Annotated in this window: 54 protein-coding genes, 1 pseudogene and 1 riboswitch (1 of these 56 running past the window's edge); of the genes and pseudogenes, 41 read left to right on the top strand and 14 right to left on the bottom strand. The window is 63.3% G+C overall.

The genetic code is table 11. The features are described from left to right. Together J7I86_RS20395 and J7I86_RS20385 are read left to right on the top strand one after the other, a co-directional pair. Positions 1-442: the end of a GntP family permease gene (locus J7I86_RS20395; protein WP_214822684.1), read on the top strand. 950 nt of this gene lie to the left of the window's left edge; only the last 442 of its 1,392 coding nucleotides appear in the window; the start codon falls outside the window, past its left edge; its stop codon occupies positions 440-442. 79 nt (positions 443-521) lie between these two features. Continuing rightward, positions 522-1,360, top strand: a pseudogene (locus tag J7I86_RS20385) (nitrilase-related carbon-nitrogen hydrolase). Positions 1,361-1,679: 319 nt separating this feature from the next. On the opposite strand, the gene J7I86_RS20380 reads toward J7I86_RS20385, so the two are convergent. Continuing rightward, positions 1,680-2,186 (bottom strand): universal stress protein, encoded by a 507-nt coding sequence (locus J7I86_RS20380; RefSeq protein ID WP_214822681.1) that lies wholly within the window; start codon positions 2,184-2,186, stop codon positions 1,680-1,682. Between the two features lie 133 nt (positions 2,187-2,319). Here J7I86_RS20380 and J7I86_RS20375 point away from each other — a divergent pair, with 133 nt between their 5' ends. Continuing rightward, a complete protein-coding gene (locus tag J7I86_RS20375; RefSeq protein WP_214822680.1) occupies positions 2,320-2,520 on the top strand; it encodes a hypothetical protein in 201 nt (66 codons plus the stop codon). A 40-nt stretch (positions 2,521-2,560) separates the two neighbouring features. On the opposite strand, the gene J7I86_RS20370 is transcribed toward J7I86_RS20375, so the two are convergent. After that, positions 2,561-2,893, bottom strand: coding sequence for a YgjV family protein (locus J7I86_RS20370; RefSeq protein WP_214822679.1), 333 nt, complete (start codon positions 2,891-2,893; stop codon positions 2,561-2,563). A gap of 182 nt (positions 2,894-3,075) precedes the next feature. Here J7I86_RS20370 and J7I86_RS20365 point away from each other — a divergent pair, with 182 nt between their 5' ends. Then, complete coding sequence (locus J7I86_RS20365) at positions 3,076-3,999, top strand: LysR family transcriptional regulator (RefSeq protein ID WP_214822678.1); 924 nt, start codon at positions 3,076-3,078, stop codon at positions 3,997-3,999. A 37-nt stretch (positions 4,000-4,036) separates the two neighbouring features. On the opposite strand, the gene J7I86_RS20360 is transcribed toward J7I86_RS20365, so the two are convergent. After that, positions 4,037-4,816: an isocitrate lyase/phosphoenolpyruvate mutase family protein gene (locus J7I86_RS20360; RefSeq protein ID WP_214822677.1), complete on the bottom strand. Its 780-nt coding sequence runs from the start codon at positions 4,814-4,816 to the stop codon at positions 4,037-4,039. A 131-nt stretch (positions 4,817-4,947) separates the two neighbouring features. Here J7I86_RS20360 and J7I86_RS20355 point away from each other — a divergent pair, with 131 nt between their 5' ends. Both J7I86_RS20355 and J7I86_RS20350 read left to right on the top strand, forming a co-directional pair. Beyond that, positions 4,948-5,499, top strand: a complete 552-nt coding sequence (locus tag J7I86_RS20355) for a hypothetical protein (RefSeq protein ID WP_214822676.1) — start codon at positions 4,948-4,950, stop codon at positions 5,497-5,499. Further along, positions 5,496-8,408, top strand: a complete 2,913-nt coding sequence (locus tag J7I86_RS20350; RefSeq protein ID WP_214822675.1) for an ATP-binding cassette domain-containing protein — start codon at positions 5,496-5,498, stop codon at positions 8,406-8,408. Before J7I86_RS20355 ends, J7I86_RS20350 begins: the two co-directional genes overlap by 4 nt. A gap of 9 nt (positions 8,409-8,417) precedes the next feature. On the opposite strand, the gene metH is transcribed toward J7I86_RS20350, so the two are convergent. Continuing rightward, entirely contained in the window at positions 8,418-12,092 is a 3,675-nt protein-coding gene (gene metH / locus J7I86_RS20345) for a methionine synthase (protein WP_214822674.1), read from the bottom strand. 246 nt (positions 12,093-12,338) lie between these two features. Between metH and J7I86_RS20340 the strand changes: the two genes are divergently transcribed. Next, entirely contained in the window at positions 12,339-13,571 is a 1,233-nt protein-coding gene (locus J7I86_RS20340) for a sialidase family protein (protein WP_286180072.1), read from the top strand. A 7-nt stretch (positions 13,572-13,578) separates the two neighbouring features. Further along, positions 13,579-13,866, top strand: a complete 288-nt coding sequence (locus tag J7I86_RS20335; RefSeq protein WP_214822673.1) for a MoaD/ThiS family protein — start codon at positions 13,579-13,581, stop codon at positions 13,864-13,866. Positions 13,867-13,889: 23 nt separating this feature from the next. Here J7I86_RS20335 and J7I86_RS20330 read toward each other — a convergent pair whose 3' ends face one another. Beyond that, positions 13,890-14,126 carry a hypothetical protein gene (locus J7I86_RS20330; RefSeq protein ID WP_017197342.1) on the bottom strand — a complete coding sequence of 79 codons (237 nt, stop codon included), beginning with the start codon at positions 14,124-14,126 and terminating at the stop codon, positions 13,890-13,892. Positions 14,127-14,352: 226 nt separating this feature from the next. Here J7I86_RS20330 and J7I86_RS20325 point away from each other — a divergent pair, with 226 nt between their 5' ends. Continuing rightward, on the top strand, positions 14,353-17,073 hold the full coding sequence (locus J7I86_RS20325; RefSeq protein ID WP_214822672.1) for an FG-GAP-like repeat-containing protein: 2,721 nt from the start codon (positions 14,353-14,355) through the stop codon (positions 17,071-17,073). An 80-nt stretch (positions 17,074-17,153) separates the two neighbouring features. Here J7I86_RS20325 and J7I86_RS20320 read toward each other — a convergent pair whose 3' ends face one another. Beyond that, on the bottom strand, positions 17,154-18,491 hold the full coding sequence (locus J7I86_RS20320) for an MFS transporter (RefSeq protein WP_214822671.1): 1,338 nt from the start codon (positions 18,489-18,491) through the stop codon (positions 17,154-17,156). 203 nt (positions 18,492-18,694) lie between these two features. On the opposite strand from J7I86_RS20320, the gene J7I86_RS20315 reads away from it, so the two are divergent. The 12 genes from J7I86_RS20315 (at position 18,695) to J7I86_RS20260 (ending at position 30,313) form a co-directional block, all read left to right on the top strand. Continuing rightward, a complete protein-coding gene (locus J7I86_RS20315; protein WP_214822670.1) occupies positions 18,695-19,465 on the top strand; it encodes an IclR family transcriptional regulator in 771 nt (256 codons plus the stop codon). Between the two features lie 203 nt (positions 19,466-19,668). Next, positions 19,669-20,580 carry a shikimate dehydrogenase gene (locus J7I86_RS20310; protein ID WP_214822669.1) on the top strand — a complete coding sequence of 304 codons (912 nt, stop codon included), beginning with the start codon at positions 19,669-19,671 and terminating at the stop codon, positions 20,578-20,580. Next, the gene (locus J7I86_RS20305) at positions 20,580-22,481 is read left to right on the top strand and encodes a bifunctional sugar phosphate isomerase/epimerase/4-hydroxyphenylpyruvate dioxygenase family protein (protein WP_214822668.1); all 1,902 of its coding nucleotides are present in this window, start codon (positions 20,580-20,582) and stop codon (positions 22,479-22,481) included. The genes J7I86_RS20310 and J7I86_RS20305 overlap by 1 nt, the downstream gene beginning before the upstream one ends. A gap of 49 nt (positions 22,482-22,530) precedes the next feature. Continuing rightward, positions 22,531-23,403 carry a protocatechuate 3,4-dioxygenase subunit beta gene (gene pcaH / locus J7I86_RS20300; protein WP_214822667.1) on the top strand — a complete coding sequence of 291 codons (873 nt, stop codon included), beginning with the start codon at positions 22,531-22,533 and terminating at the stop codon, positions 23,401-23,403. Positions 23,404-23,408: 5 nt separating this feature from the next. Next, positions 23,409-24,023: a protocatechuate 3,4-dioxygenase subunit alpha gene (gene pcaG, locus J7I86_RS20295; RefSeq protein WP_214822666.1), complete on the top strand. Its 615-nt coding sequence runs from the start codon at positions 23,409-23,411 to the stop codon at positions 24,021-24,023. Beyond that, complete coding sequence (locus tag J7I86_RS20290) at positions 24,020-25,441, top strand: lyase family protein (protein WP_214822665.1); 1,422 nt, start codon at positions 24,020-24,022, stop codon at positions 25,439-25,441. Before pcaG ends, J7I86_RS20290 begins: the two co-directional genes overlap by 4 nt. Next, positions 25,434-26,237 (top strand): alpha/beta fold hydrolase, encoded by an 804-nt coding sequence (locus tag J7I86_RS20285; protein WP_214822664.1) that lies wholly within the window; start codon positions 25,434-25,436, stop codon positions 26,235-26,237. The genes J7I86_RS20290 and J7I86_RS20285 overlap by 8 nt, the downstream gene beginning before the upstream one ends. Continuing rightward, on the top strand, positions 26,234-26,671 hold the full coding sequence (pcaC, locus tag J7I86_RS20280; protein ID WP_214822663.1) for a 4-carboxymuconolactone decarboxylase: 438 nt from the start codon (positions 26,234-26,236) through the stop codon (positions 26,669-26,671). Before J7I86_RS20285 ends, pcaC begins: the two co-directional genes overlap by 4 nt. Before the next feature lie 96 nt (positions 26,672-26,767). Continuing rightward, positions 26,768-27,982, top strand: a complete 1,215-nt coding sequence (locus J7I86_RS20275; RefSeq protein ID WP_214822662.1) for a thiolase family protein — start codon at positions 26,768-26,770, stop codon at positions 27,980-27,982. Positions 27,983-27,996: 14 nt separating this feature from the next. Next, complete coding sequence (locus tag J7I86_RS20270) at positions 27,997-28,683, top strand: 3-oxoacid CoA-transferase subunit A (RefSeq protein WP_214822661.1); 687 nt, start codon at positions 27,997-27,999, stop codon at positions 28,681-28,683. A 2-nt stretch (positions 28,684-28,685) separates the two neighbouring features. Next, the gene (locus J7I86_RS20265) at positions 28,686-29,351 is read left to right on the top strand and encodes a 3-oxoacid CoA-transferase subunit B (RefSeq protein ID WP_214822660.1); all 666 of its coding nucleotides are present in this window, start codon (positions 28,686-28,688) and stop codon (positions 29,349-29,351) included. A gap of 158 nt (positions 29,352-29,509) precedes the next feature. Then, complete coding sequence (locus J7I86_RS20260; protein ID WP_214822659.1) at positions 29,510-30,313, top strand: IclR family transcriptional regulator C-terminal domain-containing protein; 804 nt, start codon at positions 29,510-29,512, stop codon at positions 30,311-30,313. Between the two features lie 21 nt (positions 30,314-30,334). On the opposite strand, the gene J7I86_RS20255 is transcribed toward J7I86_RS20260, so the two are convergent. Next, positions 30,335-30,679: an iron chaperone gene (locus J7I86_RS20255; protein ID WP_214822658.1), complete on the bottom strand. Its 345-nt coding sequence runs from the start codon at positions 30,677-30,679 to the stop codon at positions 30,335-30,337. A gap of 41 nt (positions 30,680-30,720) precedes the next feature. Beyond that, positions 30,721-31,119, bottom strand: a complete 399-nt coding sequence (locus J7I86_RS20250) for a RidA family protein (protein ID WP_214822657.1) — start codon at positions 31,117-31,119, stop codon at positions 30,721-30,723. Between the two features lie 136 nt (positions 31,120-31,255). Here J7I86_RS20250 and J7I86_RS20245 point away from each other — a divergent pair, with 136 nt between their 5' ends. The 7 genes from J7I86_RS20245 to J7I86_RS20215 all read left to right on the top strand — a co-directional run bounded on the left by J7I86_RS20245 (position 31,256) and on the right by J7I86_RS20215 (position 39,408). Further along, complete coding sequence (locus tag J7I86_RS20245; RefSeq protein ID WP_214822656.1) at positions 31,256-32,110, top strand: fumarylacetoacetate hydrolase family protein; 855 nt, start codon at positions 31,256-31,258, stop codon at positions 32,108-32,110. 25 nt (positions 32,111-32,135) lie between these two features. Beyond that, on the top strand, positions 32,136-32,618 hold the full coding sequence (locus tag J7I86_RS20240) for a cupin domain-containing protein (RefSeq protein WP_214822655.1): 483 nt from the start codon (positions 32,136-32,138) through the stop codon (positions 32,616-32,618). A gap of 3 nt (positions 32,619-32,621) precedes the next feature. Continuing rightward, positions 32,622-33,494, top strand: a complete 873-nt coding sequence (locus tag J7I86_RS20235; protein ID WP_214822654.1) for an acyl-CoA thioesterase II — start codon at positions 32,622-32,624, stop codon at positions 33,492-33,494. A gap of 62 nt (positions 33,495-33,556) precedes the next feature. Further along, complete coding sequence (locus J7I86_RS20230; protein ID WP_214822653.1) at positions 33,557-35,239, top strand: AMP-binding protein; 1,683 nt, start codon at positions 33,557-33,559, stop codon at positions 35,237-35,239. Between the two features lie 14 nt (positions 35,240-35,253). Continuing rightward, on the top strand, positions 35,254-37,644 hold the full coding sequence (locus J7I86_RS20225) for a bifunctional salicylyl-CoA 5-hydroxylase/oxidoreductase (RefSeq protein WP_214822652.1): 2,391 nt from the start codon (positions 35,254-35,256) through the stop codon (positions 37,642-37,644). Positions 37,645-37,646: 2 nt separating this feature from the next. Beyond that, the gene (locus J7I86_RS20220) at positions 37,647-39,005 is read left to right on the top strand and encodes an aromatic acid/H+ symport family MFS transporter (protein WP_214822651.1); all 1,359 of its coding nucleotides are present in this window, start codon (positions 37,647-37,649) and stop codon (positions 39,003-39,005) included. A 7-nt stretch (positions 39,006-39,012) separates the two neighbouring features. Then, the gene (locus J7I86_RS20215; protein WP_214822650.1) at positions 39,013-39,408 is read left to right on the top strand and encodes a thioesterase family protein; all 396 of its coding nucleotides are present in this window, start codon (positions 39,013-39,015) and stop codon (positions 39,406-39,408) included. Positions 39,409-39,507: 99 nt separating this feature from the next. Here J7I86_RS20215 and J7I86_RS20210 read toward each other — a convergent pair whose 3' ends face one another. Next, the gene (locus tag J7I86_RS20210) at positions 39,508-40,041 is read right to left on the bottom strand and encodes a hypothetical protein (RefSeq protein WP_214822649.1); all 534 of its coding nucleotides are present in this window, start codon (positions 40,039-40,041) and stop codon (positions 39,508-39,510) included. Positions 40,042-40,292: 251 nt separating this feature from the next. Here J7I86_RS20210 and J7I86_RS20205 point away from each other — a divergent pair, with 251 nt between their 5' ends. Then, positions 40,293-41,177 (top strand): PaaX family transcriptional regulator C-terminal domain-containing protein, encoded by an 885-nt coding sequence (locus tag J7I86_RS20205; RefSeq protein WP_214822648.1) that lies wholly within the window; start codon positions 40,293-40,295, stop codon positions 41,175-41,177. Positions 41,178-41,210: 33 nt separating this feature from the next. Here the strand turns inward: J7I86_RS20205 and J7I86_RS20200 are convergent, their stop codons facing one another. Together J7I86_RS20200 and J7I86_RS20195 are read right to left on the bottom strand one after the other, a co-directional pair. Further along, a complete protein-coding gene (locus tag J7I86_RS20200; protein WP_214822647.1) occupies positions 41,211-41,993 on the bottom strand; it encodes a VOC family protein in 783 nt (260 codons plus the stop codon). Between the two features lie 193 nt (positions 41,994-42,186). Beyond that, positions 42,187-42,828 carry an NADPH-dependent F420 reductase gene (locus J7I86_RS20195; RefSeq protein WP_214822646.1) on the bottom strand — a complete coding sequence of 214 codons (642 nt, stop codon included), beginning with the start codon at positions 42,826-42,828 and terminating at the stop codon, positions 42,187-42,189. Positions 42,829-42,910: 82 nt separating this feature from the next. Between J7I86_RS20195 and J7I86_RS20190 the strand changes: the two genes are divergently transcribed. After that, entirely contained in the window at positions 42,911-43,231 is a 321-nt protein-coding gene (locus J7I86_RS20190) for a hypothetical protein (protein ID WP_286180071.1), read from the top strand. Next, positions 43,197-43,925: an HAD family hydrolase gene (locus J7I86_RS20185; RefSeq protein ID WP_214822645.1), complete on the top strand. Its 729-nt coding sequence runs from the start codon at positions 43,197-43,199 to the stop codon at positions 43,923-43,925. The genes J7I86_RS20190 and J7I86_RS20185 overlap by 35 nt, the downstream gene beginning before the upstream one ends. Before the next feature lie 43 nt (positions 43,926-43,968). Here J7I86_RS20185 and J7I86_RS20180 read toward each other — a convergent pair whose 3' ends face one another. Continuing rightward, the gene (locus tag J7I86_RS20180) at positions 43,969-44,352 is read right to left on the bottom strand and encodes a hypothetical protein (RefSeq protein WP_214822644.1); all 384 of its coding nucleotides are present in this window, start codon (positions 44,350-44,352) and stop codon (positions 43,969-43,971) included. Positions 44,353-44,509: 157 nt separating this feature from the next. Beyond that, positions 44,510-45,121, bottom strand: a complete 612-nt coding sequence (locus tag J7I86_RS20175; protein ID WP_214822643.1) for an NADPH-dependent FMN reductase — start codon at positions 45,119-45,121, stop codon at positions 44,510-44,512. Between the two features lie 186 nt (positions 45,122-45,307). Here J7I86_RS20175 and J7I86_RS20170 point away from each other — a divergent pair, with 186 nt between their 5' ends. The 5 genes from J7I86_RS20170 (at position 45,308) to J7I86_RS20150 (ending at position 49,158) form a co-directional block, all read left to right on the top strand. Beyond that, the gene (locus J7I86_RS20170; RefSeq protein ID WP_214822751.1) at positions 45,308-46,582 is read left to right on the top strand and encodes a Re/Si-specific NAD(P)(+) transhydrogenase subunit alpha; all 1,275 of its coding nucleotides are present in this window, start codon (positions 45,308-45,310) and stop codon (positions 46,580-46,582) included. Beyond that, positions 46,582-46,932, top strand: coding sequence for an NAD(P) transhydrogenase subunit alpha (locus J7I86_RS20165; protein ID WP_214822642.1), 351 nt, complete (start codon positions 46,582-46,584; stop codon positions 46,930-46,932). Before J7I86_RS20170 ends, J7I86_RS20165 begins: the two co-directional genes overlap by 1 nt. Beyond that, positions 46,929-48,302, top strand: coding sequence for an NAD(P)(+) transhydrogenase (Re/Si-specific) subunit beta (locus tag J7I86_RS20160; protein WP_214822641.1), 1,374 nt, complete (start codon positions 46,929-46,931; stop codon positions 48,300-48,302). Before J7I86_RS20165 ends, J7I86_RS20160 begins: the two co-directional genes overlap by 4 nt. Positions 48,303-48,426: 124 nt before the next feature. Continuing rightward, positions 48,427-48,681, top strand: a complete 255-nt coding sequence (locus J7I86_RS20155; protein ID WP_286180069.1) for a hypothetical protein — start codon at positions 48,427-48,429, stop codon at positions 48,679-48,681. A 135-nt stretch (positions 48,682-48,816) separates the two neighbouring features. Beyond that, complete coding sequence (locus tag J7I86_RS20150) at positions 48,817-49,158, top strand: hypothetical protein (protein ID WP_214822640.1); 342 nt, start codon at positions 48,817-48,819, stop codon at positions 49,156-49,158. A gap of 115 nt (positions 49,159-49,273) precedes the next feature. On the opposite strand, the gene mscL is transcribed toward J7I86_RS20150, so the two are convergent. Beyond that, positions 49,274-49,750, bottom strand: a complete 477-nt coding sequence (gene mscL, locus J7I86_RS20145) for a large conductance mechanosensitive channel protein MscL (protein ID WP_214822639.1) — start codon at positions 49,748-49,750, stop codon at positions 49,274-49,276. 169 nt (positions 49,751-49,919) lie between these two features. Continuing rightward, positions 49,920-50,018, top strand: a riboswitch (glycine riboswitch). 149 nt (positions 50,019-50,167) lie between these two features. Here mscL and gcvP point away from each other — a divergent pair. The 5 genes from gcvP to J7I86_RS20120 form a co-directional block, all read left to right on the top strand. Further along, the gene (gcvP, locus tag J7I86_RS20140) at positions 50,168-53,041 is read left to right on the top strand and encodes an aminomethyl-transferring glycine dehydrogenase (RefSeq protein WP_214822638.1); all 2,874 of its coding nucleotides are present in this window, start codon (positions 50,168-50,170) and stop codon (positions 53,039-53,041) included. 11 nt (positions 53,042-53,052) lie between these two features. Next, positions 53,053-54,189, top strand: coding sequence for a glycine cleavage system aminomethyltransferase GcvT (gene gcvT, locus J7I86_RS20135; protein ID WP_214822637.1), 1,137 nt, complete (start codon positions 53,053-53,055; stop codon positions 54,187-54,189). A 20-nt stretch (positions 54,190-54,209) separates the two neighbouring features. After that, positions 54,210-54,593, top strand: a complete 384-nt coding sequence (gene gcvH / locus J7I86_RS20130; protein ID WP_214822636.1) for a glycine cleavage system protein GcvH — start codon at positions 54,210-54,212, stop codon at positions 54,591-54,593. Further along, positions 54,590-55,909, top strand: a complete 1,320-nt coding sequence (gene glyA, locus J7I86_RS20125) for a serine hydroxymethyltransferase (protein ID WP_309476769.1) — start codon at positions 54,590-54,592, stop codon at positions 55,907-55,909. The genes gcvH and glyA overlap by 4 nt, the downstream gene beginning before the upstream one ends. A 390-nt stretch (positions 55,910-56,299) precedes the next feature. Next, positions 56,300-56,570 (top strand): serine dehydratase beta chain (locus J7I86_RS20120; RefSeq protein ID WP_286180068.1); only part of this gene is annotated, 271 nt, incomplete at its 3' end.

The raw sequence follows: 56,570 nt of genomic DNA, 5'->3' as shown, positions 1-56,570 counted from the left end.
GCTGCGCCCCGTGGGCATGATCCTGCTGGTTGTAGGTGCCGGCGCGTTCTTCGGCGCAGTCCTCTCGGCCACCGGCGTAGGCAAGGCCGTGGCAGACTCACTCTCCCAGGCCGGCCTTCCGATCATCCTCTCCGCCTTCGTGATCAGCGCCGGCATGCGCATCGCCCAGGGCTCGGCCACCGTAGCGATCGTGACCACCGGCGGCATCCTGGCCCCCAGCCTTGCCTCCGGCTACTCGCAGCCACAGCTCGCATTGATCGTTGTGGCCATTTCCTCCGGCTCCATCATCGCCAGCCACGTGAACGACGGCGGATTCTGGATCATCTCCAAGTACTTCAACATGTCAGTCAAGGACACCCTCAAGACCTGGACGGTCCTGGAAACCGTGCTCTCCATTGTGGGCTTCGGGATGGCAGCCCTGCTGTACACGTTCGTGAGGTGAAGTAGCGCCAGCTGCACGACATCCACCCTTGGGCGACACCCACAAACCGCTCAAACCTATTCAAAGAGAGTGATGTCCAATGACCAGACGAATCATCGTTTCCGCGGCGCAGCTTGGTCCAGTGCCCTTGACCGAAACCCGTCCTGAAACCCTTGCCCGTCTCATAAAAATGCTTGAGACCGCGGCGGCAGATGGCACTAAGCTCGTGGTTTTCCCAGAGGCGGCTTTGACCCCTTTTTTCCCGCACTGGCTGGTTGAAGACGCCGATGAACTCGATACTTTTTATGAAAATACGCGGAACGGACTGCAGACCACCGCTCGTTCAATACGGCGGCATTGGTAGACGAACACGGTGACGTTATTCATCGCTACCGCAAGATCCACCTGCCGGGTTTCGAGACCATTCAAGAAGGTGCTCCCTTTCAGAACCTTGAAAAGAGGTACTTCGAGGTGGGAGATCTGGGGTTTGGGGTGCAGCCCTGGCGGGATACAAAAATCGGGCTGGCCATCTGCAACGACCGTCGTTGGGCGGAAACATACAGAGTACTTGCTCTTCGGGGAGCAGAGCTTGTCTGTCTTGGCTACAACACTCCCACAACCACTCCGCATCTCAGCGAGTCCAATGACCTCACTGATTTCCAGAATCACCTGTCTATGCAAGCAGGCGCGTACCAGAATTCAATGTGGGTTATAGGGACGGCCAAAGCCGGCACGGAAGAGGGTGTGAGCCAGATTGGCGGAAGCGCGATAATCGCGCCGTCCGGTGAGATTGTGGCGGCAGCCAAGACTCTAGGAGACGAGCTTGTTACTGCTGAAATCGATCTGGACATGGTGACCCGGTACCGGAGGGACGTCTTCAATTTCAGCCATCACCGGCGTCCTGAGCACTATCTACCCATCGTCGAACCGGTTGCCTGACAACGCAGAACCTGACCCTCGGGCACCCAAGCCGGGTGACGGCGTCGTGCTCTTCCCGCGAGCCGCACCGCCACCACCCACTATGAAATGACAACGGCCCCGACACGCCTGAACAAACGGTGTGTCGGGGCTGTCGTCGTGTCAAAAGAAGTGGTGGCGGCACGGTTCCGAGCGTCGCTTAAACAAAGAGCTCCGGAGTGCGTTATTGGGGGATACGCACTCCGGAGCGGTCTTTGAGCAGGAGCTTTCGCCGTCCTGCAGTAATTACTCTACGTGCCGTGGGACGCCTTTGCCACCACCACGAATAAGTACTTTCGCTTTAGTTTTTATGGGCCGCTTCGTGGCTCTTTTTTTGGGGCACAATCAGCACCGGGCGCCGTTGGTGATGACTCAGCCAAGCCGCCACTGAGCCGTTCAGGGCTTCGGAAATACGGTGCCCCAGGCCAGGCTCGGGAGACCCAACGATGATCATTGAGGCGTCGATATCGGAGGCCAAGCGGCCCAGTGCCCGCGCAGGATCGCCCGCGAGCAGGCGCAACGTCCAATCTGCCGTGCCGCCGTCCATGGCCTCCGCTATTGCCTTACCCAAGTCGCCCCGGACGGCCGCGACGTCCTCATCATCCTTTTCGGGGTGCAGGGACATCCGGTGTGTTTCGCGCGAAGGATCCCACTCCACGAGGTAGCTGGCCTCGTCCACATAAGCGCAAACCAGGGGCACTCCGAGTTGTTCGGCCAAGGTCCGGGCAGTCTGCAGGACCTCCACATGCTGGTCCGGCAACACGCCTACAACCAAGGGAATCCGTCCGCTGAAGCCTTCCGCAGCCATATCCCTATTGTTGCTCTGCGGCGTGTGCTTGAACAGCGTGTTGGCGCATCTGTTGGGATAAAGCAAGCGGCCGTGGAGACTTGTAGAGACCCTAGTCCCGGCCTACCGTTAACCCGAAGAAAGGTGGTCCGTGATGGAAATCTTCATGTGGTGGCTCGATCTGCACCTGGACAGTAAAGAGTGGCTGCGCGAAAACCTGCGGGCCGATGAATTGCCGCTGCAGGTAGTACAGCATATTGCCGAAGCAGGCGGACCCCATCCGGACAAGGTCAGTGGCGTGTTGACCGGCGCGGATTGGGACTTCATCGAGACGCAATCGGAGTTTGTGGACTGACCGACAGTTCCTCGTGAGCCCGCTATGCGCGGTAGGCCGGCTACGCGCAGCGGGCGGCCGTGACGATGACCTGGGCGGCAGTGTCCGGGACAAGTGAGAGACTCTCTTGAGCCTCGGCGGCAACCCCCGCAGGCCGAAGCTTGGCCCTCATCCGCAGAAGAGCCAGGGCTGAGATCAAGAACCAGGCCACGTTGGTCACTACGGACGGCCAGGCTCCGTGGAGCGTGCCGTTGATGATGAAGGCACAGGAACCAAAAAGATTGACGGTCTGGAAAGTGCTGCCCGCCTGCAACCACCCCATGGACACCGCCATGTAGCCGCCGAGCATTGCCACTGCGCCGGTCCAACCGGCAATTTCGAACAGCAGTTCCATGGGAGTCCTTTCAGGATTTGGGCATCCTGACGAAGCCGTCGGGCGGCGTGAGGTCCAGGATGGGTGCTTGATTCGGGGGTCGATGCTGCGTGACTGAATCGTGCTTGTGAGTCAATATTGAGGGAGGAAACCCCTTTAGTTCAATTGCATTATTCTGAATCCCATGTTTAGGAGCGCTTAACATGGATATGGACCCCCGCAGGTTGCTGGTTCTTCTGGCGGTTGCCCGCACCGGCGGCGTTCTTGCAGCTGCCGATGAACTGCGGATTACACCGTCCGCAGTGTCGCAACAACTCAGCAAACTCGAGCACGAGGCAGGTCAGGCCCTACTCCTGCGAACCCCTAAAGGTTCAGTGCTCACGCCTGCGGGACTGGCCATGGCAGAGGCCGGGGAAGAAATAGAACGGGCACTCAACGTTGCCCGAGCCCGGATGCAGAGTGAAGTCAATATTGCGGGGGTGGTGCGGGTGGGCGGCTTCACCAGCTTCATGCGCACAGTGGTGATCCCGCGACTTCCCGAGTGGCGCAGCCAGTACCCCCAACTTCAGATCCAGATTGTTGAAGACGGTTTCCCCGCGCTGATGCGGCTGCTCCGTCAACGGCAGCTCGATGCCGTAGTGATTGAACAGGATTCGACGGCGGCCGAGCAGCGTCCAATGGCGGCCGGAATGGTGCAGGAGCCCCTGCTGGACGAGCCATGGAAGCTCGTGGTGCCCGCAGGGAGCCTGCTCGGCACTGACAACATCGACCTGAGCCGCCTTCACTTGCCGTGGCTGGGAGTGGAGCCGTCAGCAGCAAACACTGCAGTGCTCGGAAGACTACGCCACTCGACAGGTACCCGTATTGAGACTGTTCATCAGTACCACGACACCCTCACCGCGCTGGCACTCGTGGCTGCCGGGGAGGGGGTGGCAATTGTGCCCACCCTGGCACTGACGGGAGTGGTCCACGATCAAGTGGACATCCTGGACGTTCCCGGTTTGGGGACCCGGCACATCGCGCTGCGCCGATTCGACCGGAGAAAAGCAGCGAGCCTGCCAGTGGACACGGCGGCCCGCCTGCTCCGGGAATCGGCGGCTGCGTTCGATACCCGTTCGGGCGGCTGACCGGTCCCGGCTTCGCAGACGGGACCGGTCAGTTCAACTAGTTCAGTGCCGGTGTATCAGTAGGGACCACACCCGAGCCATAGAGGTCCGAGGCAAGATCCCGAAGGGCACGCAGGGCCACCCGCTGGGTGAACGGACCATAGGACACGCGGGCCACGCCAAGTTCCTGGAGCTCGGTTACCGGGAGGGCGCCGGGTGCGCCGATCACGGAGAGCTTCCCGTGTCCCAAGCCCTCAACCAACGGTTCGATAACCTCACGAGTCATGGCGCCGGGCACGAACACCAGCGACGCACCGGCGTCGAGGAACGCCCGTCCCCTGGCGATGGCGTCCTCAATGCTGTCCTTGATGGGACGGTCCCCGCCGCGGGCGATAGCGTCGGTGCGTGCGTTCAACTGGAAAGCAATACCTTCGTCCGCAGCGGCGGAGATTATCGCCTGTACACGGGCAACTGCCTCGTCGAAGGGCCGCAAGCGGTCTTCGACGTTTGCACCAACCACGCCGATCCCGATCGCCCGGCGGATGGTCTCAGCCGGGTTCTCGTAGCCATCGTCCAGGTCTGCGGTGACCGGGTGATCCACGGCGTCGACAATTCGCTTCACTCCGTCCAGCGCCACGTCCAAGGGCATGGTTCCGTCGGCGTAGCCAAAGGCTGCGGCAATGGAATGCCCCGCAGTGGCGATGGCTTTCGTCTCGGGAAGTTCTGCAACAGTGCGGGCACTGATGGCGTCCCACACGTTGACCACACTCAGGATTTCCGGTGCTTCATGGAGGGTTTTCAGCTGTTGTGCACGTGCAGTGGTGTTTGCTTCAGTCATCGTTGTTCTCCGTCATCGTTGTCCGTCATCCACAGGTGGAACCAGGCTCACTCGCCACTCACAGCCTAGGCATAACGTCACACAACGCGATACCAAGGGCCTGCGGACACTGAACGCCCTAACCTTGACTCGTGACTTTCTCCAAGCTCCGCACCGCCGCCGCGACTTCCCTCGCCGCCGCTGGTCTCCTCATGACGCTCGCCGCCTGTTCCACGCCGGCCGCCACCCCGCCCAGCTCCCCAGCACCTGAAACCACGGCATCATCCAGTGCAGTATCCGAAAACTGTACCGGCGTGAAGGTCATTGTGGACTCGGCCGCCCTGAAGCAGGACGCCGCCAACAAGTCAGTGTGCGTGGACGTCGACGCCCCCACCACCGCCGCCAAGGTCCTCGAGCTGGCCGACGTGAAAACCGAGGGAACAACCCAATACCCCACCGAACTGGTGTGCCGCGTAAACGGGGTGCCCGCCGTCGACTTCGACATCACGCACAAGGGCGGCACATACCGCGAAGAATGCGGCAAGATGCCCGCAGCATTCGCCTACTGGTCCATCTGGGTCAAGCCGGCTGCCGGTGACTGGGCCTACGCCCAGGAAGGCCTCGCAACACAGCAAGTAAAGCCGGGAGAAAGCCTTGAACTGCTCTTCGCGGTGGACGGCGCACCGGCCGCACCCACGGCATGACCTTTCGATCCGCGCCGTTACGGGCTGCCGCGGCGCTCGCCGTCGTCTTCGTCGCGGCGCGGGTCATCTACCGCATCCTTTTCAACGGAGCGGGCGCCATTGGTCCGGTCCTGCTGAACCTGCCGTCAGTGCGGCTGCCCGCCCCGTACGCTCATGTGGTCTTCCTAGGTCCGGTAACGGTGCCTGGCCTATGGGAAGCCGTTTTGTCCGCCCTCCCGATTGCCGGGATGATCCTTGCGTTCGGCGTCCTCAACGCCTGGGTGGACATTGCCCGGGGCTTCGTTAGGCTCGCCCGAGGCGGGCCGTTCCAGGGCATTGCCCGAACCCTTGTGGTGGCCTGGGCGGCACTCCCGGCGCTCGCCGACGCTGTTGGCTCCGTCCGCCTGGCCTTCCGGTTGCGGGGCGAACGCCTTGGCCCCCGCGCCCTTGTGCCTATCCTCGAGCGAACCCTTGAACATGCCGGCCGGGTTGCTGCAGCGTTGGAGCTGCGCGGCTTCGGGAGCCGGGCCACGCACCGGATCACCGGTGATGCAGAGGTGCCGCTTGAGATCGCGGACGCCCAATTCCGGATAGGGAATACGCAGCTGCGCGTTGACCGTTTCGTCCCTTCCAGCGGCTCCATCACGGTCATCACCGGCCCCACGGGCTCCGGCAAGTCCACCATCCTGCGAGGCATCGCGGGACTCCTCTCCCACGTCGACGGCGGAGAACTCGCCGGCACGGTCCGCGTAGCCGGCGTGGATCGCGCTTCAACGCCGCCCCGCGATACTGCCGGGGTGGTTGGCGTGGTCCTGCAGAATCCCCGCGCAGCGTTCGCCAGCACCCGCGTTCGGGACGAGATCTCCCTGGCGCTGGAACTGAACCGGGTACCGTCCGAGGTTTTCAAAGCCCGCACAGTGGATGTCGCCGAGCGCGTTGGGGTCTCCGCCCTCCTGGACCGCAAACTGAGCACTCTCTCCGCAGGCGAAGCCACCCTCGTGGCCATCGCCGCCGCCGTGGTGCAACAACCGAACCTTCTCCTGGTGGACGAGCCGCTGGCCGATCTGGACACGTCCGCCCGCTCCCGTGTCATCGCCGTCCTTGACCACCTGGCGCGGGAGTCCGGCGTCTGCGTCATCGTGGCCGAACACCGGGCAGAACCCCTGATACCCGTTGCGGACTCGTGGTGGACAATCGACGACGACGGGCTGGTAGAAGGCGCTGCGCCCTCACCTTCGCGCTTCACTGAGGTCAGTTCAGCCTGCACTGCCGCTGCCCCTTCGGCACCGTCACCACAGCAGGAGCCTGTGCTTACGGCGACACAACTCTCCGTGCACCGGGACGGAAAGCCGCTGGTCCGTGATGCCTCGCTGACCCTGCACGCCGGTGAAATTGTTGCCCTGGTGGGGCCGAACGGCGCCGGGAAGTCCTCGCTCCTGGTGGCACTCGCTCTCGGTGAAGGAGCCAGCGGCACCGTGGCCGGCGGCCGACCCGCCTTGGTCCCCGACGCTTCTGACGACCTTTTCACCAGGGATACAGTGGCCGGCGAGCTTCGTTCGGCGGATCGTCGCCAGGCACGTGCCCGGCGGCAAAACGACGCGCACGGCGTTGGCAATGCAGGGAACGGCGCTGGCAATGCAGAGATTGTGCCGCAATCTGCCGAGTCCCGCCTGGTCCGTTTGCGGGGAAGTGATTCCATTCCAACTGCGAACGAGCACCCACGGGACCTGTCGGCAGGCGAACGGCGGATCCTGGCTATCGCCCTCCAAACCATGGGTGACCCACAAGTCCTCCTGATCGATGAGCCCACCCGAGGACTCGATCCCAAGGCTCGCGAAGCAGTATCCATGACCCTGCGCAGGGCAGCGGACGACGGTACTGCGGTCCTGATCGCCACCCACGATCACGATTTCGCCAGCGGCCTCGGCGCACGAATTGTTCAGATGAACGACGGGGTGGCACCAGCCCCTGTTTCCGCGCCGCCGACCCACCTGATCCCCCACGGTGTGGGGCCTGCTCTGCGTGGTATTTCCGTGGTTGGGGGCGTAAAGCGGGCCCCGCAACGCAAGCTGCCCCGGCCCGTGGAACTAGCCATCCTCGCGGCCGCCAACCTTCTTGCCCTCGGCGCGTTCAGCTGGCCGTTGCTCGCAGCGGCCTTGCCCCAGGATGCTGCCGCGGCCGTCCCGTTCGCTGCACTGGCGATCGCACCACTCGCCGTCGTCGCCGTCGTCCTTACTCTCGACGGTTCTGTCCGTTCCGCCCACACCGTGGCTTTGCTCGGCGTCTTGGCAGCAGTAGGTTCGGCGGTCCGGGTGGCGAGCACCGGCGTCGGGGGAGTGGAAGCAGTGTTCATCCTGCTGATACTGGCCGGAAGGGCTTTCGGCCCTCGTTTCGGCATGCTCCTGGGCGCGCTGACCATCGCCGTTTCCAGCGTCTTGTGGAGCGGTGTTGGCCCGTGGTCGCCGTTCCAGATTTTCGCGTGCGCCTGGGTGGGAGCGGGTGCGGGGCTGCTCCCGCGCGGGGTCCGGGGGCGTGCCGAGCTGTGGATGCTGTGCGGCTACGGCGTTGTGGCATCCTACGTGTTCGGGCTGCTCACCAACCTATGGTTCTGGCCCTTCGCCGTGGGCGCCGGAACCGGGATCTCCTATGCGCCGGGGGCTCCGCTGGCCACCAACCTCAGCAGCTTCCTGCTGTACTCACTGGTGACCTCGACGGCGGGCTGGGACACCTTGCGCGCCATCACCACCATCATCGGGATCGCGGTAGTGGGACGGGCTATCCTGGCCGCCTTCCGGCGGGCGAAGCCCCTGTCCAACTCAAGTGGCCATCCAAGAGCCAACGCAAGCGCCAACCCAAGTGCTGGTCCGGGCACGAAAAACGCCCGGACGCACCACACCCCAGCCAAGGACCAGCGCCAACCCACACCTTGAGGTGCCGGCTCACACCTTGAAGTACTTGGCCTCCGGGTGGTGGAACACGAACGCGTCCGTGGACTGCTCCGGGTGCAGCATGAGTTCGTCGCTGAGGACCACGCCCATCCGTTCGGGCTTCAGTAACTCGGTGACCTTGCGGCGGTCCTCCATGTCAGGGCATGCCGGGTAGCCCAGCGAGAACCGGGCACCTCGGTATTCGAGCTTGAAGTATCCGGCCTTGTCCTTCGGCTCTTCGGCGGCGAAACCCAGCTCGGAGCGGATCCGCGCGTGCCAGAATTCAGCCAGTGCCTCGGTGAGCTGCATGACCAGGCCGTTGAGCTCGTAGTAGTCACGGTATTGGTTGGCGGCGAACATTTTGGACGTGAATTCCTCGATTTTCGCACCGGCGGTGACCAGTTGCACCGGCAGGACGTCGATCTGGCCGGATTCCCGGGAGCGCACGAAGTCGGCAAGGCACAAATGCCGGTCCCGCCGCTGGCGTGGGAAGTCGAAGCGCAGCCGCTCGGTGCCGAGTGGGCCGCCTGAGCCACCATCCGGGGCGAGCAGCCCCGGGGAGCCGAGGGCGCCATCGTTGTCCTCGCCGTGGTGTAGAACCACCACCTGCTCTCCTTCGGCCACCACCGGGAAATAGCCGTAAGCAACGGACGCGTCAAGCATTCCTTCGCCGAGAATACGGTCCAGCCAGTACCGCAGGCGAGGCCGTCCCTCGAGCTCCACCAGTTCCTCGTAGGAGGCGCCGTCATCGCCGCGGCCGGGCTTGAGTCCCCACTGACCCATAAAGGTGGCGCGTTCATCCAGCAACGCAGCGTAGTCGTGCAACGCGACACCGCGAACAATGCGTGTGCCCCAGAACGGCGGGGACGGGACGGGATTATCGGCGGCGACGTCGGACCGGCCGGGCATCGCTTCGGGCTCGGTCACGGTGAACTTGGGGCCACTCTTATGGATCCGCTTCTTCAGCGGCGGAAGCCCGACGGCGTCCGGGTCAGCACCGCGGGCCACCTGCACCAACGGTTCCATGAGGGCCAGGCCCTCAAACGCGTCCTTGGCGTACCTGACGGTCCCTTCAAACTGCTCGGCCAGGTCCTGCTCCACGTAGGCGCGGGTCAGGGCAGCGCCGCCAAGGATGATGGGCCACTTCTTCGCCAGGCCCCTGGACTGGAGCTCGGCAAGGTTTTCCTTCATCACCACGGTGGACTTCACCAGCAGGCCGGACATGCCGATCACATCCGCGTCATGCTCTTCCGCTGCGGCCATGATCTCGGCAATGCCCTGTTTGATGCCGATGTTCACCACTTTGTAGCCGTTGTTGGTGAGGATGATGTCCACCAGGTTCTTGCCAATATCGTGCACATCGCCGCGAACGGTGGCGATCACCATGGTGCCCTTGCCCGAAGAGTCAGACTTCTCCATGTGCGGCTCGAGCAGTGCCACCGCGTTCTTCATCACCTCGGCGGATTGCAGCACGAACGGAAGCTGCATCTCACCGGCGCCGAAGCGCTCACCCACAACCTTCATGCCCTCCAGCAGTTGGTCGTTGATGATGCCCAGCGGGGTCATGCCTTCGCTGCGTGCGAGGTCCAGGTCCTCCTCGAGGCCTTTGCCCTCGCCGTCAATGATGCGCCGCTGCAAACGTTCCCCGGTGGGCAGCGCGGCGAGTTCCGCTGCGCGCTGGTCCTTGAGCGCTGCAGTATCGACGCCGGCGAAGAGGTCGAGCATGATGGCCAAGGGGTCATACGTGACATTGCCGTCGGAGTCGTACTCGCGGCGGTCCCATACGAGGTCCAAGGCCACTTTGCGCTGTTCATCCGGCAGCGACGCGAGCGGGACGATCTTCGCTGCGTCGATGATGCCGCTGGACAGGCCGGCCTGCACCGCCTCATGAAGGAACACTGAGTTCAGCACCATGCGCGCGGCAGGGTTCAGGCCGAAGGACACGTTGGAGACACCCAAGGTGGTCTGAATACCGGGGTACTTGGTGGTGATCTGGCGGATGGCCTCGATGGTTTCGATGCCATCCCGGCGGGTTTCTTCCTGGCCGGTGGCGATGGGGAACGTCAGGGCGTCCACAATGATGTCCTCGACGCGCATTCCCCATTCACCCACCAGCGAATCCACCAGGCGGGAAGCGATGGCCACCTTGCCTTCAGTGGTGCGGGCTTGCCCTTGTTCGTCGATGGTCAGGGCAATCACTGCTGTCCCGTGTTCCTTCACAAGCGGCATGATGCGCGCAAAGCGGCTGTCCGGGCCGTCACCGTCCTCATAGTTGACGGAGTTGACCACAGGGCGTCCGCCAATGTGTTCGAGCCCGGCCTGCAGCACGGGTGGTTCGGTGGAGTCGATCACCAAGGGAAGCGTTGATGCGGACGCGAAACGCGAGACGATTTCCTTGATGTCTGCGACGCCGTCGCGCCCCACGTAGTCGATGCACACGTCCAGCAGGTGAGCCCCCACTCGGACCTGCTCGCGGGCGATATCCACGCAGTCATCCCAGCGCTCTTCCAGCATGGCTTGGCGGAACGCCTTGGAACCGTTGGCGTTGGTTCGCTCACCGATGGCAAGGTAGGCGGACTCCTGGTCGAACGGCACGTGGTGATAAAGGGAAGCGACGCCCGCTTCGCGTTCGGTGGGTATGCGTGCGCTTTTCGCGCCGCCGGTGACGGTCACGCCGTCGGATGTTCCGCCGTCGGGCGTTTTGCCGTTGGTGCGGAAGGTTTCAAGACGTTCGACGACGGCGGCCATGTGCGCCGGCGTCGTACCGCAACAGCCGCCCACCAGGCCCAAGCCGAATTCGCGTACGAACTGCTCATGCGCCGTGGCGAGTTCGGTGGGGGAGAGCGGATAGTGGGCGCCGTTCGCGCCAAGGATCGGCAGCCCGGCGTTGGGCATGCAGGCGATGGCCACGGAAGACTGCTTGGACAGGTGGCGAAGGTGCTCGCTCATCTCATCCGGACCGGTGGCGCAGTTCAACCCGATGGCGTCGACGCCGAGTGGCTCCAGTGCGGTGAGGGCAGCGCCGATCTCCGAACCCATCAGCATGGTTCCGGTGGTTTCCACCGTCACCTCCACAAAGATGGGGAGGCGGACGCCGCGGGAGACGATCGCTTGCTTGCAGCCGTTAACTGCGGCCTTGGTCTGCAGAAGATCCTGGCTGGTCTCGATGAGGAACGCGTCGGCACCGCCGTTGATCAAGCCCTCTGCCTGCAAAGCGAAGGTCTGCTTGAGGTAGTCGTAACTGGTGTGGCCGAGGCTGGGAAGCTTCGTCCCGGGCCCCATGGACCCCAGAACCCAGCGCATCCTGCCGTCTACTGCCTCGGCGGCCTCCGCACGTTCGCGCGCAATGGCTGCACCCTTGCGGGCGAGCTCCTCAATGCGGTCATCAATGCCGTAATCGGACAGGTTGGACCAGTTGGCGCCGAAGGTATTGGTTTCGACGGCGTCGATTCCCACCGCGAAATAGGCGTCGTGGATGTCTGCGATGACATCCGGACGGGTGTCATTGAGGATCTCGTTACAGCCCTCAAGGTTTTGGAAGTCGGTCTCCAGTGACAACTCCCGGTCCTGGAGCATAGTGCCCATTGCGCCATCGGCAATGACCACCCGGTGGTTCACCGCATCCAGCAGTGACTGGGAGCGGACGGGGCGTGTGACAGCATCAATATCGAGTGCAAAACGGGCCATAAGAACAGGTTACGGGGGAGGCCCGACACTATGCGTCGTGTGTCCATGTACTACGGACTTTCATGAAAGGTGGGCAACGGGTCCACTCTGTCCGCACTCACCACACCCGCGAAAAAGTTTTTTCTGATTTTCGCGTCACGATTCAGAGTTGGGCCGCACTGTAACCGTAAGGGTTGTTCTTGCCCGAAAAAGGACTATCCACATACGCCCAAAAAATCGTTGCCACCCACACGCCCTGATGGTTCGATGGGGTTCATGGCTACCGCAGAGAGTTACGTCATCGCGATCGGGACCAAGAAAGGCCTGTGGCTGGCAAACAGCACGGACCGCAAAGAATGGTCCCTCTCCGGCCCGCACTTCCTGATGAGTGAGATTCCCAGCATCGGGATAGATACACGGGACGGCAAAACACGAATCATGGTGGGTGTCCGGTCCGAGCACTGGGGACCCACAGTGGCCCACTCGGATGACCTCGGCGCCACATGGACCGAGCCCGAGCAAGGCGCCATCAAGTTTCCGGACGGCACCGACGCCGCGTTGGAGCGCATCTGGCAGATATACCCCGACGCCGAGTCCCGCCCCGGAGTTGTCTGGGCCGGGTGCGAGCCAATTTCTGTATGGAAATCAACCGACGGCGGCGAGCACTTCGAGCTGAACCGCGGACTCTGGGACCACCCTCACCGCAGCGAATGGGGCGCCGGCTACGGCGGAGCAGCGGCGCACTCCATTGTGGTTGATCCTTCCGGGGAGAAGGTTCACATCGCCATGAGCACGGGCGGCGTTTACAGATCGCTCGACGGCGGTGCCTCCTGGGAGGCGCGCAACAAGGGAATTTCGGCCTACTTCATGCCCGATCCCAACCCCGAGTTCGGCCAATGCGTGCACAAGATCGCGGCGGATGCCGCCGTCGAGGACCGTTTGTATGCGCAGAACCATCATGGGGTGTACCGCACGGATGATGGCGGTGAGAACTGGGATTCAATCGCGGACGGACTCCCGGCCGACTTCGGCTTCGTCATGCTGACTCATCCCCGCCGCGAGGGCACGGCCTGGGTGATCCCGTTGAAGGCTGACGGCGAACGCATTCCGCCGGACAGCAAGCTCAGTGTCCACCGCACAGACGATGCTGGCGGAACGTGGAAAGAGCTGCACACAGGTCTGCCGGACCACGAGTACAACGCCGTGCTGCGGGACGCGGCGTCCGTAGACACTGCCGAACCCACTGGCGTGTACTTCGGAACCCGCGGGGGCGCCGTGTATGCCAGCGCTGACGAGGGCGAGACCTTTGCTGAAGTGGCATCTCACTTGCCGGACGTGCTCTGCGTGCGTGCCGCCGTCGTGGTTGGACACGCGGCAGGGGCGGAAAACCCGCTGGCAGCGGCGGAAGCCACACTGGTGGCGGAAGCTGAAGAAATCGTGGAGGCCGCAGCAGAGACTCGCGATCCGGACCCCGAAGACCAAGCCACGGTGCCTGGTTAGGCCTGTCGTGGCTGACTTTACGGTCCTGTTGCCTGGCGTCCTGCAGCCGCTCGTCGGCGGACAGTCCTATCTGACTGCGTCCGCCGACGGGGCTGTGACCGTTGGACAGTTGCTGGACTCGGTAACCGGAGATTATCCGGTGCTGGCCAGGCGTTTGCGTGATGAAACCGGTGCGCTGCGCCGCTACGTGAATATTTACGTGAACGGTGATGAGATCCGGCGTGTGAAAGGTCTTGATACGGAGGTTGCGCCTGGCCAGGAGGTTTTGATCATCCAATCCGTGGCTGGCGGCTGAGAAGGGTTTGCGGTCAAGCCGGATCAGGCGACACGCCAAACACTGCATTCGTCGGTATTGATGGCTTTCCGCATCCCGGAGGCGTGGTCCATGATCCACACCACACCGATTCCCGGTGCCGTTTCCTGGACGCGTCCGCGGCGGATCACTACGTCGTCGTAAGCGGGTCCCACGGACAGGCGGGCTTCGATTTCGTCGCCGCGGTGGAGCTGGCTGATCGCGCGTATACGTGTTGTGTGAGTGGTGGCTTCCTTCAGCATGGTGTCCTCCTGGCTGGAGCTGGTGCCTGCACTTGCCGGCTCTTCCAGTGTGGCGCGGCAATGTTGCCACGGTATTTCGGCCCGGTTAGGGTCCCGTTAGCATTCCGGGATGGTTGGGTTTCCACGTTAACAGCCCCGCCTGCCGGTCTCGATGACTACCCGGTTGTAGCCTGATCTCGGTTGCTGAGACTCACAGGGACCACAGGCTCCGGCTCAGGGAGATCGAATGGGTGCTCTAAGGCGATCAATCGCGTTGTCTACAGGCTTGGTGGTGTTTGCCACCGGCCTGTTTTTTGTACAGACCCCCGCGACGGCGGTGCCGTTGCCCGGGCCGGACAATCCGAACGTCCAATTCGTGGAGGGGACCCCGCACTCAGAGCATGAGTTCGAGAATCCCCCCGAGCGTGCGACGCCGTTCAACACCGGTCCCGACGTCGGCGCGGCGGCAGCAGGGCCCAGCGGTGACATCCGGGTACGGCTGGTCACGGCCAAGCTGGCGGACAACACCAACGCGGTGTCCATGACCAGTGCCGAGCAAGCGGTGGTCGCGACCAGCAACTACTGGAAAGCGATGACGGCCAACAAACTGTCCATGACGGTGAACACCAAAGTCGCCGGCCATCAGTCCAAGGCGAAGTCCACCGATAGCTACAGCACCATCATTTCCACTATCACCAGCGAGCTTAATTGGTCGGCAAGCCCGTACACGGCATTGGTGATTTTCATTCCCACATCCACTCTGTCCGGAAACGCCCTGGGCGCCGGATACAGCAGCGGAAGTTACAGCGGCCGGGTCCTTCTGCCGCAAATCAGCGGGTTCACGAACAACGTGATGAGCCATGAGTTCGGGCACGTCATCGGCCTGATGCACGCGGACGCATTGCAGTGCGGCAGTGGGGTGTCCGATGTCGGGGTAGACGCCAACGGCCGCTTCACGGACCCCTCGTGCTACATCCGGGAGTACGGCGACACCACGGACATCATGGGTGCTGCCCAATTCGAATCGCCCGTGGTGAGCAGCTCGCTGTGGGACTTTGCGGGGCTTGGCCGGGGAGATGAGATCCGTGATGTTGGCGTTGCCACGGGCGCCAAGACCTACACGCTTAAACCCTGGGGCGGAACCGAAGCCCAGCGTGCCATCAAGTTCACGGACCCCATCAGCAAAGAGGTCTACTACCTGGAGCTGCGGCAGGCCGCCGGCTATGACAGCTACCTCGACGACTCCGGCAAGCCACCCGGAAACCGGGGCGTCAAGATCGTCCAACGCGGCGGAGCCACCGTCGCTTCATCCCTGATCCTCATGCCGTCCACCAAGCCGTTCCCGGAGCCTTGGTACGCCACTCATCACACGTGGCAGGCCGGCAGTACTTTCACCACCTATACCGGCACGCAGGTGACCATCAATTCGGTGTCCGCCACATCGGCGTCGGTCACTATCTTTGCCGATCCCAAGCTCACGGCGAAGATCCGCTTCTCGGTGGGCGACTTCGACGGTGACAAGCTCGCCGATGTCCTCTCCCGCGAGGCGGACGGCTCGCTCATGTTGTACGCGGGGCTGCCCGGTAACAGACTCAACAACCCCCGTGAGGTTGGCTCGGGCTGGAACATTTTTGATGCCATCACCGGCATTTCGGACTTTGATGGCGACGGCCGCGGGGACATCCTGGCGCGCACCAGCGACGGCGCCTTGTGGCTGTATCCGGGCGATGGACGCGGAGGTTTCCTCGCCAAACGGCAGATCGGATCCGGTTGGCAGGGCTTCTCAAACCTCATCGGTGTGGGGGACTTCGACGGCGATGCACGGCCCGATCTCATGGCCATCAAGCCCGATGGCAGCCTGTGGCTTTATCCAAGCGATGGTCAGGGCGGATTCCGGACGTGGTCTCAGGCCGGCTCGGGCTGGAACGGCTTCACCAGCGTCACCTCTGACGGCTCCTTTGGCGGCGCTGGGGCCGGACTGCTCGCGCGGGCAAGCGACGGCACTCTCTACTTGTACCCAGGAAACGGCTGGGGTGGCTTCGTGCCGCGCGTCGCCGTCGGAAGCGGTTGGAACTCCGTGGGCGACATCGTGGGCGGGCAGGACTTCACCGGTGATGCTAAGCCGGACGTGCTGACGGCTACGTCGTCCGGAACCATGCGCCTCTTCCCGGGCAGCGGTTCGGGATTTGCCGATCGATTGGCCATTGGGGCCGGGTGGAACCAGTTCAGCCAGGTGCTGGAAGCAGGAGACTTCGACGGCGATGCTGTAGCGGACGTCCTTGCGCGCGGCACCAACGGCGTGTTGTGGCTTTACCCCGGCAACGGTTCCGGTGGATTCCTGCCGAGAGTCCAAGTGGGCTCGGGGTGGGCCGCGTTCACCTCGGTGCTTAGTGCAGGAGATTTCGACGGCGATGGTCACCCGGACCTCGTGGCTCGTACTTCCGATGGGGCGCTGTGGTTGTATCCCACAGATGGTCGCGGCCAGTTCCTGGCCCGGAAGCAGATCGGTACAGGGTGGCAAGGGTTCACGCAGATCCTTGCGCCGGGTGATTTTTCCGGCGACGGCAAAGCGGATCTTGTGGCGCGGGCTGCCGACGGGAGCCTGTGGCTCTACCCGGGCAACGGCGCCGGTGGTTTCCAGCCGTGGCGGCAGATCGGCACCGGCTGGAACATCTTCGATTCAGTCATGCAGGGCGGTGACTTCAACGGTGATGGCCGGGAAGACATCATGGCCCGCGGAACTGATGGCGCACTGTGGCTCTACCCGGGCAACGGTAGTGGAGGCTTCCTGGCCCGGGCGTCCATGGGGGCGGGATGGAACATGTTCACTACCTTCGCCGCCTTGGGGAATGGCTTTACAGGAACGGGGAATCCCTCCGTGGTTGGCATAGCCGGTGACGGAACCCTGTTCCTTTACGTCGGCACTGGCCAGGGGGCCTTCCAAACGGTGGTGCTGGACCCGCGGTAGCAGCCAAATGCCCGGCACGTCACAGGACGTGCCGGGCATTTCCATGCTCCAAGCCAAGTAACCGGGCAGGAGCCGCGGGTTTAGACGTGCTGGTTTCGCTTGTGCATGCCGAGTTCCGCGGTGGGTGTCTTGGCTGATTCGCGGGCTGTCATGGCTGAGACAGCTGCGATCACGCAAATCACCGCAGTGAAGATGGAGATCTGGACCCAGCCGCCGGGCTTGGTGCCACCCAGGGCGGTCACGATGGCCGGGGCGAAGCCTGCCATGAGGAAGCCGAGCTGGGTGCCGATGGCGAGGCCGGAGAAGCGGACCTTGGTGCTGAACATCTCACCGTAGAAGGACGGCCATACGGCGTTGGCTGCGGCGTATCCGAAGGAGAAGTAGACAACGGAGACCACGAACATCAGCGGCACATTGCCGCCTTCGAGGGTCAGGAGGAACACCGGCGTCATGATGGCGCTGGAGAAAGCTCCGTAAATGAAGACGGGCTTGCGGCCGATCTTGTCCGAGAGCATGCCGAACAGCGGCTGGGTTCCCAGGGCAACAACGTTGGCCGCGACCACCAGCCAGAGCGTGATGGTGCTGTTGACGCCGGCAACGTCCTGGGCATACTTAATGGCCAGGGTTCCAAAGACAGTGCTGACGGCTGCGATGAAGGCGCAGCAGACGACGCGGAGAACGTCACGCCAGTGAAGCCTCAGGAGATCGGCAACGGGGAGCTTGGAGATCTCGTTGTTCTTCTTGGCTTCGGCGAAGGCGGGCGGCTCGTGAAGGGTGCGGCGGATGAAGAACGCAACCATCACCACCACTGCGCTAAGCCAGAACGGGATGCGCCAGCCGATGCCGTACTTGATCTCGTCCGGCAGGGCCACCACGGGGATGAACACCAGTGCCGCCAGGATTTGGCCACCCTGGGTGCCGGTAAGGGTCCAGGAGGTGAAGAAGGAGCGGCGGTTGTCCGGGGCGTGCTCCAGTGTCATGGAGGAAGCGCCGGCCTGCTCGCCTGCGGCGGAAAGTCCCTGGCAAAGACGGGCAAGCACCAGAAGGACAGGCGCCCACCAACCGATGGTCTTGAAGTCCGGGAGGCAGCCGATCACGAATGTGGCCGCGCCCATGAGGACCAGCGTGAACATCAGGACTTTCTGTCGGCCGATACGGTCGCCAAAGTGACCCAGGATCACTGCACCCACAGGCCGGGCAATGTAGGCGAAGCCGAAGGTAGCAAAGGACATGATGGCTGCGTTGGCGTCGGCGGAGGGGAAGAAGACGTGGGGGAAGATCAGGGCCGCGGCAGAGCCGAAGATGAAGAAGTCGTAGTACTCGACGGCGCTGCCCAGGAAGCTGGCAAGCGCGGCTTTCTTGGGGGTTCCGGTGGTGGTTTCAGTGCCTGGCGTCGCTGACGGCATTGTTTGGCTCATGGGGGTTTCCTTCTGTGACGACGATGTCGCGGATCTAGCTTCTGAGGGAGGACCAGAGCGAGGTGCGGCCGGATCATCCCGAAAGTAACCACATGGTGAGAGCTACTTGTGCAATACAGCAATAGTGGCTGTGAGTGGGGTCACTTGTCAAGCGATGTCACCACCATCTAGAAATAGCTCTCACGATGTGAGAGCATCGAATTATGAGTGTGAATGAGGACACAAAGACCGACATGGTCGGCAAGGCCTTGAGCCTATTGGTTTTACTGGGCAATGAGCCCCGCGGGGCGAGTGCGGCAGATCTGGCAAGGAGCGCGAGCCTTCCCTTTAGCACCACGTACAGGCTGCTTGGCTCACTGACGCGTGACGGCTTTGTGGACTACGAGCCCGACGGACGCCGATACCACCTTGGGTTGCGCGTGTTCCAGCTCGGTCAGCGCGTCTCCAACCATCACGGTTTCGCGGCAACCGCTCTGCCCGTGCTGCAGCGGGTTACCGAGCGCACGCACGAGGCCACCATCCTCTCTGTGCGCGACGGCAATCATCACCTCACCGTGAACAAGGTGGATGGTCCCAAGACCTTCCGCGTTACCAGCGATCCCGGTCATCTGGGCGCGCTGCACACTACGTCCGTAGGCAAGGCGATCGTGGCGTTCGAGGAGGAGATCGAGCGAAAGCGACTGCTGGAGGAGTTGCCCCTGGATCCACTCACCGAGCATTCCATCACCAGCCGCGATGCCTTCCGGGCGGAAATTGAACAGGTGCGCCGCCAGGGGTATGCGGTGATGGATGAAGAAAACGAGATCGGCATGCGCGCCGTCGCCGTCCCCGTCGTCAACTCGCAGGGCCACGCCTTCGCCTCACTTGCCACGGCGGTCCCGGTGTTTCGCATGAGCATGGAGGAGCTGATCGCACACGTACCCACCCTGCAGGAGGCCGCGGCAGAACTCTCGGCGCGCCTACCCCAGCGCTGACCCAACTGAGTCGCAGTTAAAGCCGTTTTGGGGCCTCAGAACGGCCTCAACTGCTACTTAGTTGGGTGCGCACCTCACAATTGTTCGCGATAAGAACAAGCGTGCGGAATATGAACAACTGTAGTAATCTAAATAACACCCGGTCAGGCGGCGCCCCGAAAAGCGCCTCAAGCCCGCGGTGCTGAAGTCAAAGGAGCTTTAGGATGAGCAACCGAGCCGAGTCCGTTCTGGTGGGCCTCATAGGTGAAGGCGTCATGCCCTCGCTCACGCCGCCCATGCACGAACGCGAAGCCGATGTGCAGGGCCTTCGCTTGTTGTACCGCCCCCTCGACCTTCTGGAGCTCGCACTGCCGGCCACCGCCGTCGGGGATCTCCTCACCGCAGCCCAGCGCATGGGCTTCAACGGCCTGAACATCACGCACCCGTGCAAGCAACTGGTGCTGGAGCACCTTGATGAAATTTCCGACGACGCCCGTCGCCTGGGTGCCGTCAATACGGTCCTGTTTCAGGACGGTCGGCTCATTGGCCACAACACAGACTTCTCCGGTTTTGGCTCGGCGTTCGCCGACGGCCTTCCCGAAGCGAAGCTGGACCGTGTTGTCCAGCTCGGCGCGGGCGGCGCCGGTTCGGCTGTGGCCTACGCCCTCCTCACCGCCGGCGTCAGCACGCTGGATCTCGTGGACATGGACCCGGCCCGCGCTGCGGAACGTGCAGCAGAACTCGGCGGGCTCTTCCCGGAAGCCACCGTGACACCGCGGAGCACCACCGAGCTGAGCCAGATCATGCCCCTCGCCGACGGACTGGTGCACTGCACCCCCATCGGCATGGCCGCCCATCCGGGCCTCCCCTTGGACATCGGGTTGCTTGAGCCGCGGCACTGGGTGGCGGACATCGTGTACCGCCCCATCGAGACGCAATTGGTCCGCGAAGCACGCGCCAAGGGTTGCAACGTCCTCGACGGCGGCCGGATGGCAGTTGGCCAGGCGGCCGACGCTTTCCAGCTCATCACCGGACGTGAAGCCGACAGGGAGCGGATGCGGGCGCACTTCCTTGAGCTGATCGCGGTGGAAGATGCCGCCGCAGCCGCCCCCGAGCTTGCGAAGGCGGGCAACTGATGCGCACCGGTATCGCCACGGTCTGCCTGTCCGGCACGCTGAAAGAGAAGATGCAGGCTTGCGCTATCGCGGGTTTTGACGGCATTGAAATCTTTGAACAGGACCTCGTTACCTCGCCGCACAGCCCTGAAGAAGTGCGGAAAATGGCCGCGGACCTGGGCTTGGGCCTGGATCTGTACCAACCGTTCCGCGACTTCGACGGCGTCACTCCGGAGCTGCTGAAGGCCAACCTCAAACGGGCCGAGGCCAAGTTCAACCTGATGGAACGTCTTGGCATGGACACCATCCTGGTGTGCTCCAACGTGGCCACGGCCACCATTGATGATGATGACCTCAGGGCCGAACAGCTGGCCCAACTTGCTGAGCTTGCAGGGGATCGGGGCGTCAAGGTTGCCTACGAGGCCCTTGCATGGGGCAAGTACGTCAATGACTATGAGCACGCGTACCGCCTGGTGGAAGCTGTGGACCACCCCAACCTCGGCACCTGCCTGGACTCGTTCCACATTCTGTCCCGCGACTGGGACACTGCCCCGATCGAGCAGATCAACGCTGAGAAGATCTTCTTCGTCCAGGTTGCCGACGCCCCCAAGCTCTCCATGGACGTGCTGTCCTGGAGCCGCCATTACCGCGTTTTCCCGGGGGAGGGACAGTTTGAGCTCGCCAAGTTCATGGGCCACGTGGTCCGCGCCGGCTACACGGGGCCGGTCTCCCTGGAAGTCTTCAATGATGTTTTCCGCCAGTCGGACATCGAGCGCACGGCCGTGGACGCCATGCGCTCCCTGATCTGGCTTGAGGAGCAGAGCGCCAAATGGCTGGCGAGCACCTCTGTGGAAGCCGGAACTGAAACCGCCGCCGGCAACGGCAGCGCGTCCCGCCGTCGTTATCCCATGGAGCTTGCCACGCTGCCCAAGGTGAACGAGCCCGCCGGTTTCAACTTCGCCGAGGTCAAGGCTGACGACACCGCACAACTGGAGAAGCTCCTGGGCCAGCTCGGCTTCGGGTTCCAGGGCCGTCACCGCACCAAGGACGTACAACTCTGGACCATGGGCCAGGCCCGAGTCATCATCAACGAGCAAGCGGCCTCGCACGCGGAACCGGCTATCGCCGCATTGGGGTTCGACGTCGACTCTCCAGTCATTGCCTCCGCTCGCGCCCAGCAACTCAAAGCGCCGGTGGTAGCCCGCAAGGTCCAGGCTGACGAGGAAGTCTTCCAAGGCATCTCCGCGCCGGACTCCACCGAGATTTTCCTGTGCCAGGGAAGTCCGGACGGCACCGCAGCATGGACCCATGAGTTCGGCGAAGGGCTGGAACACGCTTCCAGTGCACAGAACGCAGTCATTGACCACGTAAACCTGGCCCAGCCGTGGCAACACTTTGACGAAGCCGTCCTCTTCTACACCAGCGCTTTGGCTTTGGAGCCGCAGCCGTTTGCCGAGGTTCCCAGCCCCAGCGGGTTGGTCCGCTCGCAGGTCATGGAGACCAGCAACGGCGCGGTCAGGCTGGTCCTGAACCTGGCACCCGCTCAGCAGGCGCAGGAAAAAGCCCGCAAAACGTATCAGGAACACATCGCCTTCGCGGTGGACGACCTCGTGGCGACTGCCCGGTCCGCCCACCAAAAAGGCCTCGAGTTCCTGCAGATTCCGGCCAACTACTACGAGGACCTGGACGCCCGGTTCGATCTTGAACCCGGTTTCCTGGCCACGCTCAAGGAGCTCAACCTCCTGTATGACCGGGACGCCAATGGCGAATTCCTCCACTTCTACACCGCCACAGTGGGCAGTGTGTTCTTCGAAATGGTGGAACGCCGCGGCAACTACGACGGCTACGGAGCGCCCAACGCCCCGGTGCGCCACGCCGTCCAATACGACTCGCTCCACCGGGCCTTGGCTCACAGCAGCTAGGTCCGCTGCCCGCAAACCAACAAGAACCGTCAACCGAAAGGAGCCGGCTGTGCCACACGAACAGACAGCACAGGCGCTCGAATCCGAGGAACTCGTGCCGCCCGCTGAGCCACACGCCGCGCATGTCGCCCCCAAGAAGGTGGAAACCCAAGCGGATCTCAGTGCTGAGATAAAGGGCATCAGCGATCGCTACGCCGAGGCACTGAAGAACGGCCGGGGACCGGAGACCATGCCGCGCCTGGACTACGCACCGTACCGCAGCAGCATCCTGCGCCACCCCACCAAGAGCCTGCACCACGCGGACCCGGAGACAATAGAGCTCTACTCGCCCGCGTTCGGCCACCAGGATGTTCACGCGCTGGAATCGGACCTGACCATCCAGCACAACGGCGAACCTCAGGGTGAGCGCATCATTGTTTCAGGCCGCGTCCTTGATGGCGACGGACGAGCTGTTGCAGGCCAGCTCGTGGAGATCTGGCAGGCCAACGCCTCCGGACGCTATATCCACAAGCGCGATCAGCACCCCGCACCGCTGGACCCCAACTTCACCGGCGTCGGCCGCTGCATCACCGGTGACGACGGCTCGTACAGCTTCACCACCATCAAGCCCGGCGCGTACCCGTGGAAGAACCACCTGAATGCCTGGCGTCCGGCGCACATCCACTTCTCCATGTTCGGCTCGGAGTTCACCCAGCGAATCGTTACCCAGATGTACTTCCCGGGTGACCAGCTGTTCCCGTTGGATCCCATCTACCAGTCGATCGTGGACCAGGACGCCCGCGACCGGCTCGTGGCGGAGTACGACCACGAGCTCACCAGCCCTGAATGGGCGCTCGGCTACAAGTGGGACATCATCCTCACCGGTTCCAAGCGGACCTGGACCGAAAACGAAGCATACGGCGACGCCGGGGACGAGGAGTAAAGCGCATGAGCAAGCTGACACCCACACCGGGCCAGACCGTTGGCCCGTTCTACGGCTACGCACTTCCCTTCAACAAGGACAACGAACTCCTGGCGCCCGGCAGCCCCGGCAGCATCCGCCTGCAGGGCACGGTGTACGACGGCTCCGGCAGCACTATCCCGGACGCCATCCTGGAAATCTGGCAGCCGGATTCCGACGGCAACATCGTCCAGCGCACCGGATCCCTGGTCCGCGATGGCTACACGTTCACCGGCTGGGGCCGCGGCTCAGTTGGCAACTCCGGCGTGTACACCTTCACCACGGTCAACCCCGGCCCGACGGCTCCCGGCGCGGCCGCGTTCATCTCGGTGGCCGTCTTCGCCCGCGGACTCATGAACCGACTCTTCACCCGCGTATACCTGCCGGAGAACGAGGAAGCTCTGGCCAACGATCCTCTGCTGAGCTCCCTGGACCCTGAGCGCCGCAAGACGCTCATTGCACGACGAGACCCCGACGGCGGCCTCACCTGGGACATCCGCCTGCAGGGCGGTGACGAGACCGTCTTCCTGGACTTCCAGCAGGACGGCTCGCTGGAAACCAGCGTCAACGCGGACCATTCAGCAAGGGAAAACCAGGCATGACCGACGGCGACTTCGGCCTCCTCAGCCCGGTATCGGCGTCGCCCGCTGTCGCGGCACTGACCGGCGACCGTGCCGTGATCGCGGCAATCCTCGACGTCGAAGCCTCCTGGGCTGCCGTCCTTGAGGAGGCGGGCCTCGTCCCCGCCGGATCCGCCGCTGTGGTGACCGAAGCCGCCCAAGCCGGTTCTTACGACGTTCTTTCTGTAGCGGAACGCGCCCAAGGTGGCGGAAACCCTGTGATTCCGCTGCTCGGAGACCTGCGCGCTCGCGTCCGGGAGTTGGACGCCTCCGGAATCGGCGCCGGTAAGGCTGTCCACGCCTCGCTGACCAGCCAGGACGTACTCGACTCCGCGCTCATGCTGCTCGCCAGCCGCACCGTTTCCGCGCTACTGGCAGACATAAAGGGCGCGACGACGGCGCTCGCCACCTTGGCGGGGCAGCATGCGGAAACGCTGTCCGTGGGCAGGAGCCTGACGCAGCACGCACTCCCTTACACGTTCGGGCTCAGGGCCGCACAGTGGTTCCAGGGCGTCGCGGCTGCGGCTGCTCGTCTGGAGTCCCTGGAGTTGCCGGTTCAGTTTGGCGGGGCTGGGGGAACGCTGGCGTCCGGGACCAAGTTGACGGCAGGCTCCGGCTCCACGCCGTTCACGTTGGCGGACTCCCTGGCCGCGAGCCTTGGCCTCGCAACCGCTCCCGCTCCGTGGCACACCAACCGGCTCGCAGTTACTGCCCTGGGCGATGCGTTGGCGGCGCTGCTGGATTCCTTCGGCAAGATCTCTGCGGACCTGCTTTTCCTGAGCCGCCCTGAAGTCGCTGAACTCGGCGAACCGTTGGCTGCCGGGCGGGGTGTTTCCTCAGCCATGCCGCAGAAGCAAAACCCCGTGCTGTCAGTGCTGATCCGCAGTGCCGCGTTGCAGGCTCCCGGTCTTGCATCGCAACTGCACCTCGCTGCGGCCACCTTCAACGACGAGCGGCCCGACGGTGCCTGGCACAGCGAATGGCCGGCACTTCGCCAGCTGCTGGCCTTGGCACTCGGAGCCGCTGGACACCTCCGCGAACTCACGGAAGGACTCCGGGTCTTCCCGGAGGCGATGCGTCGGAACGTTGAGATCTCGGGGCCGCTGCTCCTCAGCGAAGGCGTGTCGGCCGCCGTCGCCCCTCTTCTGGGCGAGGACGGAAAGCAGAAGCTGCAGGGCGTCGTCGACGAAACCCTCAAGGCGCCCGCCGCGGAACAGTCACGTATCTACACCAAGCTCCTGCGTGAAACGGTGCCTGCGGACAAGCTTTCCGACGCGGAGCTCGAGGCGCTTCTGGACCCAGCAAGCTACCTTGGCGAAGCCCAGGAGATCAGCCGCCGCATCCTCGCGACTTACCCCGAATTCGCAACATTTTCATCGAAGGGAGCCACTCGTGGCTAAGCCAATTGTCAAAGCCGTGCTGCTCTCCCCGCAGCGCGAATTGGGAACCAAGCCCCTGCTGGTCGTGGGACCGTCGCTGGGGACATCCACTGTCCTCTGGACCGAAACCGCGGCCCTCCTCGGCGATGACTATGACGTCATCGGCTGGGACCTCCCAGGACACGGCATCTCGCCAACCGTCACAGAAGGCTTCGACGTTGCGGAACTCGCGGACGCCGTCGTCGATCTTGTTGACTCAGTCTCGCCGGGCGCAAATTTCCACTACGCCGGTGTTTCGCTGGGCGGGGCAACCGGGTTGCAACTCGGCATCAAGCACGGCAACCGCCTCCGCAGCCTGTCCGTCCAGTGCAGCGGCGCCAAGCTGGGTACGCCGGAAGGCTGGCTGGAGCGTGCCGAGACGGTTCGCAAACTGGGCACGCCTGTGATGATCCAGGGCTCCGCGGAACGCTGGTTCGGCTCCGGTTTCTTGGACCGACAGCCGGAGATCAGCAGCCGCCTCCTGCACGCACTCCGCGATGCCGACCGCTTCGGCTATTCGTTCTGCTGCGAAGCCCTCGCCGCTTTCGACGTCCGTGAGCAGCTCGGCAGCATCACCGTCCCCACGCAGGTGATTGCCGGCGTCGAGGATTCAGTGGCACCGCCGTCGATGGCCAAATCTGTTGCCGCGGACATCACCGCCGGCGGCGGCACGGCTGAGGCTGTAGCCCTTGACGGTGTAGGCCACCTCGCACCCGCCGAGGCGCCAGCCGCCGTGGCTGAACTGATGCGCAACTTCATGAAGGAGAACGGACTGTGAGCTCAGTTTCCGAACACAATGGTGCCGTGCAGCCCGACGCCACTGCCCAGGACATTTACGACGCCGGCATGGCGGTTCGCCGGGAAGTGCTCGGCGATGCGCATGTGGACCGCGCCAACGCGGCCAAGGATTCCTTTACCGAGGACTACCAGGACATGATCACCAGGATCGCCTGGGGTGGCATCTGGACGCGGCCAGGCCTGAGCCGGCAAATGCGCTCCGCCGTCACCCTCACGGCGCTGGTGGCTCACGGTCACTGGGAGGAGCTGGCCATGCACGTCCGGGCAGCCCTCAACAACGGACTGAGCAGGGACGAGATCAAAGAGATCCTGCTGCAGACCGCCATTTATTGCAGTGTGCCGTCGGCCAATTCGGCCTTCAAAACGGCCCAAAAAGTCTTCGCCGAGATCGACGCATCCTCCACCCCCAATTAACCCCTCTACCCAACCAGGTCGCATTTAAGCGCGTTTAGACCCCTCAAAACGCGCACTATTGCGACTCAGTTGGGTAAAGAGAACGAAGGAAAACCCATGAACCAGGCTTTCGTGTACGACGCCGTGCGCACGCCCTTTGGCAAGTTCGGCTCCGGTCTTGCTGCTGTCCGTCCCGATGACCTTGCTGCCCACGTGGTCCGCGAGTCCGTTAAGCGTGCGCCGGGGTTGGATGTTGAGCGGATCGACGAGGTAGTGTTCGGCAACGCCAACGGTGCCGGCGAGGAAAACCGCAACGTTGCCCGCATGGCTACCCTGCTGGCCGGCCTGCCGGTTTCCATCCCCGGCACCTCGGTCAACCGTCTCTGCGGTTCCTCCCTGGACGCGGCGATTATTGCCTCCCGCCAGATCAACGCCGGCGACGCTGAGCTGATGCTGGTGGGTGGCGCCGAGTCCATGTCCCGTGCCCCCTGGGTGCTTCCGAAAACTTCCAAGCCGTACCCTGCCGGGGACATGACGTTGGCGTCCACCACGCTCGGTTGGCGTCTGGTGAACCCGGCCATGAACAAGGACTGGACCATCTCCCTGGGCGAGGCCACCGAACGGCTCCGCGAAAAGTACGGAATTACCCGTGAACGTCAGGACCAGTTCGCTGCGGACTCGCACAACCTGGCCGACGCCGCGTGGAACGAAGGGTTTTACGACAACCTGGTCTCGCAGGTTCCGGGCACGGATCTGGTCCGTGATGAGGGCATCCGTGCCGGTTCTTCGGCGGAGAAGCTGGGCGGTTTGAAGACGGTGTTCCGGGCTGAGTCAGGCGGGCCCGACGGCGGTACGGTCACCGCCGGTAACGCCTCGCCGTTGTCAGATGGTGCTTCGGCCGCGTGGATCGGTTCGGAAGCTGCTTCCTCAATGCTCGGTCTTGAACCCTTGGCCCGCATCGCAGGCCGTGGTGCGTACGGTAATGATCCTCAGTTCTTCGGCTACGCACCCGTCGAGGCCGCGAACAAGGCCCTCGCGAAGGCGGGCATCGGCTGGGACCAGGTGGGCGCCGTCGAGCTTAACGAAGCGTTCGCTGCGCAATCGCTGGCGTGTGTTGACGCGTGGGGGATTGACCCCGGAATCGTGAACCAGCATGGCGGCGCGATCGCGATGGGCCACCCGCTCGGTGCTTCCGGTACCCGCATCCTGGGCACGCTCGCCCGTTCCCTGCAGGCTTCCGGGCAGCGTTGGGGCGTGGCAGCGATCTGCATCGGTGTGGGCCAAGGCCTGGCCGTGGTGCTCGAAAACGTCACTGCCGGCGCGTCGGCGTAGAAGGGTAAAAAGTCATGCTGAATTTCATTGACACTGTGGGCGAGGCTGTCGCCGGCATCAAGGACGGTTCCACCGTGATGATCGGCGGGTTCGGCAACGCCGGGCAGCCGTTCGAACTGATCGATGCGCTGATGGATTGCGGCGCGAAGGACCTGACCGTGGTCAACAACAACGCAGGCCAAGGCGATCAGGGCCTGGCGCTGCTGATCAAGGAAGGCCGGGTCCGTAAAATGATCTGTTCCTTCCCCCGGCAGTCCGATTCCTGGCACTTCGACGCCAAGTTCCACGCCGGTGAGATCGAGCTTGAGCTCGTCCCGCAAGGCAACCTGGCTGAACGGATCCGCGCAGCAGGCGCCGGAATCGGCGGGTTCTTCACGCCGACCGGCTACGGCACCACCCTGGCTGAGGGCAAGGAAACCCGATTGCTGGACGGGAAATGGCAGGTGTTCGAAACTCCGATTCACGCCGACGTCGCCCTGATCAAGGCACTCAAAGCGGACGGCAAGGGCAACCTCGTCTACCGCAAAACCGCCCGCAACTTCGGCCCCATCATGGCCGCGGCGGCCAAGCACACCATTGTGCAGGTCTCCGAGATCGTGCCCACAGGTTCCCTGGATCCGGAAAACGTGGTGACCCCGGGGATTTACGTCAACAGCGTGGTCCGCGTCGATTCTGCCGACTCAAACAAAAAGGTGGCCTGATCATGAGCACCCAGACAAGCATCCAGACCTCGGAGAAGCCGCTGGGCCGCGACGAACTCGCCCGGTTGGTGGCCCGCGACATCGTCCCCGGCTCCTTCGTGAACTTGGGCATCGGCCAGCCGACACTCGTGTCCAACTACCTCACCGAGGAACAAAACATCACCCTCCACACGGAGAACGGGATGCTCGGCATGGGCCCCGCCGCTGAGGGCGACGAGATCGATGGTGACTTGATCAACGCCGGGAAGATCCCCGTCACCGAACTGCCGGGAGCCTCCTACTTCCATCACGCTGACTCGTTCGCGATCATGCGCGGCGGGCACCTGGACATTTGTGTCCTCGGCGCCTTCCAGGTCTCCGCCACGGGCGACCTCGCGAACTGGCACACCGGCGCCCCGGACGCCATCCCGGCCGTGGGTGGTGCGATGGACCTGGCCACCGGCGCCAAGGACGTGTTCGTGATGATGACGCTCCTGACCCGCGAAGGCGTGTCCAAGCTCGTGGAACAGTGCACCTATCCGCTGACCGGCGTCGGCTGCGTCACCCGCGTGTACACGGACAAGGCTGTGTTCCTCACAGGGCCCGACGGTGTCACCGTCCGCGAAACCTTCGGCTGCACCTTCGAAGAAATCCAGGAGCTCGTACCGCTGCCCCTCAAGAAGGTGTAGCAGACCCCGCAAGTTGGGCTCTCCCCGTTGTGAGGCCCGCTTTGCATCCCACCGCCTCCCTATCCTCGCAAGCTCGGTCAGGGAACCCGGGCGGCGTGGGCCCTGTCAAGGAATAACGCGCAGAGCGGGCCCCGCAACGCACCCTAGGATTGGTAACCATGACCGACTCCGCAGTTGCCCCGCAAGCCAGCGACCAGTATGTCCAGTCGCTGGCCCGGGGTCTGGCCGTGATCCGGGCCTTCGACGCGAACAACCCGGTGATGACCCTCAGCGAAGTGGCGGCCCGCACGGACCTGACGCGCGCCACGGCACGCCGTTTCCTGCATACCTTGGTTGAGCTCGGCTACGTCCGCACCGACGGGAAGACCTTCGCGCTTACAGCCAAGGTGCTGCAGCTTGGCTACTCGTACTTGTCGGCCTTGTCCCTACCGCAGCTGGCCCAGCCGCACCTTGAGCAGCTGAGCCTGAAGCTGGGTGAGTCCACGTCATCAGCGGTCTTGGACGGCCCGGACATCTTCTACGTGGCCAGGGTGGCCACACGCCGGATCATGAACGTTGGCATCACAGTTGGCACCCGCTTCCCCGCCTACGCCACGTCCATGGGGCGCGTCTTGCTGGCCGGATTGCCGCATGCCAAGTTCGAGGCCTACCTCTCGACGGCGGAACTGACGCCGATCACGCCGCGAACCGTCGCCAGCGTGCCCGACTTGAGGGCCGCCGTCGAGCAGGTCCGTGGGCAAGGGTGGTGTCTGCTGGACCAGGAACTGGAGATCGGGCTGATGTCCATCGCAGCGCCGGTGTGGAACCACAACAACGGCGACAACGTCGCGGCCATCAACGTGTCCCTGCAGGCCCAGGCTGTGGCCGCACAGGCTGACCCGGCGAAGTACCTCGACGCGGTCCGGCAGGAAGTCGTGGCCACTGCCAATGCCATCTCGCAGGACGTTTCCGCCAAGCACTGAGTACAGCCCTCAAATCCGACGCTACTTCCGGATTGCTGCCAACCGCGTCTCCAGGATCCGGCGCACCATCGAGTCCGGCACGGGGTTGTCCGCAGAAAACCGCAGCGTCCCCGGCGACCATGAGTAACCCCCAAGCTCCTCCGACATCTCCGGCAGGATCTGCCCGCTGAACGGGTACAGGGCCAGGTGTTTCTTCGTTTCGAGCACGCTCAGGAAGCCCTTGCCATCAACCAGCAGCGCGGGCATTCCGTAGCTGATGCCTTCTTCGGCGTCCGGGGCCAACTCGCGGGCGATCCCCACAATCCGCTCCAGAATGGAGCGGTTGGCTTCGCTGACGCCCTGAAGATATTCGGTGACGGTTCCCATAGGGACATGGTTCACCACGGGCACCTGAAAACTCCAGAGGTTTAGCGTTCCGGAATCACCGCGATGCCCTGGATTTCGATCAGGGCCTCTTTCTGCCAGAGGCGCGTGACGCCGATGCCGGCCATGGCAGGGTATTGGGAGCCCGCCATTTCGCGCCAGATGCGTCCGATTTCGCGGCCGTTGGCCATGTAGTCGTCCACATCGGTGAGGTAGATGGTCACGTTGACCAGGTCTTCGGGCTGCCCGCCGGCCTCGCGCAGGGTAGTGATGACGTTGGAGAACGCCTGTGTGAACTGCTCTACGATGCCGCCGGGAACGATGTTCATGTTCTTGTCCAAGGCAGTCTGTCCACCCAGGAAAACCGTGTTCCCGGCGAGAGTGCCGTGCGCGAAACCCGATGGTTTGGGCAGCGATTCCGGGTTGATCGTTGTGTGGCTCATGCTGTTCCTCCTCGTTGTGGCAACTGCAAAAACTTTTGGAAAGCCTCTGTGCAGATCATTTCCGCCGTGCTACGTTGAGCATATGTGACGATCGTAAAAAAGTCGACACATCACAAAATCTCGAAGGGAACCCGCAATGAAACTAGCCACTTTGCGCACGGCCGGCGGAAGTACGACGGCGGCACTCGCCACGGGCGCCGAGTCTTACCTCACGTTGCCTGCACTGGACGTCGGGGCTCTCCTGGCCCAGCCGGACTGGCGGTTGGTCGTCGAGAAGGCGGCGGGGGCAGCCGACCAGCAGATCATCGCGGCAGCTGATGCTGACCTCGCTCCGCTCCTTCCCCACGCCGGCAAAGTCATCTGCTGCGGCCTGAACTACGGGGACCACATTCAGGAAATGGGCCGCGACCTTCCCGAATACCCAACACTGTTCGCCAAGTACGCGGACACCTTGGTCGGTGCGGATGACGCCGTAGAAGTCCACGGCAGCGGCCGCGTCGACTGGGAAGCCGAGCTCGCCGTCGTCGTCGGTGCTGAACTGTTCCGCGCGGACGAAGACCAAGCCCGTGAGGCAATTGCCGGATACACGGTCGCCAACGACGTTTCCATGCGCGACTGGCAGAACCGGACGCTGCAATGGTTCCAGGGCAAGGCTTGGGACGCCACCACCCCGGTGGGGCCGGTCATGCTGACGGCGGACGAGGCCGGTCAGAGCTTCGGGGTCCGCGGTTACGTCAACGGCGAGCTGGTGCAGGAGGGAAACACCAGCACTTTGGTGTTCGGCCCGGCCCAGCTGCTGTCCTACATCTCGAAATTCACCGTGCTGCGCCCCGGTGACCTTGTCCTCACCGGAACGCCCGGGGGAGTGGGCATGGGAATGACCCCGCCACGCTTCCTCAAGGACGGCGACGTCCTTACCACCGAAATCGACGGGATCGGCCGGCTGGAAAACCAGTTCCGGATCCACGTGCCCGTCCCGGCCAACGCCTGAAAAGCGCCACACAAAGGAGAGACCCATGAGCCAGACCACCACCGAATACCGCCTCGAAGGCGATAACTCCATCTACGCCCAGGCAGACGGCAAGGTAGTTCCGGTCGTCACCCGCGCCGGCGCGGAGGACAGCAACACCGCGCAGTCCGGCGATTGCATCCGCGTCTCCGGCGTGAGCATCCAGCACACGCCGGCAACAAAGATCTGGTTCGGCCAGGTGTCCAACACCCCGGGCTACCGCTCGCTCCCGCACCACCACGGCGAGGCTGAGACCGGCGGTTACGTACTTCGCGGGCACGGTCGGATCTACTTCGGCGAAAACTACTCGGAGTTCATTGATATGAAAGCCGGTGACTGGGTTTTCGTGCCGCCGTTCATGCCACACGTTGAAGCCAACATGTCCATCACCGAAGAACTCGTCTGGCTCACCGCGCGCACCCCGGAGAACCTGGTGGTCAACCTCGAGGACGTAGCCGACGAAACCCTCGCCGACTACCGCCGGGCCTAAGCCATGATCACTGGAACCCTGACGTCCGAGACGTTCCTCAAGGCAGTTGAACTCACGCCCATAACGGCCGAGGTGTTCGACGAAGCCTATGAAGCAACCACCCAGTCCGTGCCGTGGCCAAAAGCCTATGGTGGAGACATGGTGGCACAGGCTGCGGCCGCAATGATGCGGTCCGTTGATGCTGACAGGACTCTGCACTCGATGCACAGCTACTTCATGCGTCCGGTGGATATCGGTTCCAGTGTCCGCTACGAAGTGGAGCGCTTGCGGGACGGCCGCGGGTACTCCACCCGCACTGTCCGCGGCTTCCAGAACGGCAAGCCCGTCTACGCGGCCATGGGTTCGTTCCAGGTTCCCGAAAACGGCCCGGACTTCCAGCCGGAGGCTCCTGCCGCCGTCGAGCCTGAATCGCTGCGGACCGCGGCCGAAGCGCTGGAAGGAACCGAGGGTCCCGCCGCGGACTACTGGTCCACGGGACGCAGCTTCGATATGCGGCATATTCCAGGACCGGTATATATCGAACTTGAAGGTGGCTCGGTCCCGCAACAGGCGATATGGGTCAAGGCCTTCGACGCCCTGCCTGACGACGCCGACCTCCACCGCACAGCGTTGGCTTACGTCTGTGATTACACGATTCTGGAGCCGCTGCTCCGGGTAAACGGCCTCAACTGGTCCAGCCCGGGACTTGCCACTGCCAGCCTGGACCACTCCATGTGGTTCCACCGCGATGGCCGCGCCGACGACTGGGTGCTGTACGCCCAGGACGCCATTTCCGGTCAAAGCAACAGGGGTCTCGCCATGGGCCGCTTCTTCGATCGCCAAGGAAGGCTGCTCGCCACGGTGGCCCAAGAGGGCATGATCCGCGCGGGCGCCTGAACAGCTTTTTTTGGACCCCACTATTCATCCGCTTCAACGACGCACCACTGAAAGGAACGGCCATGAGCATGATGCCATCGGCCCACGTGGACACGTTCACCCGCGACCACTTGCCGCCCGCCGAAACCTGGCCTGCGCTTGAATTCACCCTCCCCGAACTTCAATACCCGGAGCGGCTCAACGCTGCTGCCGTGCTGATCGACGACGCTGTCGAGCAGTTCGGCGCAGACCGCCCTGCCCTGTGGACACCCGACGGCTCTGTCTGGACCTATGGTCAGCTCCAGCAGCGCTCCAACCAGGTGGCCCAGGTCCTCACCGAAGACCTCGGTGTTGTGCCGGGCAACCGCGTGTTGCTGCGCGGCCCCAACAACCCGTGGATCGTGGCTGCCTGGCTCGGCGTGCTGAAAGCCGGCGCCGTAGTGGTCACCACAATGCCCATGCTGCGCTCCACGGAGGTTGCCACCCTGATCGGCCTCACCAAGCCGGTGGTGGCCATCTCTGATCACCGTTTCGTGGACGAGCTCGCCATTGCCGCAGGTGATGAGGTGAAGGTCCTGACGTACGGGGCCGGCAACGGACCCGACGACGACGGCGACCTCGCCTCCCGCTGCGAGCACAAGAGCGGCAAGTTCACGGCTGTGGACACAGCCGCGGACGACGTTGCCTTGTTGGGCCCGACGTCGGGCACCACCGGTGTGCCGAAGGTGACCATGCATTTCCACCGGGACGTCCTGGCCAATGCGGACACCTTTGCCCGGTACATCCTGGAGCCCACCGCCGATGACGTGTTCGCAGGTTCGCCGCCGTTGGCCTTCACGTTCGGACTTGGCGGTTTGGTGGTCTTCCCGCTCCGCTTCGGCGCGTCCTCCCTCCTGACGGAGAAGGCCGGACCCGTGGAACTGGCTGAAGCCGCAGCAGCTGCCGGGGCCAGCATCCTCTTCACTGCACCCACGGCCTACCGGGCGATCCTGAAAGAGAAGCGCGGAGACCTCCTCCGGGGCCTGCGTATGGCAGTCTCCGCGGGAGAGCACCTTTCCAAGGAAACCTGGGAAGCCGTGCATGAAGCTACAGGTTTGCGGCTGGTCAACGGGATCGGTGCCACGGAGATGCTGCACGTCTTCATTTCCGCGGCTGGGGAAGATATCCGCCCCGGGACCACCGGCCGCGCGGTGCCGGGTTTCCGAGCCACCATCCTGGACGATGACGGCAACGAACTCGGTCCGAACAGCATCGGCCGCCTGGCCGTGATCGGCCCCACCGGATGCCGCTACCTGGATGATGCCAGGCAGGCAAACTACGTGGTCCGCGGCTGGAACGTCACCGGCGATACGTTCTCCATGGACGCCGACGGGTACTTCACTTACCAGGCCCGCTCGGACAACATGATCGTCTCTTCCGGCTACAACATCGGTGCGCCCGAGGTTGAAACGGCCATTGACCAGCACCCGGACGTCGTGGAAAACGCGGTCATCGGGGTGCCGGATGAAGAGCGTGGCAGCATCGTCTGCGCGTTCATCGTCCTGCGCGAAGGCGTCACCGGCGATGCCACCAAGCGCAAAGAGATCCAGGACTTCGTGAAGCAGACCATCGCCCCGTACAAGTACCCCCGGGACGTCCGCTTCGTTACTGAACTTCCACGCAATCCCAGCGGCAAACTCCAGCATTTCAAGCTCCGCGACGGCCTTCTGAAGGCGAACGCGAGCAAGACCGAACAACTTACCCCCGCCGGCCAGAGCCAGGCCTGAGAAGGAGCACACCCATGAAAATCGCAATCGTTGGAGGCGGCCCCGGCGGCCTGTACTTCGCAGCACTGATGAAGCAGCTGGACCCGTCGCACGACATCACCCTGTGGGAACGCAACGCTGCCAGCGACACCTTTGGCTTCGGGGTCGTATTCTCCGATGAGACCCTGGGCGGCATCGGCAATGCCGACCCCGTGGTGGCTGAATACATGAGCCGCCGCTTCGCACGATGGTCCGATATCGACATCCACTTCCGCGACCAGATGATCACGGTGGGCGGCCAGGGCTTCGCTGCCATGAGCCGCAAGGAACTGCTGGAACTGCTCCAGCGCCGTTGCATCGAACTGAACGTCGACGTGCGCTTCAGCACCTTGGCCCCGGCCGTTGAGGAACTTGAAGCCAACTACGATCTTGTTCTTGCTGCGGACGGCATTAACTCGCAGATCCGCGCAAAGTACGCTGAGTCCTTCAAGCCGAACCTGGACCCGCGAACCAACAAGTTCATGTGGCTTGGTACGGATCAGGTGTTTGAGGCCTTCAAGTTCTTCGTAAAGGAAACCGAGTGGGGCGTCATGCAGATCCACGGGTACCCGTACTCGGATGAGGGCTCCACGTTCATCGTGGAAATGCACCAGGACGTGTGGCACGCGGCCGGCTTCGACGAAACCGCCAACGAGGTCTTCCCTCCCGGCGTCTCGGACGAGAAGGCAATCGCCAAAATCCGCGAGATCTTCGCCGAGGAACTGAACGGCTACGAGGTCCTCACCAACAACTCCAAGTGGATCAACTTCACCACGGTCCGCAACGAGAACTGGCGCCACAACAACGTAGTGCTGCTGGGCGACGCCGCCCACACGGCCCACTTCTCCATTGGTTCGGGCACCAAGCTGGCCATGGAGGACTCGCTGGCACTGGCCGCATGCCTGCACGAGCACCCGGACGTGGAGTCTGCACTGGCTGCGTACGAGGCAGAGCGCCGGCCCGTGGTCGCGTCCACCCAGCGCGCAGCACAGGCGTCCCTTGAATGGTTCGAGCGGATCGGCCAGTACAAGGACCAGGACCCCACGCAGTTTGCGTTCAACCTGCTCACCCGCAGCCGCCGCATCACTCAGGAAAATCTGCGTCTGCGCGATCCCAGGTTCGCTGATGCCGTGGACCGCGGCTTTGCTGAATCCCAGGGCCTCGCGGAGGTGGCTCCGGCCATGTTCCAGCCTTTCCGTATCGGCGGGCTGGAGCTGAAGAACCGCATTGTGGTCTCCCCGATGGACATGTACTCAGCTACTGACGGCGTCCCGGGTGATTTCCACAAGGTCCACCTCGGCTCCAAGGCTCTCGGCGGTGCCGGCCTGGTCATGACTGAAATGGTCTGCGTCTCCGCAGCCGGCCGTATCACCCCCGGCTGCAGCGGCCTCTACACGGATGATCAGCGCGACAGCTGGAAGGAAATCGTGGACTTCGTTCACGGCCGTTCCACCGCCAAGATCGGCGCCCAGCTGGGCCACTCCGGCCGCAAGGGCTCCACCAAACTCATGTGGGAAGGCATCGACCAGCCGCTCGAGTCCGGCAACTGGACCGCCGTCGGGCCCTCTGCCCTGCCGTACAGCCCTGAAAACCAGACCCCTGTGGAGCTGGATCGTGCCGGCATGGACGCCATCAAGGCCGAGTTCGTCGCTTCCACAGTCCGTGCCGATGAGGCGGGCTTCGACCTCCTTGAGATTCACGCCGCCCACGGCTACCTGCTCTCATCCTTCCTTTCGCCGGTCTCCAACAAGCGCACCGACGAGTACGGTGGCAGCTTGGAGAACCGGCTGCGGTTCCCGCTTGAAGTGTTCGACGCCGTTCGCGCGGCTTGGCCTGCCAGCAAGCCGGTGACGGTCCGCATCTCCGCCACCGACTGGATCGAGGGCGGCAACACCTCCGACGATTCCGTGGAAATCGCACGCGCCTTCGTGGCACACGGCGCGGCCGGTTTGGATGTTTCCACCGGACAGGTGGCCAAGGAAGAAAAGCCCGCGTTCGGCCGCAGCTACCAAACGCCGTTCGCCGACCGCATCCGTCAGGAAGTTGCCGCACCGGCAGGCGTGGCTGTGATCGCCGTCGGCGCTATCTCCACCTACGACGACGTGAACTCCATCCTCCTCGCGGGCCGCGCGGACCTAATCGCCTTGGGCCGTACGCACCTTTACGATCCCCAGTGGACCCTGCATGCTGCAGCCGAACAGGAATACCAGGGCCCCGGCGCCCAGTGGATCCCGCAGTTCCGCGCGGGCCGCCGCAAGCCGCCGAGCTCGCGCACTGACGCCGTCCGTCCCCGGCTCTCGCTGCTCAAGGAAGCGGATATCCAAGAGGCCAACACCCACCTGCGCTGGACCCCTGAGTCCGCTGCGGCATCGGTTTTGGTGAAATAGCCATGGCCACCGCACCCATCAACGACTGGAACGTGCCCAAGAAGACCACCGGCCTGGTGCTGTTCTGCTGTTGGCTCGCGATCCTCGCCGAAGGCTACGACGTTGGCGTCCTCGGAGCCATCCTTCCCGCACTTGCCGAGTACAAGGAATGGAACCTCAGCCCGCTGGCACTCGGCGGTCTCGGTTCATATGCTTTGATCGGCATGCTTATTGGCGCCCTGTTCATCGGCACTCTCAGCGACCTTGTTGGCCGTAAAAAGATGCTCCTGGCCTCCATGGTGATCTTCACGATCACCCAAGTCGGTGCTGCATGGGCTCCGACGCCGGAGCTCTTTGGCATCTTCAGGCTCATCGGCGGGTTGGGCATGGGCGGTGTCATTCCGGTGGCAGCGGCCCTGACCATTGAATACTCGGCGCCCAACAAGCGGTCCTACAACTATGGCCTGATGTACTCCGGCTACTCACTGGGCATTGTTGCAGCCGCCTTGGCCGCGCTGTTCGTCCTGCCTATGGGTGGCTGGCGCGCCGTCATCGCCATAGGTGCTGCACCGGTGGTGCTGATTCCGATCATCTGGAAGTTCCTGCCCGAATCCCTGGAATTCCTGGAGTCAAAGGGCCGGAAGTCCGAGGCCAAGGCTTTGGCCGCCAAGTTGAACATCGCCAACTACACGCCGGTTGTCCCCGTAGCTCCCGTAGCCGGTATGCAGGCAGATCCGTGGTGGAGAACCATTACAACCATGTTCTCGCGTAAGTACCTGCGCTCAACGGTGTTCTTCTGGATCTCCCTGTTCTGCGGTTTGGTCCTGGTGTACGGCCTAAACACATGGCTGCCGAGCATCATGAAGAAGGCTGGCTACGATCTGGGCTCGTCCCTGACGTTCCTTCTGGTCTTCAGCCTTGCTTCCGCGATCGGTGGCCTGCTTTTGGGCCGGGCTGCGGACAAGTACGGCAAAAAGCTCATCCTGGTGGTGTTCTACATTCTGGGCGGCCTGGGCATTATGCTCTTGGTCTTCCCCAACACCATGGTGGTCAACCTGCTGTTCGTGGCCTTCGCCGGCGTAGGTTCCATCTCCACGTCGCTGGTCCTGACCGGTTACATCGCCGACTACTATCCTGCCAAGGTCCGTGGCACGGCAACGGGCTGGGCGTTGAGCTTCGCCCGCTTGGGTGCTATTTCCGGGCCGTTGATCGGTGGCTGGATCGCAGGTTCCAAGCTGCCCTTCGAAGCCAACTTCGCGATCTTCGCCGGCATTGCAGTTTTGGCCGCGGGTGCCGTGGCGATGATTCCGAAGCCACAGCCGGAGGTGCCTGTTGCCGCCGTCGACGTCGATCCCGACGACGCCACCGTCGGCGCCCGCTAGGAGAATTATGGACAAGTTTCCGGAGGCGTGCGTCGAGCGAACGGTGGAATGGGTGGATACCGACGCCTCCGGACACCAGCACAACTCGGCCATCCTGCGCTGGGTTGAGGCTGCGGAGGCCGAGCTCTTCCGGTCGCTGGAGTTGCCTGACTACTTCCCCAGCGCTCCGCGTGTGCAGCAAGTCATCAACTACAAGGCCAAGTTGTGGTTCGGTCAGCGCATCACCGCCACGGTTAAGGTCAGCGCGCTCGGCAGGACCTCGCTGACCATGGCTTTCGACGTAACGTCCGACGCCGGTGAGGTCGCCGCGTACGGGACAGTCACCGCCGTGCACGTCCCCAACGGCACCGCCACTGCAGAGCCTTGGCCGGAGCATTTCGTCAAGGCCCTGCAGGGGTCCTGACCCTTCCCGCCGAGATGGCAGTTGATGACAATATTAAGAGCTGGGACTCTCATTAACTGCCGTCTCGGCGAGTGTTTGTAGGACGCGCGGGGTGGGTCCCTAGCGCAGGCCCTTGAGGATGTTCTTGGGCCGCTGCATCTCGCCGTGCTTGGCGCCAAGAATGATCACCCAGGCCGCGAATGCCGGAATGGCCCACTGGAGTGCCTTCAGCTGGGTCTGGGCGGTTTTCAACTCATTTGATGCCCCGGCGCGCGGTTCCGTGGCACCCTCGGCGCCTTCTTCGGAGAGCTCGTCCACCTTCTTGCCCACAACACCTGCATAGAGGGTGACGGCAGCTCCACCCAAGGTCACCACCGTCTTGTAGACGGTGTTTGCGGCGACATTGTCCTGCTTGGCGATCCGGCCCTTGTTCTCCCAGGCGATGGCCAGATCCGAAGCCAGATGTCCGGCGAAAGCTGCTGTTTGAACCGGAGCCCATTTTCCCCAGCCCTTGCTGGAGAGGCGGGTGCGCTCGGTGGGGTCTTTCGCTTCTGCGGCGGCACCGTTAAGTCCGATGGCACCCATCAGGGAGCCGCCGAACCATGCCGCGGCGGTGAGGTCGTGAATGGAGCGGGCTACGAGATTTCCTGCCATGATGTGCTTCCTATCGTTGATACGGAAAGGACCTTCCGAGGCGGTGTAGCCTCGAATCAGCGTGTCTCCATAGTAAGCACCCTTAGTATGATGCGGCCACCCCGAAGTCTCTCGAGGGTCCCGGAAGTCCCGCGACTCTCCAGTTAATCCGCATGGTGCGGCTCTTAGCGCCAGCTCGGCGGGGACCGGCACCGCACCTATGATGAACTGGACTGGCGCCGGAACCGCGGCGCGGAAATGAGGATCTCTCGATGTTCGCCGTCCCGGCACCCCCGGTGCGCCACCAGCAGCTGCTCGTCACCATTTTTGGCCTCTACGGGCGAAACGCGGGCGACGCCTTGCCGGTCTCTGCGCTGATCTCCATGCTGGGCTCACTCGGTTACGACGCTCCGGGCGTGCGGTCGTCGGTCTCCAGGCTCAAGGCCAAAGGTGTTTTGAAGAGCGTCCGCGAGGGCGGGATCGCCAAGTACAAGATTTCGGAGTCCGTCAGCGATGTGTTCCGGGAAGGTGACCGGAGGATCTTCGCGCCGGAACAGCCCGCGCCGGTGGATACCTGGGTGCTGGCGGTCTTCTCGGTGCCCGAATCCATGCGCAACCGCCGGCACCAGCTGCGGTCAGCGTTGCTTGCCCTTGGCTTTGGCTCCGTAGCCAACGGCGTGTGGATCGCGCCCGCGCATAAATTGGAGCAGGCCCGGGAACGGCTCACAGCGAGCGGGCTGATCGAGTTCGTGGATCTTTTCCGGAGCGACTACGTCTTTGATGGCCCCATGCGGCCCAAGATTTCCGAGTGGTGGGACCTTAAGGAACTCGATGAGCAGTTCACCGAGTTCCTTGAGCTTTATGAAGGTGCGGAGCAGCACTGGACCGAGCGGGTGGGCAGCGATCCGGACGTAGCCTTGGCTGAGTCCACGGAAGAGCTGCGGCGCGACGCTTTCCGCTACTACATTCCGATGCTGACCATGTGGCGCAAATTCCCGTACCGGGACCCGAACCTTCCCACGGACTACCTTCCGCCCGAGTGGCACGGACCGGCAGTGCGCAGGACCTTCCAGGCAGTCCATCGCTTGGCAGCTCCCCTTGCCGCAGCCCATGCGCATGAAGTCATAGCCGAGGCCCTGAACCCGGCTGCCGCCTGACCCCGGCTGCCGCCCTCGCCCCAACCTCGGTGGTTACTCGCCGATGCGGGGTGCGTCGATGATGCCGAACACCTCACCTTGCGGCGCTTGAATGATGGCCACGCGTCCCAGCATGCTCTCCGTGACAGGCATAAGTAGGCTCGAGCCGAGCTCCGCAGCCCGATCCGCCGTGCCTTGGACGTAGTCGCTGGCAAACCACGACAGCCAGTGGTTAGGGGTGCTGTGGGGAAGGTCGGTGTCATGCTGGACCCCGCCGACTTCCCGGCCGTCCAGCGGTCTGCGAATGGTGGAGTAGGCAAGGCCCTCCTCGGTAACGTCCTGGTAGCTGACGTCGAAGACCTCGGAGTAGAAGGACCGGGCCAAGGCGAAATCGCGGGTGTGGAGCTCGTTCCAACATAATGCGCCGTGCTCGTTGACGCGTTCGGCGCCGATATGGGTGCCTGCTTGCCACACGCCGAAGGTTGCACCCACGCTGTCAGTTGCCAACGCCATCCGGCCCGATTCCATGACATCGAAGGGAGGGGCAATCAGCTCTCCTCCGGCCGCGTTGATCTTCTTGGCGGTCACGTCGACGTCGTCCGATGCCAGGAATGTTGTCCATGCTGTGGGTGCGCCGGGATCCTGCTTTGGCCCTACACCCGCGACCGCACGCCCTCCGACGTGCGCAAGCGAGTATTCCCCGGTGTCCTGGCCGCCGATAACGAAGTCCCACCCGAAGAGGTCACCGTAATAGTCTTTCGCCGCTGAGAGGTCCTCAACGCCAAGGTCCACCCACATGGGCGTCGCTGCGGGCCAGCTCGAGATTTTGGTGGACATGGAACTCCTCGGGTTCGGACACTTCAGGGACAGCTGCCTCCCCGCAAGCCCGATGCGCCAGGCGTCCGGAGAGGCAGTTACCCATAAAGTGCGCTGTGGTCCCGATTCGTGACACGCTTTTGGTCCGAATTTCATGGCACGCAAAAGGTGAGGCGGCAAGCAAAAGCCGCTTGCCGCCGTCGTACGTTCCGGTTTAAACCGTGCGCGTTGCCTTGGCGAGGTTCTCGCGGAGTTCGTCTGCGTTCTGGCGGATGACGTAGGCCGGGCGGTCTCGCTCTACGCGCCAGCTGTCCTCCAGCGGCCCCACGTTGACGGTGTCGAAACCGAACTCGTCGTAAAGCTTGGTGACGAGCTCGGCAGCTTCCGGGAAGTCGCTCGCGGTGGCCAGTGCGCGACGGTTGGGAGTGCCTGCCGGGGTGCCGTCGGTGGTGATGTCCTTGGCGAAAATGTGGTTAAAGCCCTTGGCCACCTTTGATGTCGGGAGGTGTTTCTGGAGCAGGCCGGAGGTGGTGGCTTCTCCGTTGTCCAACTCGGGAATGCGGCCGTCGCGCTCCCAGTAATAGTTGTTGGTGTCGATCACGATCTTGCCCTCGAGCGGCTCACCGGGGATGTCCTGGTAGTTCTTCAAGGGGACAGTCACCACGGCGAAATCGCCTGCCGCTGCTGCCTCACCTGCTGTAGCAGCCCGGGCGCGCGGCCCCAGCTCCGTCACCAGCTTGCTGAGGGTTTCGGGCCCCCGGGAGTTGCTGATGACGACGTCATAGCCAAGTTCAACCGCTTTGCGGGCGACTTGGCTGCCAATGTGTCCTGCACCGATGATTCCGATTGTTGTCATGCTTGGGCCAACAACAAGTTGCGGGCGCCTATTTCCCGCGTTACGCAATATTTCTGAGAGGCTTATACTAAGTAGTCTTACTATGCTGGTTGGCGTCGGCGACGAGGAGGTAGCGATGGCCGGGCATTTGGAACTGGTTGAAACGCCTGATGGGGAATATCGGATTTTGATGGTGGATGGCGAGGACGTGTTGATGGGCTTGTCCAGGCGGTTTGCGTCCATGGATGAGGCTGTCGAGGGAGTCGCGGCCATCAGGGAGGTGGCAGGGACGGGCCTGCTTCGCCCGGCGTCGGCTGAGCGGTATGCCGTTCTGATGTTGGAGGAACCTGTGATTGACTCGGCGCTGGCAGCGCAAGGTGCGCAAGCCCATGTTCAAGCAAAGGTGGTCACCTGTGGCAGCTGATGAGGCGACAAAGAAGAAGCACGGCGTTCTTTTCGATGTGGATGGAACGCTGATCGACTCCAGCTACTTCCACGCCATGGCGTGGTGGCAGGCGTTCCGGCGAGAAGGGCTGGACATAGAGATGTCCGCCATCCATCGTCGAGTGGGCATGGGAGGCGACCGCCTCATTCATAGCCTGGTTCCGGACTGCACTGAGGACATGCAGGAGGACCTGAAGTCCGGGCACAGCGCGGTCTTCTCAACGTTCTGGCCCTCCCTGCGCACGTTCGACTCGGTCCGTGACCTTCTGGCTGCATGCTCGGACGCCGGCTTGGCCGTGGGCCTGGCCTCGTCGGCGCAAGATCGCGACCTTGAAGTGAGCAGGCACCTTCTCGATGCTGGATCCTCCATTGATGCATGGACCAGCTCCAACGATGCCAAGGAGAGCAAGCCCGCCCCGGACATTCTTGAGGCCTGTCTGGAGAAGCTCGGGCTCAGTCCGGAGGATGTGGTGTTTGTTGGCGATGCGGTATGGGATGTGAAGGCCGGCGCCGCGATCGGTGTGCCCGTGATCGCCCTGACGTGCGGCGGAATCAGTGAAGCCGAACTCCGCGATGCCGGTGCCGCGGAAGTCTATGACAATCCGCGGCACCTCTTGGAGCACTTGGAGACCAGCATTATCGGCAAGCTGATGGCGGGGTCGCAGGACGCCTAGCTGCCTGTGCCGGCGTGTACTTTCCCCGCGCCCGCCGTCGCGGCTAGCGGGGCTCGTCGCTGATGCCCTTGTCCCGCCCTCGCCGGTTCCGCAGGGTCCAAATGATCAGCGCGATGATGATCACCGCCGCGACTCCCGCCAGGACCCAAGGAACGACGTCGGTGCGCGTCTGCTCCTGCTGTTCTGTCTCGCTGGTGCCTGGGTTGGCCGGCCCGGTGCCGGCGGGATTCGAGACGTCGGTGGTTGGCTCCGCTGTGGGTGTCGCCGTGGATGGCCCGGAAGGATTGCTGGGTTCCGGCGACGGCGTGGTGGTGGCGGCTACGCTGCCCTGCGCACCCACTGCTGCGTTGGCTGCGACCGTGGTGCTGAGTGTGGCCCCGGCGAAAAGGACTAAAGCAAGGGTGGTCATGGCTAATTTACGAAGCATCGTTCCTCCTGGGTTACTAGCATGAATCCTCATGTAGTAAGCATACTGACTAAACCGGGACTGTGGATGCCTTTGACGTATGATGCCGCCGCGATACCGTCGGTCGGTGCCGCCGGTGGGTGCCGCCTGAGGACATGGAGCGGCACCCGGCCCGGCCTTAACGTGTGAGCTTGGCGGAATCAGGTTCCTGATCGCCGATGTGTCCCGGCGCGTTGGCTGCAAGGACCCGCTGAACGAACGCGCTGTATTCGTCCATATAGTGCCGCAACAGCCCAGCCGTAGCTTCGTCCTTAACTGAACCGTCGTCGTCGTACGCGTCTCCGACAAAGCGGATGTAAGCCTCAGGCGCATTCAGCTGCGGCGCGTCCAGGAAGCTCAAAACGCTGCGCATGGAGGACTGCATCACGGCGGTTCCAATACCGCCAGGCGATGCGCCAATGATTCCGGTGGGCTTGCGCGCGAATGAATTGGTACCCCAAGGGCGTGAACCCCAGTCGATGGCGTTCTTCAACGCGCCCGGGATGGAGCGGTTGTATTCCGGTGAGATGAACAGGATGCCGTCCGATGCGGCGATGGCATCCTTCAGGTCCCGGCCCGCCGGTGGAAAATCAGCGTCGTAGTCCGAGCTGTACAACGGAAGGTCTTTGATGGCGATCTCATGGAACTCCAGTTCCGGCGGCGCCACGCTGATGAGGGCCTTGGAGAGGACCCGGTTGATGGAATTGCTTGCCAGGCTTCCGACGAAGTAACCGATTTTGAAGGTGTCCATAGTGGCGTTCCTTTCCGACGGCACGGCCGGAACCGGCTCGTCGACGGTGTGGTGGCTGGTTGCTCCCAGCTTCCACCGACCCTAGTGGACTTATGCACATAGCGCAGCCCCTACTCCCGTCCGGCCCCTCGCAGTCATAGACTCATGCCAACTGAGTTCTGGAGGGTTCCGGAAAAGGGGTGGCGGGTGAAGGCAGGCATAGCGCGCGAGACGCTCGACGGTGAGCGACGTGTGGCCGCAACGCCGGAAACGGTGAAGCAACTGGTGGGGCTGGGCCTTGAGGTTGAGGTGGAGTCCGGCGCGGGCCTGGCGTCCGGCCACAGCGATCACGACTACGTGACGGCGGGCGCCTCAGTGGTGCAGTCGTTGGCCCTTGGATCACTTGATGTTTACTGCCACGTGCGCCCTATTGAACCGTCGACGGCGGGAGCTCTCCGCCGCGGTTCGGTCACCGTCGGTCTAGGGTCGCCATCCTCGGAGTTGCCCACCGTGCGGGCGCTCGCCGTTGGGGGAGTTACCTCCTTTGCCCTTGAGCTGGTTCCGCGTATTTCGCGTGCCCAGTCCATGGATGCGCTCACTTCGCAGGCCTTGGTGGCCGGTTATCGCTGTGTCCTTGAGGCGGCCATGAGGCTCCCGCGGTTCTTCCCGTTGTACATGACAGCAGCGGGAACCATTCCGCCCGCTCGCGTGCTGGTACTTGGAGCCGGGGTAGCTGGTTTGCAGGCCATCGGAACCGCCAAAAGGCTCGGCGCCCGGGTTTCCGCGAACGACATCCGGCCTGCCTCGGCCGACGAAGTGGCGTCCATGGGTGGAACATTCATCAAGCTGGACCTCGAAACCGCAGAGGCGTCCGGTGGGTATGCCCGGGAACTCAGCGCGGACCGGGGTGCCTTGCAGCGGGCTCTCTTGGCACCGCACGTAGCTCAGGCAGACGTCCTGATCACCACCGCAGCCGTCCCTGGGCGGCGCGCCCCGCTTTTGGTGACGCGCGAGATGGTCCAGGGGATGCGACCGGGATCCGTGGTGGTGGACTTGGCAGCCGAATCCGGCGGGAACGTGGAGGGCAGCATCCCAGGCCAGGACATTCCCATCCCCACCGGCGATGGTCAGGGCACGGTGACACTTGTGGGAATCAAGGATGCGGCGTCGGCGATGCCTGCTGATGCCTCACGGTTGTTCGCGAAGAACGTCGCCAACCTGCTGGCCCTCATGACACGGGACGGAGCGGTTTCCCCGGACTTCTCGGATGAAGTTGTGGCCGGAACGTGCCTCACCCACGGTGGTCATGTCCGGCACACGCCCACTGCGGACGCACTCGCGGCGCTCGCGGGGGAGACGGCGCCCCTTGTCGGCGGGAGCGCTGTCAGCGGTTCCCAGTCCGGCGGTTCCGCTGTCGGCGGTCCTCAATCCCGCAGTTCCCAATCCGGCAGTCCCCAGTCGGGCAGCGAAGGAGTGCGCTGATGGACGGCATGAGCCTGCTAACGATTACAGTCCTGGCGGTGTTCATTGGCTTTGAGGTTGTTTCCAAGGTCTCCAGCACCCTGCACACGCCGCTCATGTCAGGAGCCAACGCAATCCACGGAATCATCCTGGTGGGTGCCATCATCGTGGCAGGACAGGCCGCCGACCCGTGGGTGTTGGCGGTCGCCCTGCTGGCTGTCGTTCTTGCCACGGCCAACCTCGTCGGCGGTTTTGTGGTGACCGACCGGATGCTGGAGATGTTCCACGGACGGCAGCGGCCGCCGTCGAAGGCTGAAGTTCCTGGAGATCGCGGCTCCGTGGAGCCGGGCAAGAAGGAACGCCGGCAATGACGCTACTGAATCCCACCTGGACGGCGCTTCTGTACCTCGCCGCGGCGGCCTGCTTCATCCTCGCTCTGAAGGGCCTGAATTCACCGCGGACTGCCCGGCGCGGCAACCTGATCGGAGCATTTGGAGCCCTGCTGGCTGTGCTGACGGTCTTTGTCTCCGTGAAGCTGGACAACATTCCTTGGATTCTTGGGGCCATAGCTGTGGGCGCGGGTGTCGCCGCGCCGGTGGCCCGCCGGGTGCAAATGACGCAGATGCCGCAGCTCGTGGCCCTTTTCAACGGTGTGGGTGGTGGCGCTGCCGCCTTGGTGGCGTTGCTGGAACTTTCTCATACGGGTGATCCGGGGGTGCGCCTGGCGATCGTCTTCACATTGCTGGTGGGTGCGGTGTCCTTTGCGGGGTCCGGGGTCACTTTCGCCAAGCTTCAGGGACTGATGACCACCCGGCCCGTGACGTTCCCCGGCCTGCCTGCGCTGATGGGCGTGGTGCTACTGGCGGCTGTGGGTGCCGGAGTGGTGGTGATCCTGAATGGCTCATTGCTGTTGGCACTGGTCCTGCTGATTCTGGGCCTTGGTGCCGGAATCCTGTTGGTGCTCCCTGTGGGAGGCGCTGATGTGCCGATTGTCATTTCGCTCCTCAATGCCTTCACGGGCCTGGCCGTCGCAGCTTCGGGACTGGTGCTGGGCAATGTTCTCCTGGTGGTGGCCGGCACTCTGGTGGGGGCGTCCGGCACCATCCTTACCCGCGCCATGGCGGCCGCGATGGGACGCAGTGTTGCAGGCATCATGTTCGGGGCCTTCAAAGGTGGATCCACCGCGGGCTCGACAGCCGTGAGTGAGCGGCCCGTACGATCCTCCAGTGCAGAGGACGTGGCAGTATTGCTCGGCTATGCGCAGCGGGTGATCATCGTTCCGGGGTACGGCCTCGCCGTGGCCCAAGGTCAGCACACTGCCGCTGAGCTTGCCCTGGCCTTGGAAGCACGAGGAATTGAGGTGGACTTCGCCATCCATCCTGTGGCCGGGCGCATGCCGGGCCACATGAACGTGCTGCTCGCCGAGGCCAACGTGCCGTACGAGTCCTTGAAGGAGATGAGCGACATCAACTCCGAGTTCAAGACCACGGATGTCGCCTTGGTGGTGGGCGCCAACGACGTCGTGAATCCCGCGGCAAAGACCACGTCGGGTTCACCGATCTACGGGATGCCCATTTTGGAAGTGGCCGACGCCCGGCAGGTAGTGTTCCTCAAACGCTCCATGCGTCCCGGGTTTGCCGGGATTGAAAATGAACTGCTGTATGAACCCCAAACCACCCTGCTGTTTGGCGATGCCAAAGACTCGTTGACGAAGGTGCTGGGGGCCGTGAAGGCGCTCTAGCAGACGAGACGTATCTCTCGTCAATTCGGCCGCGAAATTCCGTCATGGACTCCGTCGCTCTGGCACACGTCTTGTACAGAAACCTTTCAAGGAATATTTGTACAGCAGGCGAGGAGTCAACCATTTGCAGAACGGTAAGAAGGATTCGCTGTTTGGGTCGCGCTTCGTCCCCGCACAGGGCAAGAGGGTGACCAATTGGAGGTCGCTTGTTGGGCACACAGTCCAGATTTGGCAAGGCAACGACATCCTGGACCAGGGCACGGTGGAAGCAGTGACCGCTGACGGCAGCGTGCTATGGCTTGCTCAAACGGGGCCGATTCAACGGCGGCTGGTGATGAAAGAACGCGGTGCCGGTGTCTGGGTCCGGCTCATGAACTGAAGTCCTGGACGGATCCGGGGCGGACCACCGGGGCTTTCGGACAGTCCGCGGTAGTCCTATGCTGGACCGTACAAGGATGAACTGTACGAGTTGCCTTACCCAGGCCGATCCGCCCCATCCAAGCGAGGCTGCGTCATGACCGTGAAACTCAACAAGAAGGCTTTTGACCACGCGAAGCACCTGATCCGCGACGGCAAGGTGGTCAAGGACAGCCGCGATGACTGGAGCGAACACGCTCCCGCCACCAAGGATGAAAACGCCTTTCTGGACAAGCACGGGCACGCCGAGTACTCCAAGTGGTTCCTGGGCGTGGATGACGATCATCCCCAGGACCAAAAGGGCCACTACAAATTCCCCATCGGCGATTTCAAGAAGATTCACCGCTGTGGTGTCATCTCGGCTGAGAGCAGAGCCGGTCAGTACGACTACGACGATATTCGTGATGCTTTAGGAAAGCTTCTCGAAAAGATCGACTAGGACTGACTCCCGGACACCTCCCGGCAAGGCAGTATACTCCTCAGTTACCGCGTCCTGACGGAAGCCGTCCTATGACGCTTTGGTTGCGGCGAAGAGCTGCCGGCGAGTGCTGTCCTTAACGGGTGCGCTCGGAATCGAGGTCACTGGTGAGGCTGGAGTCCAGATCCGAGGCACGATCGGCAGCGCGATGGGCTGCTGCTTCCTTCAAGAGGTCGCGGATTTCGGCCAGAAGGGCAGTGTCTGCCGGCAACGGCTCTTCCTCGGGTTCCTCGGTGGAGAGGCGGTTCTTGACCAAGGAATTGATCTTGTTCATGGGCGCTACGAAGATGAAGTAGACCACGGCAGCGGTGATCACAAAGGTCACCAGTGCCGTCAGCACAGCGCCGATGTTAACGAGCGTGGCGGGGTTGTTTTCCCAAATCTTGAACCCGAGTCCGTCCGCATTCATGCCACCGGCCGCGGCGATCACTGGATTGATGATGTTGGTTGTGAAAGCCGTAACGAGGGCGGTGAAGGCACTGCCGATGACCACGGCGATGGCCAGCTCGATCACGTTGCCGCGAAGTATGAAGTCCTTGAAACCCTTAAGCATGGATAGTCCTCCGATTGGGTGTGGATGTCTGGCTCAGCAGAGTTCAAACTACCATTCCGAGGTTTCAGGGGGTTGTCACCAGGGAAGCACTTTGCCACACCTTGCTTGCGCTTTTTCAAAACAACCCGCTATGGTGTGAAGCGTGTCACTCATGGTGATGCAACGCTTTTGATCTGCGGCGGGAGAGTCCTGCCGGTACATCCAGTCAGGCGCCGTAGGAGCAAATCCTCCCCAGGAATCTCTCAGGCACATGTACCGCCGCGGTTAGGCAACTCTGGAAAGCAGTCCGGGTAACCGGGCTCACCGACGGTGCAAGCAGGCAACCATTCCTGCGGAATCTCTCAGGTCCAATACAGAGCGGGGAGGAACCCCACATCATCGTGGCGCTCACTGGGCGCCTGAATCATGGAGTTCCTCTTGACTGTTCAATCAACCCCCACCGCCTTCGCGGACCGGCACATCGGCGCCCGCCGCCAAGCCGACGTTGACACCATGCTCAAGGCCGTCGGCTACGACTCTGTCGACGGCCTGGTAGACGTCGCCGTCCCCGATTCCATCCGCCAGGAAACTGCCCTCAAGCTGCAGGACGCCCTCACCGAGGTGCAGGTCCTCGCTGAGCTCCGCAAACTGGCGTCCAAGAACAAGACCGCTGTACAGATGATCGGCCAGGGCTACTACGACACCGTGACGCCCCCGGTGATCCGCCGCAACATCCTGGAAGCTCCCGCGTGGTACACGGCCTACACGCCGTACCAGCCGGAAATTTCCCAGGGTCGCCTTGAGGCGCTCCTGAACTTCCAGACCATGGTGCAGGACCTTACGGGCCTTCCTGTGGCCAACGCCTCGTTGCTGGACGAAGCCACCGCCGTTGCCGAGGCTGTGCTGCTGATGCGCCGCGCCAACAAGAACAAGGCAGCCAAGGACGGCAAGACTGTCCTGGACGCCGACCTCCTCCCGCAGACCATCGCGATCGTGAGGGGACGCGCCGAGGCGTTGGGCTTCGAGGTTGAGATTTCTGACCTGTCGGCCGGACTTCCCGACGGCGATATCAACGGCATTGTCCTGCAGCAGCCGGGGGTTTCGGGTCGCGTGTTCGATCACTCCGGTGTGATCGCCGACGCCAAGGAACGCGGTGCGCTGGTCACCGTGGCCGCCGATTTGCTGGCGCTCGCCCTCATCACGCCGCCGGGCGAACAAGGTGCGGACATCGCGGTCGGAACCGCGCAGCGCTTGGGTGTTCCGCTGTTCTTCGGCGGCCCGCACGCGGCCTATATGGCCGTCCGTGAAGGCATGGAACGCACGCTTCCAGGCCGCATCGTTGGTGTTTCCAAGGACAACGCCGGCGTCCCCGCTTACCGCCTGGCACTCCAGACCCGTGAGCAGCACATCCGCCGCGAGAAAGCCACGTCCAACATCTGCACCGCGCAGGCGCTGCTCGCGATCGTCGCCTCCATGTACGCGGTGTATCACGGTCCCGAAGGCCTGAAGGCGATCGCCGAAACCGTCCACGGCCATGCTCGTGTTTTGGCCGCGGCTCTCCAAAAGGCCGGCCGCGAACTCGTCTCCGAGGCCTTCTTCGACACCCTCACCGTCCGCGTTCCCGGCAAGGCCCACAAAGTCATCGCCGCCGCCGAAGCCCGCGGCATCAACCTGCGCCTCATCGACGCCGACACCGTTGGAGTGTCCGTTGATGAAACCACGACGCCGGAAGTCCTCTCCGCAGTGGCCGTCGCCTTTGGTGCTGGCCCGGTAAAGGACGCCGTCGGGTTCGAGCTGCCCGCCGACGTGGTCCGCACGTCCGATTTCCTGCAGCACCCCGTGTTCAACACGCACCGTTCCGAGACGCAGCTGTTGCGCTATATCCGCAAGCTGTCAGACCGGGACCTCGCTCTGGACCGCACCATGATCCCGTTGGGCTCGTGCACCATGAAGCTGAACGCCACCGCGGAGATGGAAGCTATTTCGTGGCCGGAGTTCGCCTCGATCCACCCGTTTGCTCCGGACCACCAGACAGCGGGTTGGCGCGAACTGATTGAGGACCTCGAAGCGGACCTCACCGAGATCACCGGCTATGACCAGGTTTCCATCCAGCCGAACGCCGGTTCGCAGGGCGAGCTCGCCGGACTGCTGGCGATCCGCGGCTACCACCTGTCCCGCGGTGACGAGCAGCGCACTGTCTGCCTGATCCCGGCGTCGGCCCATGGCACCAACGCGGCGTCTGCTGTGCTGGCCGGGATGAAGGTTGTTGTGGTGGCCACGGCTGCTGACGGCACCATCGGTCACGCAGACCTGACCGCCAAGATCGAAGCCAACAAGGACGTCCTGTCCTGCATCATGATCACTTACCCGTCCACGCACGGTGTGTACGACGCCGACGTCCGCGAGGTCTGCGACGCGATCCACGCAGCCGGCGGCCAAGTGTATGTTGACGGCGCCAACTTGAACGCGTTGGTTGGTTTGGCCCAGCCGGGTAAGTTCGGCGGCGACGTGTCCCACCTGAACCTGCACAAAACCTTCTGCATCCCGCACGGCGGTGGTGGACCGGGCGTAGGCCCTGTTGCTGCGAAGGCACACTTGGCTCCGTTCATGCCGGGCGACGCCAATAAAGCGGCGCATGAGGAAGGGCACGGCGTTGCCATCTCGGCCTCGCGCTACGGTTCTGCCGGTGTGCTCCCGATCTCCTGGGCCTACGTGAAGCTCATGGGCGGGCAGGGGTTGACGGAAGCTACCAAGTCGGCGCTGCTGGCTGCGAACTATGTTGCCTCCCGCTTGGATGAGCACTTCCCCATCCTTTACACGGGTGAGGGCGGACTTGTGGCTCACGAGTGCATCCTGGACCTTCGCGAGCTGACCGCCCGTACTGGTGTTACCGCCGAGGATGTTGCCAAGCGCCTGATCGACTTCGGCTTCCACGCCCCCACCCTGGCTTTCCCGGTGGCAGGCACTTTGATGGTGGAACCCACCGAGTCCGAGGACCTGGCCGAGATCGACCGGTTTATCGAGGCCATGATTACCATCCGTGCCGAAATCGAGCAGGTGGCCAGCGGTGATTTCACTGTTGAGAAGTCGCCGCTGCGCAACGCACCGCACACGGCTGCCGCCGTCGTAAATTCCGGCTGGGACCGCGCCTACCCGCGTGAGCAGGCCGCGTTCCCCGTCCATCACCTCAAGCAGGATAAGTACTTCCCGCCGGTCGGCAGGATCGACGGCGCCGCGGGTGACCGCAATCTTGTGTGCTCCTGCCCTCCCCTCGAAGCGTTCGAGGACAACACAGCGGACTTCGAAAACTAAGGACTCCTGACATGTCTGAGAATTACACAGCTCTTTACGAGCAGCACAAAAAGGCCGGCGCATCGTTTACGGATTTCGGCGGCTGGCAGATGCCCCTGAAATATGAGTCCGAGCTCGCCGAGCACCATGCAGTCCGCAAGTCCGCCGGCTTGTTCGACCTCTCCCACATGGGTGAAATCTGGGTCTCCGGCCCGGACGCTGCGGCGTTCCTGGACTACGCGCTGGTGGGGAAGCTGTCAGCTGTCGCGGTGGGCAAGGCAAAGTACTCGCTGATCTGCAACGCCGACGGCGGCATCATCGATGACCTCATCTCCTACCGTCGCCCCTCGCCCGAGGACGGCGTGGACAAGTACTTGGTGGTGCCCAACGCGGGCAACGCCCAGGTGGTAGCTGCGGCACTGCTGGAGCGCGCAGCCGGTTTCGACGTCGTGGTGGAAGACGCATCGGCCGAGACCTCACTGATCGCCGTGCAGGGCCCCAACGCTGAAGCCATCCTGCTGGCTCTGGTGCCCACCGAACAGCATGCCCTGGTCACGGACCTGAAGTACTACGCTGCGGTGGAGGTCTCCATCAACGGCCAGGACCGGCTGCTGGCCCGCACCGGATACACCGGCGAAGACGGCTTCGAAATCTACCTCCCGAACGTCGACGCCGCAGGCCTCTGGGAAGCGCTCCTCGAAGTCGGCGAAGGCCACGGACTCATCCCTGCTGGCCTTGCCGCCCGCGATTCGCTGCGCCTGGAAGCCGGGATGCCCCTCTACGGCAACGAACTCTCCCGCCACGGCAACGCCTACGCCGCAGGCCTCGGCCCAGTAGTTTCCCTGGCCAAGGAAAGCGACTTCATCGGCCGCGAAGCACTCACCGCCATCAAGGCCGCCGGCGTCGGATCCACACTCGGGCAGAAGCTCGTAGGCCTCAAAGGCATCGGACGTCGCGCCGCCCGCGCTCACTACTCGGTCCTCAAGGACGGCTCCCTGATCGGCGAAGTCACCTCCGGCCAGCCAAGCCCCACCCTCGGTTACCCGATCGCACTGGCCTATGTCGACGTCGAACATTCCGAGCCCGGCACCATCGTGGAAGTTGACCTCCGAGGCAAAGCGGAGCCGTTCGAAGTAGTCGCACTGCCGTTCTATAAGCGCCAAAAATAGCCACGAGAGAAGGAATTGGAATGAGCAAAGTAGTAGCTGAATTGAAGTACTCGGCTGAGCACGAGTGGGTTGCTGTTGCTGGTGACGGGCCGGTGGGGATCGGAATTTCTGCGGTTGCCGCTGATGCCCTGGGAGACATTGTGTACGTGGACCTGCCCGAGGTTGGTTCCACTGTGACTGCCGGCGAGACATGTGGCGAGGTGGAATCGACCAAGTCGGTCTCGGACCTGTACTCGCCAGTGACAGGTGAGGTGACCGAGATCAACGACGCCGTTGTCACTGATCCCGCCCTGATCAACAACGACCCCTACGGTGCGGGCTGGCTGTTCAAGGTGGCCGCCACGGAAGAAGGACCGCTCATGTCCGCCGAAGAATACGCTGCAACAAACGGTGGAGAACTGTGAACCCGGTGTCTGTAACTGAGTACCAGCAAGTTGTGTCGTCGTCGCTGGACACCCAGCTCTCCGAGCTGGATCCTGAAATCGCTGCGAAGATCGACGACGAACTGGGGCGCCAGCGCGACGGCCTTGAAATGATCGCATCGGAGAACCACACCGCCGTGGCCGTGATGCAAGCGCAGGGTTCGGTGCTGACCAACAAATATGCCGAGGGTTACCCGGGCAAGCGTTACTACGGTGGTTGCGAGCACGTGGACGTGATCGAGCAGCTCGCCATAGATCGCATCAAAGCCCTTTTCGGTGCTGAGTTCGCGAACGTTCAGCCGCACTCCGGCGCCCAAGCCAACGCCTCGGTGATGCACGCCCTCATCAAGCCCGGCGACACCATCATGGGCCTGAACCTTGCCCATGGCGGCCACCTGACTCACGGCATGCGGATCAACTTCTCCGGCAAGCTCTACAACGTGGTCCCTTATGGCGTCCGAGAGGACACCCACACGGTGGACATGGCCGAAGTTGAGGCCCTGGCGAAGGAGCACAAACCGGCGCTCATCGTTGCCGGTTGGTCTGCTTACGCGCGGCAGCTGGACTTCGCCGAGTTCCGCCGGATCGCCGACTCCGTGGGCGCCTACCTGATGGTGGACATGGCCCACTTCGCCGGTCTCGTGGCCGCAGGCCTGCACCCCTCACCGGTCCCGCACGCTCACGTCACCACGTCCACCACGCACAAGACCCTCGCGGGTCCGCGCGGCGGCATCATCCTCTCCAACGATGCCGACATCGCCAAGAAGATCAACTCGGCCGTGTTCCCGGGCCAGCAAGGCGGACCACTGGAGCACGTGATCGCGGGCAAGGCTGTGGCGTTCAAGATCGCCGCTTCCGAAGAGTTCCGCGAGCGACAGGAACGGGTCCTCGCCGGTGCCCGCATCCTGGCCGAGCGGCTCGTGCAGCCCGACGTCGCCGCGAAAGGCATCAGCGTCGTGTCCGGTGGCACCGACGTGCACCTGGTCCTCGTTGACCTGCGCAACTGCGAACTCGACGGCCAGCAAGCCGAAGATCACCTCGCCGCGATCGATGTCACCGTCAATCGCAACGCCGTCCCCTTCGACCCCCGCCCGCCCATGGTCACCTCCGGCCTGCGGATCGGCACCCCGGCGTTGGCTACGCGCGGATTCGGCGAAGCGGCGTTCCGCGAGGTCGCGGACATCATCGCCGAAGTACTGATCGCCAACGCCGACGCGGACCTCTCCGGGTTGCGTCACCGCGTGGACGTCCTGGCGAAAGCGCACCCGCTGTACCCGGGTGTCGCGAACCTCGGCTGAGTCTTTTCGAGGCCGGCCCGGGTTGCCCGGTGGACCTGGCATCCTCCGCGGGCTCGGTTGCTTAAGCACCCGCTGAGCGGATGCGATGCTCCCTTGGACGCACGCTTCCGGACGCCAGGTCCACAGGGCGGACTGATCGGGCCTTCGGTTTGGGGCCTCATTGCTGGCCCATTCGGGGGTTCCCTGTCGGAGATGCCGTGCGCACGGCACGTTTGGCAGGGAACCCCCGAAATGGCACGGTGCTCGGGCCGGAATGGCGCAGGGCTCGGGCCGGGGGCATCCGGGTTCGTGGGCTTGCTGGGATGGGTTTGTTGATCTGGGTTTGAGGGTCCGCTCCGTTTGTTGGGGGCGGGGCGGGTTCTATTCGTTTTACGTCGTTAGGAAATGACCATGGCCGTTGGGGTCTTTGATCTGTTCTCTGTGGGTATTGGCCCGTCGAGTTCCCATACTGTGGGGCCCATGCGGGCCGGTGCGGTGTTTGCTCGTGAACTGCGTGAATCCGGGGTTCTCGAATCCGTTGCGGGCTTGCGGGTGGACCTGTACGGCTCCTTGGCTGCCACTGGCAAGGGACACGGAACCTTCACAGCCGTGTTGCTTGGACTTGAAGGCTTCGACCCCGAGGAGATCCTTCCTGGTCAAGTGGAGGAGCGGTTGGCGACGA

Origin of the sequence: Arthrobacter sp. ISL-95 (genome assembly GCF_018613695.1) — a bacterium.
Lineage (GTDB): Bacteria > Actinomycetota > Actinomycetes > Actinomycetales > Micrococcaceae > Arthrobacter.
This window is presented reverse-complemented; position numbering and strand designations above follow the sequence as displayed.

Excerpts from the sequence above, each read along its gene's own strand:
- gcvT (WP_214822637.1), top strand. The coding sequence starts at position 53,053 with ATGTCTGAGAATTACACAGCTCTTTACGAGCAGCACAAAAAGGCCGGC.
- J7I86_RS20305 (WP_214822668.1), top strand. The coding sequence starts at position 20,580 with ATGCGCACCGGTATCGCCACGGTCTGCCTGTCCGGCACGCTGAAAGAG.
- J7I86_RS20180 (WP_214822644.1), bottom strand. The coding sequence starts at position 44,352 with ATGCTTCGTAAATTAGCCATGACCACCCTTGCTTTAGTCCTTTTCGCC.
- J7I86_RS20360 (WP_214822677.1), bottom strand. The coding sequence starts at position 4,816 with ATGACTGAAGCAAACACCACTGCACGTGCACAACAGCTGAAAACCCTC.
- J7I86_RS20185 (WP_214822645.1), top strand. The coding sequence starts at position 43,197 with ATGTTCAAGCAAAGGTGGTCACCTGTGGCAGCTGATGAGGCGACAAAG.
- J7I86_RS20205 (WP_214822648.1), top strand. The coding sequence starts at position 40,293 with ATGTTCGCCGTCCCGGCACCCCCGGTGCGCCACCAGCAGCTGCTCGTC.
- gcvH (WP_214822636.1), top strand. The coding sequence starts at position 54,210 with ATGAGCAAAGTAGTAGCTGAATTGAAGTACTCGGCTGAGCACGAGTGG.
- J7I86_RS20225 (WP_214822652.1), top strand. The coding sequence starts at position 35,254 with ATGAAAATCGCAATCGTTGGAGGCGGCCCCGGCGGCCTGTACTTCGCA.
- J7I86_RS20325 (WP_214822672.1), top strand. The coding sequence starts at position 14,353 with ATGGGTGCTCTAAGGCGATCAATCGCGTTGTCTACAGGCTTGGTGGTG.
- J7I86_RS20190 (WP_286180071.1), top strand. The coding sequence starts at position 42,911 with ATGCTGGTTGGCGTCGGCGACGAGGAGGTAGCGATGGCCGGGCATTTG.
- J7I86_RS20270 (WP_214822661.1), top strand. The coding sequence starts at position 27,997 with ATGCTGAATTTCATTGACACTGTGGGCGAGGCTGTCGCCGGCATCAAG.
- J7I86_RS20150 (WP_214822640.1), top strand. The coding sequence starts at position 48,817 with ATGACCGTGAAACTCAACAAGAAGGCTTTTGACCACGCGAAGCACCTG.
- J7I86_RS20255 (WP_214822658.1), bottom strand. The coding sequence starts at position 30,679 with ATGGGAACCGTCACCGAATATCTTCAGGGCGTCAGCGAAGCCAACCGC.
- J7I86_RS20365 (WP_214822678.1), top strand. The coding sequence starts at position 3,076 with ATGGATATGGACCCCCGCAGGTTGCTGGTTCTTCTGGCGGTTGCCCGC.
- J7I86_RS20215 (WP_214822650.1), top strand. The coding sequence starts at position 39,013 with ATGGACAAGTTTCCGGAGGCGTGCGTCGAGCGAACGGTGGAATGGGTG.
- J7I86_RS20160 (WP_214822641.1), top strand. The coding sequence starts at position 46,929 with ATGACGCTACTGAATCCCACCTGGACGGCGCTTCTGTACCTCGCCGCG.
- J7I86_RS20315 (WP_214822670.1), top strand. The coding sequence starts at position 18,695 with ATGAGTGTGAATGAGGACACAAAGACCGACATGGTCGGCAAGGCCTTG.
- pcaG (WP_214822666.1), top strand. The coding sequence starts at position 23,409 with ATGAGCAAGCTGACACCCACACCGGGCCAGACCGTTGGCCCGTTCTAC.
- J7I86_RS20350 (WP_214822675.1), top strand. The coding sequence starts at position 5,496 with ATGACCTTTCGATCCGCGCCGTTACGGGCTGCCGCGGCGCTCGCCGTC.
- J7I86_RS20310 (WP_214822669.1), top strand. The coding sequence starts at position 19,669 with ATGAGCAACCGAGCCGAGTCCGTTCTGGTGGGCCTCATAGGTGAAGGC.
- J7I86_RS20340 (WP_286180072.1), top strand. The coding sequence starts at position 12,339 with ATGGGGTTCATGGCTACCGCAGAGAGTTACGTCATCGCGATCGGGACC.
- mscL (WP_214822639.1), bottom strand. The coding sequence starts at position 49,750 with ATGCTTAAGGGTTTCAAGGACTTCATACTTCGCGGCAACGTGATCGAG.
- J7I86_RS20275 (WP_214822662.1), top strand. The coding sequence starts at position 26,768 with ATGAACCAGGCTTTCGTGTACGACGCCGTGCGCACGCCCTTTGGCAAG.
- J7I86_RS20375 (WP_214822680.1), top strand. The coding sequence starts at position 2,320 with ATGGAAATCTTCATGTGGTGGCTCGATCTGCACCTGGACAGTAAAGAG.
- J7I86_RS20370 (WP_214822679.1), bottom strand. The coding sequence starts at position 2,893 with ATGGAACTGCTGTTCGAAATTGCCGGTTGGACCGGCGCAGTGGCAATG.
- J7I86_RS20245 (WP_214822656.1), top strand. The coding sequence starts at position 31,256 with ATGAAACTAGCCACTTTGCGCACGGCCGGCGGAAGTACGACGGCGGCA.
- metH (WP_214822674.1), bottom strand. The coding sequence starts at position 12,092 with ATGGCCCGTTTTGCACTCGATATTGATGCTGTCACACGCCCCGTCCGC.
- J7I86_RS20260 (WP_214822659.1), top strand. The coding sequence starts at position 29,510 with ATGACCGACTCCGCAGTTGCCCCGCAAGCCAGCGACCAGTATGTCCAG.
- J7I86_RS20195 (WP_214822646.1), bottom strand. The coding sequence starts at position 42,828 with ATGACAACAATCGGAATCATCGGTGCAGGACACATTGGCAGCCAAGTC.
- J7I86_RS20380 (WP_214822681.1), bottom strand. The coding sequence starts at position 2,186 with ATGGCTGCGGAAGGCTTCAGCGGACGGATTCCCTTGGTTGTAGGCGTG.
- J7I86_RS20175 (WP_214822643.1), bottom strand. The coding sequence starts at position 45,121 with ATGGACACCTTCAAAATCGGTTACTTCGTCGGAAGCCTGGCAAGCAAT.
- J7I86_RS20220 (WP_214822651.1), top strand. The coding sequence starts at position 37,647 with ATGGCCACCGCACCCATCAACGACTGGAACGTGCCCAAGAAGACCACC.
- J7I86_RS20200 (WP_214822647.1), bottom strand. The coding sequence starts at position 41,993 with ATGTCCACCAAAATCTCGAGCTGGCCCGCAGCGACGCCCATGTGGGTG.
- J7I86_RS20240 (WP_214822655.1), top strand. The coding sequence starts at position 32,136 with ATGAGCCAGACCACCACCGAATACCGCCTCGAAGGCGATAACTCCATC.
- J7I86_RS20165 (WP_214822642.1), top strand. The coding sequence starts at position 46,582 with ATGGACGGCATGAGCCTGCTAACGATTACAGTCCTGGCGGTGTTCATT.
- J7I86_RS20330 (WP_017197342.1), bottom strand. The coding sequence starts at position 14,126 with ATGCTGAAGGAAGCCACCACTCACACAACACGTATACGCGCGATCAGC.
- J7I86_RS20290 (WP_214822665.1), top strand. The coding sequence starts at position 24,020 with ATGACCGACGGCGACTTCGGCCTCCTCAGCCCGGTATCGGCGTCGCCC.
- J7I86_RS20320 (WP_214822671.1), bottom strand. The coding sequence starts at position 18,491 with ATGAGCCAAACAATGCCGTCAGCGACGCCAGGCACTGAAACCACCACC.
- J7I86_RS20235 (WP_214822654.1), top strand. The coding sequence starts at position 32,622 with ATGATCACTGGAACCCTGACGTCCGAGACGTTCCTCAAGGCAGTTGAA.
- J7I86_RS20230 (WP_214822653.1), top strand. The coding sequence starts at position 33,557 with ATGAGCATGATGCCATCGGCCCACGTGGACACGTTCACCCGCGACCAC.
- J7I86_RS20250 (WP_214822657.1), bottom strand. The coding sequence starts at position 31,119 with ATGAGCCACACAACGATCAACCCGGAATCGCTGCCCAAACCATCGGGT.
- J7I86_RS20210 (WP_214822649.1), bottom strand. The coding sequence starts at position 40,041 with ATGGCAGGAAATCTCGTAGCCCGCTCCATTCACGACCTCACCGCCGCG.
- J7I86_RS20265 (WP_214822660.1), top strand. The coding sequence starts at position 28,686 with ATGAGCACCCAGACAAGCATCCAGACCTCGGAGAAGCCGCTGGGCCGC.